Consider the following 56,852-nt stretch of genomic DNA (forward strand, 5'->3'; position numbering starts at 1 on the left):
ACCACGTGGTGTTGGAGCGGGGGCGCGTGGTTTGGACGGGGGATTCTGCGGCGTTGGATGGGGATCGGGGGGTTTGGGAGCGCTATCTGGGCGTGTGAGTGCGGGGTGTACCTGCGGCGCTCGTAGCTCGGGGGCTGTAGGTTTTGCATTGGCTGGGCTGTGCATGACTCGGCTTTATCTGTGTGGAGCGCTCGTGCCTCTTCTGGGGCGCGCTTCTTTCTGCTTGCCGTGGGCGTGGTTCTTTCTTTTGGCGTCGAGCCGAGGCACTCGGGCCGCGAGGGCTTCACAAAGCCGGTCCGGCGCCCGGGCGCCGGACACCGCGTCGCTCGTCTCGTCCGCGCCTTCGCGCTCCCTTCGACTTCCGCTCGCTCGGCTTTGAGGCGCCCTCGCGGCCCGATTGCCTCGACTCGACTCGCGTTGGCGCAGATTGGAGCGGCGTTGGGACGAATGGTGTGCTTGGCGTTTTGATGCAGCGCGTTCTGGGGATGGAAGATGGTGTGGGGCTGCTAATGGCGGGCGCCCTGCGCGCCCGCCATTAGCTATCGAATAGTTGAAGGGGAAGGGCTCGGTGCGGTGGCGTGCTGCGTCTCGTCTCGTTTCGGCTTGTCGCGCCGCGCCGTGTCGGGCGGTACGGTGCCGACGGCGAGTTTTGCGTCCGACATGCTGCTGTTGTCGTGGGATAGGCAGGTTCGTCGGCGCTTGTGCCGGGTAGGGCGGGGGGCTCTGTTCTTGTTTGAATGCTTGCGCGGGAAATTTTCAGGCTATATAGTTGAAGCCTAAACTAACTTGGTGCCCCGGCTTGCCGGGTGACTTTCCGGTCGCGGAGTGGTGTCATGAAAATTGTTTGCCTGGGCGGTGGCCCTGCCGGTCTCTATTTTGGGTTGCTGATGAAGCTGCAGAACCCAGAGAATGAGGTGACGGTGGTTGAGCGAAACCGGCCGTATGACACGTTTGGCTGGGGGGTGGTGTTCTCTGACGCGACGATGGATAACCTGCGTCAGGCGGACCCTGTTTCGGCGCAGACGATCGGGGACGCGTTTAATCATTGGGACGATATCGAAATTCACTTCAAGGGCGAAAGTATTCGCACGAGTGGTCACGGGTTTATCGGTATCGGACGCAAAAAGTTGCTGAACATCTTGCAGCAGCGCTGCGAAGATGTGGGCGTAAAGCTCGTGTTCGAAACGTTTGTGCAGGACGATCAGGCCGCCGCGCAGCAGTATGACGCGGATTTGGTGATCGCTTCGGACGGGTTGAATAGCCTGGTGCGCAAACGTTATGCGGATACTTTTCACCCGGATATCGACACGCGGCGCTGCCGGTTTGTGTGGCTGGGAACGACGAAGGTGTTTGATGCCTTTACGTTCGCGTTTGTGCAGACGGAGCACGGCTGGTTCCAAGCGCATGCGTATCGGTTCGAGGATGGACTGTCGACGTTTATCGTCGAGACGCCGGAGGAGACCTGGCAGGCGGCAGGCATCGGCGAGATGAGTCAGGAGGAAGGGATCGCCTTTTGCGAAAAGCTCTTCGCGCCGTGGCTGGACGGGCACAAGCTGATGAGTAACGCCGCGCATTTGCGCGGGGCGGCGATCTGGATTCAGTTTCCTCGCGTGATCTGCAATACCTGGGTGCGGTGGAATACGCTGCAGACGCCGCGCGGCGAACGACGGGTGCCCGTGGTGTTGATGGGAGATGCCGCGCATACGGCGCACTTCTCGATCGGGTCGGGGACGAAGCTGGCGCTTGAGGACGCTATCGAGTTGGCGCGGTGTCTGAAGGGGGCCGAAGGCGGTCTGGAACAGGGGCTGCAACACTATGAGGATGTGCGCAGCGTCGAGGTGCTGAAAATTCAGAACGCGGCGCGTAATTCAACGGAGTGGTTCGAAAACATCAAACGCTATGCGGATCTGGAGCCGGAGCAGTTTGCTTATTCGTTGCTGACGCGTTCGCAACGGATCTCGCACGAGAATCTGCGGCTGCGCGATCCGAAATGGTTGAACGGGTATGAGTTGCGGCTGGCGCAACGGGCGGCGGCGCAGGCCAATACCGAAGCGCCGGCAGAGGGCAACGCTGCGCCTTTGCCTATGCTCACGCCATATCGCGCGCGTAGCGTTACGTTGAAAAATCGCATTGTGGTCTCGCCGATGGCGATGTATTCGTGCGTGGACGGCGTGCCGGGTGAGTTTCATCTGGTGCACCTGGGCGCGCGCGCCTTGGGTGGCGCGGGGCTGGTGATGGTGGAGATGACATGTCCTTCGCCTGACGCGCGTATTACGCCGGGATGTCCTGGGCTGTGGAATGACGAGCAGGTCGATGCGTTTGCGCGCATCGTGGATTTTGTGCACGGACAGACAGACGCCTGCCTGGGTGTGCAGTTGGGGCATGCGGGGCGCAAGGGCTCGACGCAAGTTGGCTGGGAGCAGATGGATCATCCGTTGCCAACGGACAATTGGCCGCTGATGTCGGCGTCGCCGTTGCCGTATTTGCCGGGTATATCGCAAACGCCTCGCGCGATGACCCGCGAAGACATGGATCGCGTGCGCGATGATTTCGTGGCGGCGGCGCGGCGTGCGGCGAAGGCAGGTTTTTGCTGGTTGGAGTTGCACTGCGCGCACGGCTATTTGTTGTCCAGCTTCATCTCGCCGATCACCAATCAACGTGACGACGAATATGGTGGCACGCTGGAGAACCGCCTGCGTTATCCGTTGGAAGTATTCCGCGCGGTGCGCGAGGTGTGGCCCGAAAAGCTGCCGATGTCGGTGCGTATCTCCGCGCACGATTGGGTCGAGGGCGGCATCACGGCTGATGACGCGGTTGAGATCGCGCGCTATTTCAAGGCGGCCGGCGCCGATATGATCGACTGCTCTTCAGGTCAGGTTAGCCCGGATCAATCACCGGTGTATGGACGCATGTATCAAACTCCGTTCGCGGATCGCGTGCGCAATGAGGCCGGGATTCCCACTATTGCCGTGGGGGCCATCTTCGAGGCCGATCACGTCAACGGCATCATCGCATCGGGACGCGCGGATCTGTGCGCACTGGCGCGCCCACATTTGGCCGATGCGTCCTGGACGCTGCGCGAAGCGGCTCGCGTGGGCTATCGCGACACGGCTTGGCCCGTGCAGTACGCAGCGGGCAAGCGCCAACTGGAAACGAACTTCGAGCGTGCCGCGATGATGGCGCAAATGGATGCGAAATGAACGCAGTAAATAAACCCTTGGCCGGGCGGCATGCGCTGGTGACGGGCGGGGCTCGAGGCATCGGTCTGGCCTGCGCGCGTGCGCTGCAGCAGCGCGGCGCATCCTTGACCCTGCTGGGTCGGGACGCGGGAGCCTTGAATCAAGCGGTGGCCATGCTGGCCGGGGATGGTCGGGTGCACGCGGTGGTGGCTGACATCGCGGATGCGACCTCGGTGCAGGAGGCATTCGAGCTTGCCTTCAAGCAGGGCGGCGCGATCGATGTGCTGGTCAACAACGCGGGTCAGGCGGTCAGCCAGCGGTTTGAACGCACGGATGCGGCGCTGTGGCAGTCGATGATCGCGGTGAATTTGAACGGTACGTATCACTGCACGCAGGCCGTGCTGCCAGGCATGGTGGCGGCGGGCTGGGGACGCATCATCAACGTGGCCAGCACGGCGGGTCTTATCGGTTATCCCTACGTCAGCGCCTACTGCGCGGCGAAACACGGCGTGGTGGGCTTGACCCGCGCGTTGGCCTTGGAAGTGGCACGCAAGGGCGTGACAGTCAACGCCGTCTGCCCCGGATTCACCGAAACCGACATCGTGCGCGAAGCGGTGAACAACATTGTCAGTAAGACGGGCCGCACGCCAGAAGCCGCACGCGAAGAACTCGCCGCCCGCAACCCGCAGGGCCGTCTGGTGCAGGCCGAGGAAGTCGCGGAAACCGTGGCATGGCTGGCGTTGCCCGCTTCCTCGTCCATCAACGGTCAGGCGATCGCCGTCGATGGTGGCGAAGTGATGACGGGATAACACCTCGGCCCGCCCAAACATTACCCGGAATGCTCTAAGCAGGAGACATCATGAGTGCAGCGCCCCAGCAACATACGATGAAGCATCATCGTCGCCCCTACGCCGATTACGCGGCACGTACCTTTCTGTGGGAGGTGTCATCCGACGGCAAGGTGGCCACCATCACGCTGAATCGCCCTGAACGCAAGAATCCGCTGACTTTCGATTCCTACGCCGAGCTGCGCGACCTGTTTCGCGCGCTGTCGTATGCCACCGATATCAAGGTCGTTGTGGTGACGGGCGCGGGCGGCAACTTCTGCTCGGGCGGCGATGTCCACGAGATCATCGGGCCGTTGACGAAAATGAGCATGCCCGAACTGCTGGACTTCACGCGCATGACGGGCGATCTCGTCAAGGCAATGCGTGCTTGCCCACAGCCCATTGTGGCGGCGGTCGATGGGGTTTGCGCGGGCGCGGGCGCGATGATCGCGTTGGCTTCGGATATGCGCGTGGGCACGCCAGAAGCCCGCACGGCGTTTCTCTTTACGCGTGTGGGCCTGGCTGGCGCGGATATGGGGGCATGCAGCTTGCTGCCTCGCGTGATTGGCCAAGGGCGTGCTTCCGAGTTGCTATACACCGGTCGCGCCATGACGGCGCAAGAAGGGTCTCAGTGGGGATTTTTCAATAGTCTGCACGAGAGCGACGAGGTCCTCGCCGCCGCGCAGAAACTTGCCGCGCAACTTGCCGCGGGGCCCACGTTTGCCCATGGCGTGACAAAGAAATTGCTGCATCAGGAATGGAATATGGGCCTGGACGAAGCGATCGAGGCCGAGGCCGAAGCGCAGGCCATCTGCATGCAGACGCGCGATTTTCATCGGGCGTATGAGGCGTTTGTCGCCAAGCAAAAGCCCGTATTCGAAGGGGATTGAAGATGGCCGACACGTCGTGGCTGGACTGGCCGTTTTTTGACGATCGTCATCGTGAGATGGCGGCCGAACTCGAGGCGTGGTGCGTCGATGCGTTGGCCGATATCGATCATCACGATACCGACGCTGCCTGCCGGCATCTGGTCGCTGCGCTGGGCAAAGCGGGTTGGCTGCGCTATTGCGTGCCGTCCGGACCAGACCAGTCATGGGGTGGGGCATTGCCTCAAATCGATTCGCGCATGGTGTGCATCCTGCGCGAAACGCTGGCGCGCCATGAGGGGTTGGCGGATTTCGCGGCGGCGATGCAGGGGCTGGGCAGCGGGGCCATCGCATTGATGGGTTCGGATGAGCTGCGGCAGCGCTATTTGCCGCGTGTGGCGCGCGGCGAGGCTATCGCGGCGTTTGCCTTGTCGGAACCCGATGCCGGGTCGGATGTCGCGGCGCTATCGTGCTCGGCGCGGCTGGAGGGTGACCATTATGTGCTCGATGGGTCCAAGACCTGGATCTCGAACGGGGGCATTGCCGATTTCTATTGTGTATTCGCGCGCACCGGAGAGGCGCCTGGCGCACGGGGCATCACGGCATTCGTGGTCGATGCGGATACGCCCGGCTTGTCCGTGTCGGAGCGCATCGATGTGATCGCGCCGCACCCGCTGGCCACGTTGGTGTTCGACGAATGCCGCATTCCCGTCGCGCAACGGTTGGGCGAGCCAGGGCAGGGCTTCAAGCTCGCCATGATGACCTTGGATATTTTCCGGGCCTCGGTGGCTGCCGCCGCGCTGGGATTCGCGCGTCGCGCCCTGGATGAAGGGCTATCGCGCGCGCGCAGCCGTCATATGTTCGGCCAGACCCTCGCGGATCTGCAGATCACGCAGGCAGCGCTGGGGGATATGGCGACCGCCATTGATTCGGCCGCGCTGCTGACTTACCGCGCTGCATGGCTGCGCGATATCAAAGGCGTACGCACCACGCGCGAGGCCGCAATGGCCAAGATGGCCGCGACCGAGTCGGCTCAGGCCGTCATCGACCGGGCCTTGCAGATGTTCGGGGGTGCCGGTGTGGTGTCGGGCGTGCCGGTGGAAAAACTCTATCGCGAGATCCGCGCGCTGCGCATTTACGAAGGCGCCACCGAGGTTCAGAAACTCATCATCGCTCGAGAACTGCTTAAAGACTAGTTGAATCGCGATACCCGCGACGTAGCGCAAGTAAGGGGAAACACATGGAACACTCTGCTCACCAGGATACTTTTGCCCGAGACAATTTGCCGCCCGAGGAAGAGTGGCCCGAGTTTTTGCTCGATAGCCCGGATGTGAATTACCCGACGCGCCTGAACTGCGCGGCAGAGCTGGTCGATACCATCGTGATGCGCGGCCATGGCGACCGCATCGCGCTGCGTTGGCGCGAGGGCGACGAGCAGCGCACGATGACCTACATGGAACTGCGTTCGCTCAGCAACCGCATCGCGCATGTGCTGACCGAGGACATGCAATTGGTGCCCGGCAATCGCTTGCTCTTGCGCGGACCAAACAATCCCATGATGGCGGCGTCCTGGCTGGCGGCGATCAAAGCCGGGCTGGTGACGGTGCCCACCATGCCGTTGCTGCGCTCAAAGGAACTCAAGCAGATCATCGACAAGGCGCAAGTCAGCGCGATGCTGTGCGACGCGCGGCTGCGCGAGGAGGCCGAGTTCTGCCTGCAGCCCGAGCACGAGCACTATTGCGAATCGCTCAAGCAGGTTGTGGTGTTTAACGATGGCGGGCCCAAGTCGATGGATTCGCTGGCCGCCGACAAGTCAGATGACTTCGTTGTCTGCGACACGGCGGCCGACGATGTGTGCCTGATCGCGTTCACGAGCGGCACGACCGGCATGCCCAAAGGCTGCATGCACTTTCATCGCGATGTGCTGGCGATGTGCGATCTGTTCCCTCGTCATGTCATCAAGCCCAACGAAGACGATATCTTCTGCGGCACGCCGCCGCTGGCGTTTACGTTCGGCTTGGGCGGCTTGTTATGTTTCCCGCTGCGCGTGGGCGCCAGCGTGGTGTTGGCCGAGAAGCTGACGCCGGAAAGCCTGATGGAATTGATTCAGGATTTTCGCGCCACGATCGTATTCACGGCACCGACGTTCTATCGTCAAATGGCCGCGATCGCGAATCGCTACGACATTAGTTCGCTCAAGAAGAGCGTATCGGCGGGTGAAGCGCTGCCCGATGCGACGCGTCAGCTGTGGAAAAAGGCAACCGGTATCGAGATGATCGATGGTATCGGTGGCACGGAGATGATCCACGTATTTGTGTCCAGTGCGCCAGAAGAGGTGCGGCCCGGCGCGATCGGCAAGGTGGTTCCCGGCTATATCGCCTGCGTGGTCGATGACGACATGCAGCCGGTACCCAATGGCACGCCTGGTCGGTTGGCGATCAAGGGGCCCACCGGATGTCGCTATCTGGCCGATGAACGGCAACGGCGCTTTGTGCAGCAGGGCTGGAATCTGCCAGGCGATACGTTTATTCAGGACGACGATGGCTATTTCTTTTATCAGGCGCGCAATGACGACATGATCGTGTCGGCCGGCTATAACATCGCGGGCCCTGAGGTCGAGGATGCGCTGTTGCGGCACGAAGCGGTTGCCGAATGTGGGGTGGTGGGCGCACCGGATGATGAGCGCGGTCAGATCGTCAAGGCGTTCGTGGTGCTCAAGCCAGATTTTGAGGCGAACGCAGAGATGGTGAAGACTTTACAGTCGTTTGTGAAAGCGACGGTGGCGCCATACAAATATCCGCGTGCAATCGAGTTTGTGGAGGCATTGCCGCGAACCGAGACGGGCAAGCTGCAGCGATTCGCGTTGCGGCAAAGAGCGTGAGACGGCTTATGTCGCGAGAGTTGTCCGATCGCAGTGGCACATCAGAAGGCGCGCCTTTTGTCAGTCAGGTCGATGTGCGGTTTCGACATTGCGATCCGGCGGGCATCGTGTTTTATCCGCGCTATTTCGAGATGATCAATGACTTCGTCGAGGAATGGTTCGCGAATGGCCTGGGTGTGTCGTTTCACGAGCTGCATGCGGTTCGCCATATCGGCACGCCGCTGGCTTCGGTGCAGTGCGATTTCTCGGCGCCTAGTCGGTGGAATGAGACTTTGCGTCAGGAGTTACGTGTGCTGCGCATAGGCGGGGCTTCGATTAACGCGGAGGTGCGCTTTTCGGGTCCTACGGGGGATCGGCGGCTGACGGCGCGCTTGACGATAGTCACGGTGGATCTGCATAGCATGCGTTCGACGGCGATGCCTGCGGATTTGCGGGAACGCACGCGGGCTTATGTGGTGTCGGCCGCGGACGATGGAGCCGGCGATGATGGTGGTTTTTAATTAGAGGATGGAGTCCCAATGAATATCTTGCAACCGTCTGATTGGTTGGCGCCGCGTGGTTATTCGAACGGGGTGATGACGGAGTTGGCTGTGGGCGACCGGCTGGTGTTTGTCGGGGGTCAGGTCGGCTGGAATGGTCAGCAGCAGTTCGAGACGGATGATTTTGCCGAGCAGGTGCGGCAGGCGTTGGTGAATATCGTTGAGATATTGGCCGAAGGGGGGGGCAAGCCTGAGCATATTGTGCGGATGACCTGGTATGTGAAGAACAAGCAGGAGTATGTGGCGGCTTATCCGGCGATTGGGAAGTACTACCGGGAGGTCATCGGGCGGCACTTTCCGTCGATGAGTGCGGTGGAGGTGGCGGATCTGGTGGAGGATCGCGCTAAGGTGGAGATCGAGGTTACTGCTGTGATTCCGGCGGCTTGATCTTTTGCTTGATTTCTCGGCCGCTTGGTTTGGGGCGGTTGGAGTCTTTAAAACGTCGGCGCGGGGCTGGGTTCGGACACGCGCTTGCTGAGGTCTCGGCGGTGCACCGCACCGCGGGCGGTTGATGCCGACTTATTGTTGAAGTGTCTTGAACACGGCTTCGGCCGCGTCCAGCGTGGCGTCGATGACGCTGTCGTCGTGCGTGGCGGAGACAAAGCCGGCTTCGAATGCCGACGGCGCGAAATGTACGCCATGGTCCAGCATGCCGTGGAAGAACTTCTTGAATGCTTCGACGTTGCTGTCCGAAACTTCGGCGAACGAGGTGGGTACGGTGTCGCGGAAGTACAAGCCGAACATGCCGCCAATGGCGTCGGCCGCGAACGGGATGTTGGCGGCTTGGGCGCGCTCGCGCAGGCCGTCGGTCAGGCGCTGGGTCTGCGCGGCGAGGCGGTCGTAAAAGCCCGGTTCGCCGATCAGGCGCAAGGTGGCGAGGCCGGCTGCGACGGCTACGGGGTTGCCGGACAGGGTGCCGGCTTGATAGACGGAGCCCAGCGGCGCCAGGTGGGCCATGATGTCGGCGCGGCCGCCCAGGGCGCCGACGGGCATGCCGCCGCCGATGACTTTGGCCAGGGTGGTGAGGTCGGGTTTGATGCCGGTCAGGCTCTGTACGCCTTGCGGGCCGACGCGGAATCCGGTCATGACTTCGTCGAAAATCAGCACGGCGCCATGCTGGGTGCACACATCACGCAAGCCTTGCAGGAATCCCTCGACCGGTTTGATCAGGTTCATGTTGCCGGCGATGGGCTCGACGATGACACAGGCGATGTCCTTGCCGTGCTCGCTAAAGGCGGCCTGGACGGCGGTCAGGTTGTTGTATTCCAGCGTGAGGGTGTGGGACACAAATTCTGGCGGCACGCCGGCGGAGCTGGGATTGCCCAGGGTCAGCAAGCCGGAGCCGGCTTTGACGAGCAGGCTGTCGGAGTGGCCGTGGTAGCAGCCCTCGAATTTGACGATCTTGGCGCGGCCGGTCGCGCCGCGCGCGAGCCGGATGGCGGTCATGGTGGCTTCGGTGCCGGAGCTCACCAGGCGCACTTGGTCCAGCGAGGGCAGGCGTTGAATCAGGGTTTCGGCCAGCTCGACTTCGGCGGCAGTCGGGGCGCCAAAGGACAGGCCGTTCAGTGCGGCTTCGCGCACCGCTTCGATGACCTCGGGATGGGCGTGGCCGAGAATAGCCGGGCCCCAGGAGCCGACGTAGTCGATATAGCGGGTGTCTTCCTCGTCCCACACGTAGGGGCCCTCGGCGCGCTTGATGAAACGCGGGGTGCCGCCCACGGACCGGAAGGCGCGGACGGGCGAGTTGACGCCGCCAGGGATGCTGCGGCAGGCACGTTCAAAGAGTTGGGCGTTGGTCGACATGGCGAAACCGAAGGTTTAAGGGTTAAAGGCAGCGGCGCAGGTACGCGCAGCGGCCAGGATGTCGGGGGCTTCGAAAAGCCCGGTGATGACGGCGATGCTGTCGGCGCCAGCGCTTGCCACCTCAGGGGCGCGCGCCGGGGTAATGCCTCCGATGGCGACCACGGCGGCCCGCCGGGCAGACTGGCCGGCATGCGCGGTCGCGAGGTCGCGCGCTTGTGCCAGAAGACCGAGCGGCGCCTGCACGGCTTGTGGCTTGGTCGGGGAGACGTACACCGCGCCAAAGGCAATGTAGTCAGCGCCCGCCTCCAGCAATTGACGCGCGCGATCCAGTTCGTTGTAGCACGAAGCGCCGAGCACGAAATCCGCGCCGGCGGCCGCACGCGCTTCGGCCAGATCGCCGTCGTCGCGGCCCAGATGCGCGCCATCGGCACCCACCTCCAGCGCGAGCCGCCAATGATCGTTGACGAGGAACACCACACCCAGCTCGCGGCATAGCGGCGCCAGCGCGCGCGCTTGTTCCGCGCGTTGTTGCGCACTGGCGTTCTTGCGGCGCAGTTGCAGCGCCCGCATGCCGCCCTCAGCGGCGGCACGCACGGCGGCCAGCAATCGGTCGGTGTCATCCCATTCGGGCGTCACGCCGTACAGGCCAGACGGAAAACGTAAGGTCGTCATTGGGTTCCCAATCGATTCGGAATACGGCGGCCCATGCCGGGCAGGAAAGCGGTTGCCAGTACGCCTTCGGCGTAATGCAGCGCTTGCTCAACGGCTTTGGGCATTTCCAGGCCCTGGGCCAGCATCGCGGCGGCGGCCGTTGCCGCCACGCCGCCCGTGTCGGCGTTACGCTCCGGAGGAGCCTGCCAGGGCCAGCTGGCGGTCTGGCCGCCGGGGCCGAGCAGCACATTGGCGTGATGACCGGGACGCACCGGGGCCCCCAGCACCAGTACCCACTGGGCGCCGGCGGCGGCGAGGGCGTGCATGGGCGTGGCCGCCTCGCCCAGGTCAATCTCGCCATCGGCATGCCATTGCGCGAGCCGCATATGCTCGATTACCACCAGATCCGTCTGAGGCAGCACCAATTCCAGCGTGGCGGCCAACAGGTCTTGCGCATCGTCTTCGGCGGCGACGTCCTCGGCCACCAGGCCGCGCGGGCCCAGGTGCAGCACCAGCGGCACCTGACTATAGTCCGCGGCGATCTGAGCGACGACACTGGCGGTCTCGGCGGTGTAAATTCCACCGACTTTGATCGCCTGCACGGGCATGTCTTCGAGCAGGCAGCGCGCCTGGTCGTCGATCAGGTCGGGCGGCACGGGATGGATGTCCTCGATGGCGGCCGTGTCCTGCACGGTGAGGGCGGTCGCCGCGGCCAGGCCGTGGCAGCCCAGGCGGGCGCTGGTCACGGCATCGGCGGGTAGCCCGTCGGCGCTTGTGGGGTCAACCGGCCCGAAAATCAAGATAAGAGGGGGAGTCACGGAGTCACATGCTGCGGGTGTAGCGGTTTTTTTACCCGGCTGCGCGCGGCAAATCGGGCAACCGCTATTGGGTTTCGGTAAGATGACCCCATTCTAATGGATGCGACCTGCGGTTTGCCCGTCGCGGGCGGGTTGGGTCGCCACTTGATGTCATAGAGAATAGACAATTATGCGTACTTGGATGTGTTTGATTTGTGGTTGGGTCTACGACGAAGAGGCCGGCCTGCCGGATGAGGGGATCCCACCGGGCACCCGTTGGGAAGACGTACCGCCGAACTGGGTCTGTCCCGAGTGCGGCGCGCGCAAGGAAGACTTCGAACTGACGGAAATCTGATCGTGACGGCGGCTCTGCCGCCGCACATCACCCCTTGGGGGATGACATGACCGACGACAACACCGATTTCACGATGGACGACGCAAGCGACACGCCGTCCGAGGCGCCGGCCACGGATTTTTCCAATCAGTTCCTGATCGCCATGCCGCAGATGGTAGAGGGCAATCTGGCGGGCACCGTCATTTACATTTGCGAGCACACCCAGCGGGGCGCGTTGGGCCTGGTGATCAACCGGCCAACCGACCTTACGCTGGAGGGGCTGCTCGAGCGCATTGATCTCAAACTGGAAATCCAGCCCACCCGCGAAACCCCTGTGTTTTTCGGTGGGCCAGTTCAGACAGATCGCGGATTCGTGCTGCACGCGCCGGCCGGCGACTATACCTCCAGCATCAAGCTGGGCGATATGGCGCTCACCACATCACGCGACGTGCTGCAGGCCGTCGCCGAAGGGCGCGGCCCCGAGCGCTTGCTGGTCACGCTGGGTTACGCCGGCTGGGGCGCGGGACAACTCGAGAGCGAGATGGCACAGAACGCCTGGCTTAACGTCAGCGCGGACGCCACCGTGATTTTCGATGTGCCGCCCGAGGACCGTTATCCCGCCGCGATGAAGCTGTTGGGAATCGACCCGGTCATGCTGGCCACTGGTGCGGGGCATGCCTGAGGAAACCCTGCTGGCCTTTGATTTCGGCGAGAAAAAAATCGGCATTGCCATCGGCAACACGCTGACCCGACAGGCACGCCCGTTGGAGATTATTTTCTCCGAGGAGCGCGCCGTGCGTTTCGGGCGCATCGCGGCGTTGCTCGAGGAATGGCATCCCCAGCGCGTCGTTGTCGGTCTGGCACTGGCCAGCGATGGCGGCGATCAGCCGGCGACCGCGCGTTGCCGGCGGTTTGCCAACCAGCTCAACGGTCGGTTCGGCCTGGATGTGGTGCTGGTCGACGAACGCGGCTCCAGCATGGAAGCGCAGGAGCTCCTGGGCACGAACGCGCCTGACGACGCCATGGCGGCGGCGGTCATCCTGCAACGGTATCTCGACGCGCTGCCCTGAAGGCAGCCGTCCCGGAGCCCTGAATTTGTTGTTATTAAAACTCCCGCTCATCCTCGTGCGCCTCGTGATCGTGGTGCTCTGGATTTTTAGCGGCCTGTTCTGTGTCGCGCTGATATTTCCCTTTATCTCCCGTCGCGCGCGCGCCCATATCAACCGTGCCTGGTCGCGTCGGCTGATGGCTTTTTGCGGCATCCGCATTCGTGTCAGTGGCCGACCGCTATTGACCGGCCCCGCGTTGTGGGTCGCCAATCACGTGTCGTGGATCGACATCTTCGTGCTGAACTCCGTGCGCGCGAATGCCTTTATCGCCAAGAGCGAAATCCGCCGCTGGCCGTTGATCGGCTGGCTGGTGGCGGGCGCGGGGACGTTGTTCATCGAGCGCGGCCAGCGCAACGCCGTGCAGGCCATGGCCGAGTTGGTGCGGGCGCGGTTCGACCAGGGCGAAGCTGTCGGCCTCTTTCCCGAGGGCACCACCAGCGAAGGCGAGACCGTACAGCCTTTCCATGCCAGTCTTTTTGAACCGGCGCGCGCCGCGGGTGTGCCCGTGCAGCCGGTGGTGTTGCGCTTTCTGCATCAAGGTCGACGCAGTGCGTTGGCCGCCTTTGTCGGCGAAGAAACGCTGGCCGCTAACCTGTGGCGCGTACTGGGTGCCACCGGACTGGCGGTCGAAGTCGAATTCATCGATCCGTTACCTATGCAACGCGCCGACGGCACGCCGCTGTCGCGGCCGGAACTGTCGCGGCATGCGCGTGAGGCGATCGTGGCACGGCTGTAATCACCCAGATCCCGGTGCGCCCCGGTCCTGTGGGCGCACTCAGGTCGTACGGGTCGCCGGATATTTCCGCCTATTGACGTGACTTTCTATCCGCCAAAAGCCCGGTCAGAACCAGCCAGAATGCATTAATCAGCGAGCGGGTCGCGGGCTTGCTCGCACGTGATCTGCACGATCTTGCGATCCTGCAAGCGCATGGCGGTCAGCTGCCCGCCCCACACACATCCCGTATCCAGGCAGATGACGTCCGGGCGCACCGTCAACCCCAGGGTGGACCAGTGGCCGAACACCACCGTCACATCGCGTGTCTGCCGCTCCGGCACATCGAACCAAGGCACCAGACCCGCCGGCCAGGCGCCAGGGGCGACCTTGGTCTTGAATTCCATCTCGCCGTCGGGCTTGCACAGGCGCATGCGGGTCAACGCATTGATGATGACGCGCATGCGTTTGCCGCCTTTTAACTCGTCATCCCACTGCGCCGGCTCATTGCCGTACATTTTGTCCAGCGCCTTTTTCCATTTCGGGCCCCGCAGCCGGTTCTGGATTTCCTCGGCCAGCGCAAGGGTTTTGGCGACATCCCACTTGGGTAGCGCGCCGGCATGCACGAGCAGATGCCCCTGTTCGAAATGGGCAAGCGGCCGATGGCGCAGCCAGTCAATCAGTTCATCGGCATCGGGCGCGTTCAAAATGTCGTCGATGGTGTCCGATTTCGACGGCTTACGCACGCCGGCTACGACCGCCAGCAGATGCAGGTCATGATTGCCCAGCACCGACACGGCGCGGTCGCCCAGCGCCATGATGCGCCGCAGGCTCGCCAAGGAAGCGGGTCCACGATTGATCAGATCCCCCGCAAACCAGAACCGGGCCTCTGGCTCCGTGGCGATATCCGGGTGCGCCAATAACCGGTCCAACGGCGAGCAGCATCCCTGCACGTCGCCGATCATCCAAATACTGCTGCCTGCGCTCATACCGGGGTTTTCCTCCAGGGCCATCGTGTTTGTATCAGGCGCGAGGTGACGTGCCGATACTCCATCAGCGATAGCGCGCCCAGAGCGATCAACACCGCGCCGAGATTCGGACCCAAGGCCGTCAACCAGGCCGGCCAGCGGCTCAGCATCCCTACGTTCAGCGCCAGCTGATTCAGCATGAAAAAGCCTACGCCCAGCAATATGCCGATAAACACCTTGGCGCCCACGCCGCCACGCCGCGTCTGCATGAAGCTGATCGGCGCCGCGATCGTGATCATCACGAAAAGCGTAAAGGGATAGGCCACCTTGCGCCACAGCGCGACCACCTGCCGGCTGGCATCAAGCTGGTTGTGATGCAAATAATCGATGTAGTCGAGCAGCGTGCTGACCGACATGCGTTCCGGCGTCAGCACGCGCGCCATCAGCCGGCTGGCGCTCAACGTGGTATCCAGCTCGCGTTGAGGCAGTTTGGTCACCTCGGCCGGCGGTCGGGCCGGGGGCTTGGCATTGGCCAAGGCCTGTGCGGCTTCTTTATCCAGATGCGTTTCGGTGACGTCATGCAGGACGAGTTTGTCCTCGGTAAAGGTGCCGTTGGCCGCCGTCGACAGGCTCGCCAACGTCAAGCCGGGCTCGAATTCATATAGCGTGACACCCTCCACATTGCCATTGGCCAACAGCTTGGCGATGTTGATGATGCGCGTGCCATTATCCCGCGTCGGTTCCTTGAACCAATAGCCGCTATCCATCCGCGCGCCGCTGGCCTTGCCCCGGAACATCAGGCTGGCTTCGCCGCTTTTGATCTCGGCTGCCGGTGTCACGAATTCCGACAGTAGCGTCGCGCCTATGACCAGCGGGATGGTGACGATCCACAGCATGCCCAATAGCCGCATCCCGCTGACGCCGGACACGCGCAAGATCACCAGTTCATTACGCTGCGCCAACCCGGCCAGCGCCAGCACCGCGCCGATCAGCAATCCGATCGGCAGCAAATCATAGAGGCGGGTGGGCAACGCGAGCGCCTGCATATACAGCAGGGCAAGCATGCTGAACTTATCCCCCACATTGTCCAGGTCATCGACCAGCGCGAAGAACGTAAATAACCCCAGCAGGGCCAGCAGGACCACTGCACAGGAGCGATAGATTTCGCGGGCCAGATATCGGCGGGCTGTACGCATGAAAAAGTCGCGTGGCAAGGCGCGTAAACATGAAAGCTTACCAAAATCGATCGTGTACTAGACGCGGCCTCGCGATCGGTATGGCAAGCTTCCCGTGGGTTAGGGGATCTCGACCAGCTGCATGCGCCGGGTAAGGGTATGGGTACGCGAATTCAGATAGCGGGTCGTGCGGTGCTTGTCGTAATAGCGCGGGTTAGGCAGCATCGCCGCCAGGCGCGCCGCTTGCGAGGCGCTCAGCCCGCCGGCGTGGGTCTTATAGTAATGCCGCGCCGCCGCCTCGGCGCCGAACACGCCTTCGCCCCATTCCGCCACATTCAGATAGAGCTCCAGAATGCGCTGTTTGGACATGACATGCTCGATCATATAGGCCAGCACCAGTTCCTGCCCCTTGCGCAGATAGCTGCGCGAGCTCGACAGGAACAGGTTCTTCGCCAGCTGCTGCGTGATGGTCGAGCCGCCACGCATCTTGGATCCGCCGCTTTCGGAGGCGCGCTGGTTGTATTCCCAAGCCTTGCGAATCGCCTCCCACTCCACGCCGTCGTGCCCGACGAAATTGGAGTCTTCCGAAGCCACCACCGCACGCTTGAGCGTGTTGCTGATCTTGTCGTAGGGCACCCACTGATATTGCAGTTGCGCATCGGGATTCGTTTCGCGCAGGCGCGACAGCTCCTGGCGCATGATGGCGCTGCTGCCCGGGTCGCGATAGGCGTACCAGACGACTTGGCAGAACAGCCACAGCTGGACCAGGATCAACAGGCACAGCAGGGCGAGCAGGCCGGCGCCAATCACCCGGCCCCAGCGTATCCGATGCAGCGTCGTGCTCCGTGTCGCCATTGGCGATCAGCCTTCGGCCAGCAGCGCCGCGCGCAACGTCGTCAATACCGGCGCGGGATCGGGTCGCACCCCGTGCCAGATCCAGAAGCTCTCCGCCGCCTGGGCGACCAGCATGCCCAGGCCGTCGGCGGTACGGGCCGCGCCTTCGGCGCTGGCTTGCTGCATGAAAGGCGTGGGCATGGCCGCATACATCATGTCGTAGGCCAATGCGTCATAGGCATACAGCCCGCGCGGTAACTGTAGCGGCGCGCCCTGCAAGCTGCTCGCCGTCGCGTTGATGACGACATTCCAGCCGCCCTCGATCATGGCGTCATTCAAACCACCTGCTGTTACACGGGTCGCGCTTTGCTTAGCGGCCGACCAGGTCGTCACCAACTCCTCTGCGCGCGCCACGGTGCGGTTGATGATGTGGATGTGCGAGCACCCCTGTTCCGCCAGCGGCTGCAGCACCCCACGCGCAGCGCCGCCCGCGCCGATCAACAGCACGCGCGCGCCAGCGAGCGTCACGCCCAGGCGCTGCAAATCGCTCACCAACCCCACGCCATCCGTATTGCAGCCATGCCAGGCATTGTCTTGCCACCACAGCGTATTGACCGCGCCCGCCAGACGCGCGCGTTCGCTCAAGTGATCTCGCGCGAGCGCGTAGGCTTCCGATTTAAAAGGCACCGTGACATTCATCCCCAGCCCGCCTTGTTCGCGAAACGCCTCGACGGTCGGAATAAATCCATCGATAGGCGCCAGCAGCGGCTCGTATTGCAAAGGCGTGCCCGTCTGCGCCGAAAACTGCGCGTGAATATACGGCGAGCGGCTATGGGCGACCGGATTGCCGATCACGGCATATCGGGGCAGCGAGCTGGTCGAAGTCATCTGGGATGTCCGAAGTGTTGGTTATGAGGCCCAAGCCCACGCACGCGCCAAGCCGGTCTGGCAGACCAGGCTCCGCGACCCTTACGCGGGCCCAACGATAGCTTACGAAAATATCATGGCGCCTGCGTCTGTAAACCGTCATTCACAAACTGCCAGGTCCGGGTAATTACTAATAAGTCGGTGTCTTTGACGATTTCAGGGGGCAATGGCGGGAAGGGCGCGGCCAGCTGAACGATACGCCGCGCGGCCTGATTGAGCACCGCATGCACCGAGGGCTGATCGATCGTCACCGATTCCACACTGCCATCCGGCCGTATCGCCACGGTCAGTTGCAGTGAACCATAGAGGCGTCCGCGTGCCTCTTCCGGGTAATGGCGCGTGCCCAGCGCTTCGATCCGCGCGCGCCAGCTATCCAGATAGGCCGCGTACGGCGAGGCCTGCGCCGAGGGCGCGACAAAAGTCTTGCGGGGCAGGGCGTTATAAGCCTGTACGCGCGCGGCCAACGCGGCGATTTGCGCGTTTTGCACGATGCCGGGTTGCTCGTGCACGTCTTCGCCCTCCACGGTGGCATCCGGCCAGGGATAAACCGGCTGACGCTCCGCGCCGACCGTGGCCTGCGCCTGCAGCCGCGTCAATAGCCGCAATTGTTCCGCCTCCAATTGCGCCTGGCGCTTGCGCATGGCTTGCAGCACGACGGTTTCGGCCGATTCGCCAGTGCGCGGCAGCGGAGTCGTGGCGATCCCTTGATCGGCGTTGCCGCCACCGTCGACCTGGTGTTGTGCGACGACTTGCGGTCGCGCGGGCGCGAGTGTCGTGCGCGCATTAACCAGGGTGATTTCCAGCGGCGCTGACGCCACCGGACGCGGAGCCGGATCACTCCAACGCAATGCCAGCACACCCGCGTGCACCAGCAGCGAGATCGCGATCGCGATCCGCAAATAATGCTGAGCGGGCGCGCTTATCCATCGCAGCCACCCGCCTCGCGTCGAGGGAAAATCATCCAGGCGTCGCACAGCCGCATTGTAGGTCAGGCCTGTTCGGCCGGACCCACATAACGGCAGTCCACCTCCAGCGCCAGCTCGTCAAACCCGAGCAGGTCCAGCTCCACCGCCGCGCCGCGTTCCAACTCCGGCAGGCCGCCCACGCGCGTCACCAGCGGCGCATTGCTAAAGCGCACCAGATCATCACGCAGCACATGCGCGACCACGCGCCTAATGCCCTGTTGTTGCAGCCAGCGCAGGCACCAGTAACGCTCCATCGTGTTCTGGAAATCGTTCCATGCGGCATACTGGGCATCAAACGCCCCGATAATCGCGAACAGATCCGCGTCGCGCGGCTTGAACGGCGCCACCAGGCGCGCCGACACGCCATGTTCGACAGCCGCGATCAGCTGCCATTGATTGACCAGATCCACATACCGGCGCAGCGGCGACGTGCACCAGGCGTATTGCGGCACGCCGATGGCCTCGTGCGGCAAGGCTTGCGTGCTCATGCGCACGCGGCCTGCCTGCTGCGAGCGGTAAATACCCGGCACGCCGTGCTGGTGCAGCAAGCCGCCCCACAAATTGTTGGCCAGAATCATGTATTCGGCCACCAGGCGGTCCAACGGCGCATTGCGCTGGCGCGGCACCAGCCGCACCGGGGTGTCCGGATCGTCCGGGTTGCCGTCCAGATAAAAGCTGTATTCCACCCGGGTGTTGTTCTCGGCCTTGCCGCGCACGGCGTCGCGTTGTGCCGACAGCGACTTCGCCAGTTGCCACAGCGGACGCAGCCAGTCGCTATACGGCAATTCCGAGTCCGGGTCGTCCAACGCCGCCTCGGTCACCTGGCCATCCAGATCATTGTGGCGCAGGTTGGCCTTCAGCACCACGCGCTCGACCCGTGTCTCAGATTCGCCGATTTCGCCCGTCGCCGGGTCGGCCGTGACATACAGCGATAGCGCCGGCACTTCACGGCCCGCGTCCAGCGAAAATGCCTCGATCACGTTATCCGGCTGCATCGGGATTTTTTCACCCGGCATGTAGACGGTGGACAGCCGCGCGCGAGCCAGCTTATCCAGATCACTCTCGCGGGTAACCGACAAGCCAGGGGCGGCCACGTGAATCCCGACGCGGATGCGCCCATCGTCCAGGCGCTTGACCGACAAACCGTCGTCGATTTCCGTCGTGGTGATATCGTCGACCGAGTAAATCTCGGCGTCCGACAGCGGCAACTCGCGGTCCAGCGCGGGAATCTGCACGTCAGGAAAGCCCGTGCCACGCGGGAAATAGGTCGCCAGAAAGCGCCGTTTGTGCAAGGCCAACGCATGCGGCCAGGCACCCAGCTCCAAGAGCAGCCGGTCCGGCGATTTGTGCAGCCGTGCGCAGGCGGCATCCAGCGCCTTCCATTGCTGGCTGTTTTTATCCGGGCGGATCAACAGGCTCTCGGCCACCGCGGCGATTTCCTCGGGCAAGCGGCCTTCGGCCATCTCGTCGACCCAGCGTTGCTGCTGTTCGGCCTGCTTCTGCTTTTTCTCCAGGGCGGCCAGGGCCGCCTCCAGGATATCCGGAGGCGCCGGGCGATACATGCCTTTGCCGCGCCGATGGAAATAGGCCGGCGCGCTATGCAGGCGCATCAACACCGCCGTGCGCTCCACGGCGGTGGGCGTATGCCCGTAGTAGTCGGCGGCCAGGGCCGCCGCGTCGAACTCTTCTTGCGGGGCGCATTCCCACAGAAACTGCAGATCCAGCGTCTCGGCGTCCGCAGCGGCTTGCGTCAGCAGCGCCGAAGGCGCGGGGTCCGCGAAGGTAAACAGCACGTTCGCTCGCTTGAGCTTGCTGCGCTTGCCCGACTCGGCCTCGACCTGCAGGCTGGCGTCGGTCTCCGACAGGATGTGGCCAGCTTTGAAACCGCCGTCTTCTTCGTAAAGCACGTACATAAATTAGTCCATCGAGGGCGCGGCGTGCGCGCAGGGCATGTCGGTCAGGGTCTCCAAGCCGGCCTCGCGGCGGGCGGCGGCAGAGGGCCTTTCTATTAGTGAGTGAATCGGGAACTTAGTTGGGGGCAGATTGAGCGAAATCCAGGACTTCGGGCAACCATTGCGCAAAATCGGACAGTCCGTGGTCGCTGCCAGGGATAATTCGCTGACGGCATCTGGCGAAACGATCCCGCATCTCGCGCCAATCCAGTACCTCGTCGCCCGTGGCGGCGATCAGGAAATACCGGTCAGGCTGCGTGACGGCAGGGACATAGGCCGCGCGCAGCTCATCCACATATTCCGGCCGAAACTCCATCGGCGCGTCGGAATGATACATGCGATGCGACCCGACCTGGGTCGCGAGATCGCGCGCGGCTTCGACGGCGGGATTCAATAGCACCGCTTTGCAACCCAGCTGCTCGGCCAGCCACGTCGCATAGTAGCCGCCGAGAGAGGAGCCAATCACCGTCAGTTCGCGCGGCGAACTTGCCGTCTCGAGCTGACGTCGCGCGAGCGTCATCGATAACTCGAGCGCCTCGCGCGGGCTGACAGGTAGTTGCGGGCATTGCCAATCGCGTTCGCCCGTCAATCCTTGGGCGGCCAGCGCCTCGGCCATCAGGCGCGCTTTAAAAGACTGCGGCGACGAGCGGAAACCATGTAAATACAAAATCATCGTGCGTTCTGTCCCGAGACGTTCGCCTCAGTGTCCTTGCGTGCCAATGCGGCTAGCAGCTTTCCATGCACCCCGCCAAATCCGCCATTGCTCATCACCAGCACGTGGTCGCCCGGGCGGGCCAGCCGCGTGACCGCCGCCACCAGTGCGTCCAGATCATCATAGCAATCGACCCGATCGCCCAGCGGCGCCAGCACTTCGGCCGGATTCCAGCCCAGCGCGTGCTTGCCCGCCCGCGCGCCGAAGCAAAACACATGGTCGGCGGCGCTCAACGCGCCCGGCAATCGTGCCGCCATCGCGCCCAGCTTCATGGTGTTCGAACGCGGCTCCAGTACCGCCAGGATCCGCGCATCGCCCACCTGCCGGCGCAGACCCGCCAGCGTCGTCTCGATCGCGGTCGGGTGGTGAGCAAAATCGTCGTAAACCTTCACCCCATGTTCGGTGCCGCGCAGCTCCATCCGACGTTTCACCCCGCCAAAGCGGGTGAGCGCCTCGATGCCCACAGCCGGCTCGACGCCCGCATGCTCGGCCGCCGCCAGCGCCGCCAGGGCGTTGTCGCGATTGTGCTCGCCGGTGAGCGTCCAGCCTACGGTGCCTAGCGTTCGCCCCTGGCGGATGACCTCGAAATGACCCTCTTCATTCACGGGGCCCGCCTGCCACTCGCCCTCACGGCCAAAACTCACGGTTTCCGACCAGCATCCGCGCGCGATCACGCGATCCAGCGCCTCGGACTGCGCGGGACGTACGATCCGGCCCTGTCCGGGAATTGTGCGCACCAGGTGATGGAACTGCGTTTCGATTGCCGCCAGATCCGGAAAGATATCCGCGTGATCGTATTCCAGGTTATTCAATATGGCGGTGCGCGGACGATAGTGCACAAACTTCGATCGTTTATCGAAAAACGCCGTGTCATATTCATCGGCCTCGATCACGAACGGGCGTATCGCCGGGTCATAGCGCGCCGACACTTTTAGATCGTTGGCCACGCCGCCAATCAGGAAGTTGGGCCGCAGGCCCGCCGCCTCGAGAATCCAGGCAAGCATCGAACTCGTCGTCGTCTTCCCATGCGTGCCCGCCACCGCCAGCACGTGCGCGCCCGGCAGGACGTTATCGCCCAGCCATTGCGGGCCCGACACATAGCGTGCGCCACTATTCAAAATGGCTTCCATCAGCGGGTTGCCGCGCGAGACCACATTGCCAATGACATAGAGATCGGGATTGAGCGACAACTGATCGGCATCGTATCCCTCGATCAAATCGATGCCTTGCTCGGCCAATTGCGTACTCATGGGTGGGTACACCGCGGTGTCGCAACCGGTGACGCGATTGCCCGCCGCGCGCGCGATCAACGCCAGTCCGCCCATGAAAGTGCCGCAAATACCCAGAATGTGCAGGTGCATAGATGTTCTCCTGTCCGCATTGTAGAGGCTGCCCGCCCGATGTTTCCTCGCGAGGTTATGATCGCGTCATGAATCGTCGCTTCTTTCTCTATACAGGCGCCGCCGTCGTGGCGGCAGCGGCTGGCGGCCTGGCCTACCGCCGCACTCTTTCCCCCACGGACACTTCCGACGGGCAAACTTCGTCGCGCGTCTCGGCAGCCGATGCCGAGGCACTGCTGTGGAATCTGAAGCTGCCTGATCTGGACGGAGCCACCCAGCGACTGGATCAGTGGCGTGGACGCGCCGTGGTGATCAATTTTTGGGCAACCTGGTGCGCACCTTGCGTGAAAGAGATGCCAGAACTTCAATCCCTGCACGAAAAATATCCTTCTGTGCAGTTTGTCGGAATTGGCATCGATAAAGTCGAGAAAATGCGCGAATTCGTGCAGAAAATCCCAGTATCGTATCCATTGCTCGTCATGGGTTCCGACGGGATCGATACACTGCGTAAACTCGGCAACGCGGCGGGGGGCTTGCCATTTACCGTCATTTTGCAAGCAGATGGCGGCATTAGTCGCAAAATACTGGGGCAGATCCAATATGAGGATTTAGATCGCAGTTTGCAATCACTCAGCACCTAATCGGCATGCCCGCACGGGATTGCCGGAAACCGCCTTATTCGCCGCGCCTATTGGACAAATACTAGGAATAAGCGTAAAAAGGCGGTTTATTGATCGTTTTGCCGACACATTGAGTGTCTGGTTTTTCGGCGCGACCCGATCCATGGCGCAACACATCCTGGTACTGCACGGCCCCAACCTGAACCTCTTGGGTTTACGCGAGCCTCATATTTACGGCAGTCTCACACTGGCGCAAATCAACCAGGAGCTGGAGTCTTTGGCTCGGGAGCTTGGCGTCGGACTCACCGCCTGGCAAAGCAATCACGAAGGCGCATTAGTTGATCGCATTCAGGCTGCACGCCAGGATGGAACCGACTTTATCGTCATCAATGCCGCTGCCTATACGCACACCAGCGTCGCCGTGCGCGATGCGCTGGCGGCAGTCGCGATCCCTTTTATTGAAGTACATTTGTCGAACCTGTATAAACGCGAACCTTTCCGGCAGCACTCTTATCTGTCAGATCTGGCTATCGGGCTTATCAGCGGCCTGGGCGCAGACGGCTATGCCGCTGCGGTACGCTACGCGGCCCGGCATTAGCGGGCTTTGCGGGCCGGGCTCGGCATGATGGCTTCGGTCTTTTATTTATCTCACTCATACACTGATGCAGCGCAGCTCTGATGTCGCGCTGCGAACATTAATCGGGAAGCAGCTTCTATGGATCTCCGAAAACTTAAGACCCTGATCGACCTGGTGGCTGAATCGGGCATCGCCGAGCTTGAAATTACCGAAGGCGAAGGCAAAGTTCGCATCGTTAAGTTCTCGCAAACGGTCCAGCCCGTGGCCTACCATGCGCCCGAGGCTGCTCCCGCAGCCGCGCCCGTGGCCGCGGCGCCTGCCGCTGCCCCCGCGCCGGAAGCCGCTCCGGTGGTGCAAGGCCATGTCGTCAAGGCCCCGATGGTCGGCACCTTCTACCGCTCGCCCAATCCGGGTGCTGCTCCCTTCGTGGACGTCGGCCAGACCGTCAAGGAAGGCGACGCCCTGTGCATCATCGAAGCGATGAAGCTCCTGAACGAAATCGAAGCCGATAAATCCGGCGTCATCAAAGAGATTCTCGTCGAGAATGGCGAGCCCGTCGAATACGGTCAACCGCTGTTCGTTATTGGCTAATTGCACCTATGTTTGAAAAAATCCTGATCGCCAACCGCGGCGAGATCGCGCTGCGCATTCAACGCGCTTGCCGCGAGCTCGGCATCAAGACGGTGGTCGTGCACTCCGAGGCCGATCGCGACGCGAAATACGTACGCCTGGCAGACGAGTCCGTGTGTATCGGGCCGGCTCCCTCGCGTGACAGCTACCTCAGCATGCCCGCCATCATCTCGGCGGCCGAAGTGACCGACGCCGAGGCTATCCACCCCGGCTACGGCTTCCTGTCGGAAAATGCTGATTTTGCGGACCGCGTCGAGAAAAGCGGCTTCGTGTTCATCGGCCCGCGTCCCGAAACCATCCGCCTGATGGGCGATAAGGTCAGCGCCAAGCGCGCCATGATCGAGGCCGGCGTGCCGGTCGTGCCCGGCTCGGAAGGCGCATTGCCTGACGATCCCAAGGAAATCGTGCGCATCGCGCGCGAGATCGGCTATCCGGTCATCATCAAAGCGGCAGGTGGTGGCGGTGGGCGTGGCATGCGCGTGGTCTATACCGAAGCCGCGCTCGTCAACGCCGTCACCATGACGCGATCCGAGGCAGGCGCGGCCTTCAACAACCCCGAAGTCTACATGGAGAAATTCCTCGAGAATCCTCGCCATGTGGAAATCCAGGTACTGGCAGATGGCGGCCGCAACGCCGTATGGCTGGGCGAGCGTGACTGCTCCATGCAGCGCCGTCACCAGAAAGTCATCGAGGAAGCCCCCGCACCCGGCATCGCGCGTCGCGCGATTGAGCGCATCGGCGACCGCTGCGCCGACGCTTGCCGCAAGATGGGCTACCGTGGCGCCGGCACCTTCGAGTTCCTGTACGAAAACGGTGAGTTCTATTTCATTGAAATGAACACCCGTATTCAGGTGGAACACCCGGTGACCGAGTTGATCACCGGCGTGGACCTGGTGCAGCAACAGATTCTCATCGCCGCGGGCGAAAAATTCCTGCTGCGTCAGCGCGATATCCAGTTCAAGGGCCATGCCATTGAGTGCCGGATCAACGCCGAGGATCCGTTCCGCTTCGTGCCCAGCCCTGGCCGTATCACCAACTGGCACACGCCGGGCGGCCCCGGTGTGCGTATCGATTCGCACGTGTTCAACGGCTATTTCGTGCCGCCAAACTACGACTCGATGATCGCCAAGGTCATCACGTATGGCGACACCCGTGAACAGGCGCTGGCTCGTATGCGCATTGCGCTGTCCGAGATGGTGGTCGAGGGTATCTCCACCAACATTCCGTTGCATCGCGAATTGCTGCAAGACGCCCGCTTCATCGAGGGCGGCACCAGCATTCATTATCTAGAGCACAAGCTGGCCCAGCGCCCTTGATGCCAGGGGGGCCCACGTGGCCCGCCTTTGCCGGAATCCATCGTCATGCGTGAACTCGTCCTACATTGTCTCGAGGCACAGGCCGAGACCCTCTCCGATGCGCTGCTCGAGGCGGGTGTGCTGTCGGTCTCCGTCGAGGATGCCGACTTCGGCACCGAGGCCGAACGACCCCTGTTCGGTGAGCCCGGTACCGAGCCCGAAGTTCAAGCCTGGGACCGCAATCGCGTCGTCGCGTTGCTGCCCGATGGTGCAGACCCCGCGCAAATCTACGAACAAGCGACCAGCCAGGCCGGCATCGACCCGATCGCCTTGGGTGGCTGGTCTTTACGTGATGTTCCTGACGCGGACTGGGTGCGCCTGACCCAATCCCAGTTCGGCCCGATTCACATCGGCGAGCGCATCTGGATCGTCCCCAGCTGGCACCGCGATGACCCCGATGTGTCCGCGGCGGAAACCCTGGCCGAGGACGCCGTGCATATCGAGCTCGACCCGGGTCTGGCGTTTGGTACGGGCAGTCATCCCACCACCCATCTCTGTCTGGCGTGGCTCGAAGCCGAGTTGCCCAAGGGCTCCACGGTCCTGGACTATGGTTGCGGCTCCGGCATTCTGGCCATCGCTGCCCAAAAGCTGGGTGCGGGCTCGACCGACGCGGTCGATATCGATCCTCAGGCCGTGCAAGCCACTATGGACAACGCCCAGGTAAACCGCGTGTCCGTGCAGGCCCTGTTGCCCGACGCGTTGGCCGACGGCACCTATCAGGTGGTCGTCGCGAATATTCTCTCCAATCCGTTGAAGGTGCTCGCGCCCATGCTGGCCGGTCGCGTGGCTCCGGGCGGCGATCTGGTGCTGTCGGGTGTGCTGGAACGGCAGGCCGAAGAAGTCGCGCTGGCCTATGCGCCATGGCTCAAAATGTCCGTCTGGCAAGCCCGTGACGGCTGGGTATGCCTGCACGGTCGTAAAACCTGATTGATACGCACCGGGATATCGCCATGGCCATGACGACCCGCTGCCCTCAGTGCGGCACCGCTTTCCGGGTGGTGCCGGATCAACTACGTGTCCGTAACGGTCTGGTCCGCTGCGGCGAGTGCGCCACCGTGTTCGACGGCCGCGCGTGCCTGACCGCACAGATCCCCGACGGATTCGGGTCGATCGAGATGGCGAGCAACAGCACCCGGCCCACGGCGGGAAGCCAGGCGGCGGCGCCTTTGGTGAGCCAGGGTTCAGTTGCGACGCCTGTACCGGCGTACGCGCCTGTCGCCGCACCTGCATTCGTACGTCCACCCGCGCCCGCGCCCCGGACAAGCTCATCCGTCGAGCCGACCCTTACACGCGAACCCGCGATCACGGCGGCGGATGTGCCAGCGGCCCCGGCCGTATTGCGTAATCGCTCCGCCATGTCACGGCAGGACCCTTATCTGGGTGACGCTGCCGTTTCCGACACGAGCTATCAGGACGACGACGAGGACTGGCGATCCGACACATCGGATCGCGAGCCGACGTTTGTTGCGCCCGATGAACTGCCCCCACGGCACGGGGCCGCCGCGCCTACGCTTTCCCACGCCTCCCATGCGGGCGAGCGATTCGCCGCTGAGCCGCGTTGGATTGATACGCCGGATGAACCTGTGATCCGCGTCGCCGATCCGGACGAAGACGACACGGACGAAATGGTCACGGCAGATCGCGCCTGGGACGGTCGCGCGGCGGCACGTGGATCCGCGTCGCTCGCAGACGAGTCGGATGAAGACACGCCCATCGTGGCGGGCGAGGCCCGTACGCGCTATCACGGCGCGACCGACGCTGGCCGTGCACCGCCCGAGTTTCTGGATGACGATAAACACGTACGGCGTGCTTTCTTGAGCAGCCTGTGGGGGTACGGCTGCGTGCTGGGCTTGATGCTGCTGGCCGCGCAAGCGATCTATCTCTATCGCACCACCCTTGCTGATTGGGCTCCCGCGATGCGTCCAATGCTCGAAAAAGCCTGCGCCTCGTTGGGTTGCGAGGTCGGCTATGCCCGCCATATCAATCGCATCGCCATTACTTCCTCATCGCTGCAGCCGCCCGCCGGCCAAGCGGCCGCCGAGAGCGGGAACACCACACGGCTGGTACTGCGTACGTCGCTGCGCAATCTCTACGATCAACCGCAGCCCTGGCCGGCATTACGTCTGGATCTGAGCGATCTGTCGGACACCGTGGTGATCCGCAAAATCATTCCGCCCGAGGCCTATCTCACGCCCGAGCAGGCGCAGCGTCCGTTCGCTGCGGGCGCCGAACTCAACATCGCCGTGCCCATCGAGGTCAGCGGCCCGATGGTCAACGGCTTCCAGCTTCACAAGTTTTTTCCCTGAAGGATACTCAGCATGACGGATTCTGTTCTGATTTGCGGCTCGATGGCGTTCGACACCATCGCCGTGTTCGAGGGACGTTTCAAGGAACATATCCTTGCCGACCGCATCCAGTCACTCAGCGTGTCCTTTCTGGTTCCCACGATGCGCAAGGAATACGGCGGCTGCGCCGGCAACATCGCCTATAACCTGAAGCTGCTGGGTGGCAATCCCGTACCGGTCGCGACAGTGGGCGATGACGCGGGCGACTATATCGAACGCTTCAAGAGCATGCAGATCGAGACCTCGCGTCTGTGCGTCATTCCTGGCACCTATACCGCGCAATGCTTCATCACGACCGATCTGGATGACAACCAGATCACCGCGTTCCACCCGGGCGCGATGTCGTTCTCCGCACAAAACGATATCTCCGGCGCCAAAGCCGCCTGGGCCATCGTCGCGCCCGACGCCAAGGAAGGCATGTTCGCCCATGCCGAGCGCCTGCATGCCGCGGGTATCCCGTTTATCTTCGATCTGGGTCAAGCCATGCCGCTCTTTGATGGCGCGGACCTGCAACGCATGCTCGGCCTCGCACAGGCGCTCACGGTGAACGATTACGAGGCTGGGGTGGTCGAGCAACGCACTGGCATGAGCATGGCGCAGATCGCCGAGAAACTTCAAGCCGTCGTGGTGACGCGCGGCGGCGAGGGCGCCACCCTCTACACCGGCGGCGAGGCGCTGCAGGTGGAACCGGTGGCAGCAGAGGCGGTCGTCGATCCCACGGGCTGCGGCGATTCGCACCGCGCCGGGCTGCTGTATGGCTTGACGCAGGGTTGGAGCTGGCTCGACAGCTGCCGGTTGGCCAATCTGATGGGCTCGATCAAAATCGCGTCGCGAGGCCCGCAGAATCACGCGCCCAGCCGTGCCGAGATCGACGCGCAGCTGCGCGCGGCGTACGGCATTTCGCTCCCGGTGCAAGCGTCGTAAGATACGCCCTCATATTCCGGCATAGCGCTTGCATGGTGGCAAGCGTGACACGAGCGCACGCGGCCACGTGTGCGCACAGCGGTTGCAGGCTGTTTCTCAACGGTATCTTATTGCCCGCGCCAGGGTATTATCTGTAGAGTAAATTAGTGGTTACCGATCAAGGAGTCCACATGAGTCAGACTTTTTCTACCTCCGTCGTTGCGTCCCGTACTGGCCGTTGGCTTGCGGTGGCCGCCGTCGTTACCTCGATGGCCGTGCTGGGCGGTTGCGCTAATCGCAGCGCCTCCAGCTCGGTCTATAGCTATGACCAAGCGCAGCGCGAGCAAATCGTGCGCAATGGCACGGTAACCAGCGTGCGTCCGATCACCATCGAAGAAAGCAAATCCAGTGGCGTCGGCATGGTTGCCGGTGGTGCATTGGGTGGTGTCGCCGGTAACGCCATCGGTGGCGGCACGGGACGCGCGATCGCCACCGTGGGCGGTGCGATCCTCGGCGCCTTGGCCGGTAACGCCGTCGAAAACCGTGCTGCGCGCGCCTCGGGCCTGGAAATCACCGTCCGTCTGGATAACGGCGAGACGCGTGTCGTGGCTCAGGAAGCCGATGTGCCCATCAGCGTGGGCCAGCGTGTGCAGGTCATCAGCGGCGCAGGCCCCACGCGCGTGACACCGTATTGATGAGGCCAAAGGCGAGTCGCGTGGCGACCGCCTTTTTAGCCTTTCAGCGTGCGGTGTGACTGCCGGTCCCCGCGCGGCTGCGACGGCTCTATCAAGAAAAACGCCCACCGAACCGGTGGGCGTTTTTCTTGCTGTCGTGGGACGCGACGATCAGACACCGCTGAGCATGAAGATCACCCGCGACAGCATCATCAAGACAATCTGCGCGAGGATAAACAGGACCAAGGGCGAGAGGTCGATACGCCAGTTCGGCAGAATCCGGCGAATGGGTTCAAGCAAGGGTGCCGTCAGCGTCTGCAGCAAGGGCATGAGCGGCGACATGGGATTGACCCACGACAGAATGGCTTGCAAGAACGTCAACCAAACGATGATATTCAACGTCCACCGCGCCACCATCAATAACGAAGCGCCAAGCGCCGCCGGCAACAGGGCCGCCGGGATCAGCGTGTGCATCACCACCAGCCACGTCAGCACCAGATAAAGCATGGCCGTGAGCCATGCGGCTAATAAACTGGGCCAGTCCAGCACGCTGCCCGCCGGCACGATCTTGCGGATCGGCAGGACCAACCAGTTGGTGACTTGATAGATCCCGCGGCTCAAGGGGTTAAACGGATGCAGCCTCACCGCGTGAATCCACGCGCGCACGATCAGCGCCGCGCCGAACAGCATAAAGGTGATTTCGAGCAAGAAACGGAGAATATCGCCGAACATGAATACAGCCTGACAAAAATAGATCCTCGTCATTGTCGCACGCCGCATGCGGCTTGGCAGTGTGCATGCGCGCGGCGAACAGCAAAAAGCCGCCTGGCTTGCACCAGGCGGCTCTACGAGCACCGACCTTAACGGAACGGGCCAGAACTACGGGCGACCACCCGTGGGGAAGGGCCACGAAGCAGCCGGATTCACCGTGGTCTTGGCGCCTTGCGTGGCAGCCGCGGTCGGTTGCGCGGCAGGCTTCTTGGCAGCCGTTTTCTTAGCGGCAGGCTTTTTCGCTGCGGTCTTCTTGGCCGCGGCGGGTGCCTTCTTCACGGCTTTCGAGGTGGCAGCCTTGGTGGCCGATGCTTTGCGAGCGGTGGCCTTCTTGGCTACAGCTTTCTTGGCAACGGTTTTCTTAGCGGCCGATTTCTTGGCTACCGCTTTTTTGGCGGTGGCTTTCTTGGCGACCGATTTGGTTGCACTTTTAGCGGTGGTCTTTTTGGCGGCGGTTTTACGAGCCGTCGTTTTCTTGGCTACCGCTTTCTTGGCAACGGTCTTTTTCGCGGTGGTCTTTTTGGCTACCGTTTTCTTGGCGGTGGCTTTCTTGACCGTCGCTTTCTTCACTGCTTTTTTAGCGGTGGTTTTCTTCGCAGCCGTTTTCTTGGCGGCTACTTTTTTCGCGGCGACTTTCTTAGCTGCGACTTTCTTGGCTGCTACTTTCTTGGCCGCGACTTTCTTCACGGCGACTTTCTTCGCGGCCTTCTTGGCGGGGGCTTTCTTAGCCGCTGCCTTTTTCGCTGCTACTTTCTTTGCCGCCTTTTTAGCGGCCTTCTTGGCTGTTGCCATGGTTTTGCTCCTTAGGTTCAGAGGGGTCCCAGAACGTAAACCCATGCAATCCACCATCGATCGACGGCAGATGCCCGGGCTATTCATCGGCGCATGCCGCTGTCCCAATTCGGTGACAGCTACTACGGTTTGCGCTAATGAATTCGGCACAGCCATTTGATATGGCCCCCGCGATTCGTGCGAGCCATCTCAAATGGCGCCAGCAGGCAACCGGGTTAAGGGTTGCCTGCTGCTTGGTACTGCGTATTCGAATACCTGGCCGACGGAGCAATGTTCGGCGTCTCGAGCATCAAGGCACCGACGCCAAACGTTCACATCATTCCCAGCTCAGCGCACCGCCAGTCTGGTATTCGATCACGCGTGTTTCGAAAAAGTTGCGTTCCTTCTTCAGGTCTATCATCTCTGCCATCCACGGGAAGGGGTTTTCTTCCTGCGGGAACAGAGGCTCAATACCAATCTGTTGGCAACGACGGTTTGCAATGAAGCGTAGGTAGGATTTAAACATAGGCGCGTTCAATCCCAACACACCACGCGGCATTGTGTCTTCGGCGTAAGCGTACTCGAGTTCGACAGCCTTTTGGAACAAACCACGTATTTCTTCACGAAATTCCGGTGTCCAAAGGTGAGGATTCTCTAGTTTGATCGTATTGATGAGGTCGATGCCGAAATTGCAGTGCATGGATTCATCGCGCAAGATGTACATGTACTGCTCGGCCGCGCCCGTCATTTTGTTCTGACGACCCAGCGCCAGAATCTGCGTGAACCCGACATAGAAGAACAAGCCTTCCATCAAGCACGCGAAGACGATCAGCGACTTCAACAGCGTTTGGTCGGCCTCTGGCGTACCCGTCTTGAAGTTGGGATCGGCAATGGCGTCGATAAACGGAATCAGGAATTCGTCTTTGGCGCGAATGGACGGGATCTCGTTATACGCATTGAAGATCTCGGCTTCGTCCAGGTCCAGGCTTTCGACGATGTATTGATACGCGTGCGTGTGGATGGCTTCTTCGAAGGCCTGGCGCAACAAGAACTGGCGGCACTCGGGCGCCGTGATGTGGCGATAGGTGCCCAGCACGATGTTGTTGGCAGCCAGCGAATCGGCGGTGACAAAGAAACCGAGGTTGCGCTTGACGATGCGACGCTCGTCTTCGGTCAAGCCGTTCGGGTTCTTCCACAGCGCGATGTCACGCGACATGTTGATCTCTTGCGGCATCCAGTGGTTGGCGCAAGTGGCGAGGTATTTTTCCCACGCCCATTTGTATTTGAACGGCACCAGCTGGTTGACGTCGGTCTGGCCATTGATGATGCGCTTGTCCGCCATCTTGACGCGATGCGCCGCGGCTTGTGCATCGACGCTCGCCGCGGAGGCGGGTGCCGCCGGCGGCAAGGCCGAGTCGCCGAACACGCCGGTGGCGGCTCGAGTAGGTTGTCCCGCGCTGCCCGGCTGACCACCCGCGGAAGTCGCGGGAGTGTTGGCCGGTTGCGTTGCGAGGTTGTCGTCGTCCCAATTAAGCATGAATAAATTCTCCGGAGGCGGTGTGGATTACTGGCAGGCTTCGCACTCTTCGAATCCGGGATCGCCCGGACGCATGGTGCAAACCGCCCCGAGGACTTCGGGTTCCGGCAACGCAGGGGCTGCGGCTGCAGCGGCAACAGCAGCAGCGGTGTGGGTCGCGCTCACGGCGTTCAACTCGCCGCCACGGCCCGTGGATTTTTCTGCGCTGGTCGCACCCAGCGTGCGCAGGTAGTAGGTGGTCTTCAGGCCACGCTGCCATGCGAGTTTGTAGGTCTCATCGAGTTTCTTGCCCGAGGCGCCAGCCATATAGATGTTGAGCGACTGAGCTTGATCGATCCATTTCTGGCGACGCGATGCGCACTCGACCAACCAACGCGGCTCGACTTCGAATGCGGTGGCGTAGAGCTCGCGCATTTCGGCCGGTACGCGATCGATGCGAGACAGACTGCCATCGAAGTACTTCAGGTCAGCGACCATGACTTCGTCCCAGAGCCCGAGTTTCTTCAGGTCACGCACGAGGTAATCGTTAACGACCGTGAACTCGCCGGAGAGATTCGATTTGACGTACAAATTCTGGTAAGTGGGTTCGATGCACGCAGACACGCCAATGATATTGGAAATCGTCGCCGTTGGGGCAATCGCCACGCAGTTGGAGTTGCGCATGCCATGTTCTTTGATGCTTGCGCGCAACGACTCCCAATCGAGCGTGCTCGACTCATCGACTTCAACATGACCACCACGTTCTTCACGCAGCATCGCGATCGAGTCTTGCGGCAAGATGCCACGCGACCACAACGAGCCTTCATACGAAGGATAACGGCCACGTTCTTTCGCGAGTTGATTCGATGCCCAGTAAGCGTGATAGCAGATCGTTTCCATCGAACGGTCCGCGAATTCAACGGCCGATGGCGAGGCATACGGCACGCGCATCATGTGCAAGCAATCCTGGAAGCCCATGATGCCCATGCCCACCGGACGATGACGCTCGTTGGAGTCCTTCGCTTTCTTGACCGCGTAGTAGTTGATGTCGATCACGTTATCGAGCATGCGCATCGCAATGCTGACCGTGCGCTTGATCTTGTCGTGATCGAGTTCGTAGCCACCATCGGCGGTCGGTTTCATATGAGCGACCAGGTTCACCGAACCCAGATTGCACACCGCGATTTCCGACTCGTTGGTGTTCAACGTGATTTCCGTGCACAGGTTCGAGCTGTGAACCACGCCTACGTGCTGTTGCGGCGAGCGGATGTTGCACGGATCCTTGAACGTGATCCACGGATGGCCGGTTTCGAACAGCATGGACAGCATCTTGCGCCACAGCGAGACCGCAGGCATTTTCTTAAAGAGCTTGAGCTCGCCGCGCTGCGCTTTGGCTTCGTAGCCGAGATAGGCTTCTTCGAACGCCTTGCCATACTTGTCGTGCAAGTCGGGGCAATCCGACGGCGAGAACAAAGTCCATTCGCCGTTTTCCATGACGCGCTTCATGAACAAATCGGGAATCCAGTTCGCCGTGTTCATGTCGTGCGTGCGGCGACGTTCATCACCGGTGTTCTTGCGCAGTTCGAGGAATTCTTCAATATCCAAGTGCCACGTTTCGAGATAGGTGCACACCGCGCCCTTGCGCTTGCCACCCTGGTTCACGGCCACCGCGGTGTCGTTGACGACCTTCAGGAACGGCACCACGCCTTGGCTTTCACCATTGGTGCCCTTGATGTGACTGCGCAAGGCGCGTACCGGCGTCCAGTCATTGCCCAGACCACCCGCGTATTTCGCCAGCAGTGCGTTTTCTTTGATGGCGTCGTAGATGCCTTCCAGGTCATCGGAGACCGTGGTCAGATAGCACGACGACAATTGCGAGTGTAGCGTGCCCGAGTTAAACAGCGTGGGCGTCGAGCTCATGAAGTCGAACGACGACAGGATTTCGTAGAACTCGATGGCGCGTGCTTCGCGATCCGTTTCACGCAGCGCCAGACCCATGGCCACGCGCATGAAGAACACCTGCGGCAGCTCGATACGGCGGCCACCGATGTGCAGGAAGTAACGGTCGTACAGCGTTTGCAGGCCCAGATAGCTGAATTGCAGATCGCGCTTGTCATTGAGCGCGGCGCCAATGCGCGCGAGGTCGTATTCGCCCAGTTTCGGATCGAGCAAACCGCCTTCGATACCGCGTTGGATAAAGACAGGGAAGTATTCGGCATAGCGCGTTGCCATCGCGCCCTGCGCGACTTCTTCGCCCAGCACTTCCTTACGGATCGTATGCAGCAAGAGACGCGCGGTCACGCGGCTGTAGGCCGGGTCTTTTTCGACCAGCGAGCGGGCAGACAGAATCGCGGACTTGAACACTTCGTCAACAGGAATGCCGTCGTACAGGTTCTTGACCGTTTCTTTCAGGATGGCTTCGGTGTCGATGAATTCGGTCAGCCCTTCGCCGGCGGCTTCGATCGTGGCGCGCAGGGCGCTCAGATTCAGCGGGCTGCGTACGCCGTTTTCCACCACGTGCAGATTGCTTTGTTCTTGCGAGGGAGACGTCAGGCTGCTGCTGCCCTGGGCCGCGGCGCGCTCTTGCGCGCGTTTCTCACGGTACAGCACATAGGCGCGCGCCACGTCATGCTCGCCCGAACGCATCAGGGCCAGCTCGACCTGGTCCTGGATGTCTTCAATATGGAAGGTGCCGCCGTTGGGACGATTACGCACCAGCGCGCTGACGGCCTGATTGGTCAGCGATTCGACCAGCTCGCGCACACGCGCGGAAGCCGCGCCCTGACCGCCGTTGACGGCCAAGAACGCCTTGGTCATCGCGATGGCGATCTTGCTGGGCTCGAAACCCACTACCGAGCCGTTGCGTCGAATAACCTGATAACCCGCCCATTGCCCATTCTGGGCATCGGCGGAGGTTTCGTTGGTGTTAGGCGGCACGGCGGAGGGCCGAGTCACAGAGGCGATCGTCGTCTGCATGGAAGCTCCTGTGGAAAAGCGTAAAAAGACGCGGGCACGATATGTGCCCGTGCTGGAATTCTGTAGGGATGATGTCTAGCCGTGCCGAACGAGCGTCCAGGCACGTCGGCCGAAATCGCTCCAGCCGCTAGATGGCTACTATATGTAGTGCCAGGCCGCTACTATAGCACTAATTCTAGTAGCCGATGGGGCGGGGGACAAGTTAGGAAACCCTAGGGAAATCTCAATTAATCGTGACAAAATGCGCGGCGCCCCAAGGGCGCTGCCGAGCGGCGTAGTGCTTGCTCGCGGTCGCCATTTTACGCCGCTTTGCGGATCAAAACCGCGCGCCCGCGCCGAATAAACGTCTGTCGTGAGCTTGCGTAGTTTCTCATCCTGTTGCGTCCACACTGCAATATTGCAGCGGTGCATTGCAACAAGCGCGAGTGCTGTTTAGAGTCCCACCTGCAGTTGCGCAAGCCCGAGGCCGCCGAGCGGCGGCACGCTGCGCATGTGTATCGAGGATGTCATGATCAAAGCATGGTGGTATCGCGGGTTCGTCGTGTCTGGCGCGGCGAGTTTATTATTGGGTTGCTCCACACAGCATGCCCCGGTCGAACAAGTCGCGGTCGAGACGACACCCCCACGGCCGGTCAGTTGTAGCCCGGCGCCCGCCGGCAGCGCGCTGATAGGCCGCTGGTTGTCCAACACCCGGCCCAGCGGGGTGGCAGGTGACTTCCGGGCGCTGATCGTGCTCGAGGCCAATGGCACGATGACCTACGATACCCAATTGAAAGTCGGCAAACGAATCCGTCCCGGCCTGCGCGAAGCGGGCTGCTGGGAACTCGTGGACGGCGTGCTCACCCTGCAAACCGTCAAATCCAACGGCGAGGCCATCGACACGAGCGATCCAATCTACCGGAACCAGTATCGGGTTGAAAAGGTCGAGTCGACACGCCTGGAGCTGCATGAGGTGCGCAAGGGCGGGCAATCGATCACCGCGCGCCGCATGCCCGCCTCCTACCGGCTGCCGGATTGAGCGCCGTGGGGCAGAACGCACACACAACTACCTCGGGCGCTCCGTATCGGGCCATTCTCTTGTTGGCGCTGGCGGCGTTCGTCAGCGCGAGCGCCTTCCGTATCTGCGATCCGATGCTGCCGCGTTTGGCCGCCGAGTTCGGGACCTCGACCGGGCAGGCGGGCGCGACGGTCACGGCGTTTGCGATCGCCTATGGGCTGTTGCAAATGTTCTTCGGACCCGTGGGGGATCGCTACGGCAAATTCCGGGTGGTGTCCATCGCGACCTTTGCCTGCGCGATCGGCAGCATGGGCGCGGTGCTCGCTCCGAATCTGGATGTGCTGATCCTATGTCGGGCCCTGTCGGGCGCGGCCGGTGCCGGTATCGTGCCGCTGTCGATGGCCTGGATCGGCGACAACGTGCGCTATGAAGAGCGTCAGGCGACGCTGGCGCGCTTTCTGACCGGGACGATCCTCGGGATGGCCGTCGGCCAGGTCGTCGGCGGCTGGTTTACCGACACCATCGGCTGGCGCTGGGCGTTCGGATTCCTGGTTGTGGGCTATGTGGTGGTAGGCACGCTGCTGATGCGCGAGGTCAAACGTATGGCCGCGCATCGCGCCACGGGCGCGGCGTCCGGCGACGGTGCGCAGGTACAGCGCCTGAGCTTTGTCGCACAAGTACGCACCGTGTTCGGCGTGCCCTGGGCGCGCATCGTGCTCGTGACGGTGTTCCTCGAGGGCCTGCTGGTTTTCGGTTCGCTGGCCTTTGCACCGGCTTATCTGCATGACCGCTTCGATTTGTCGCTCACCGCCTCGGGCGGCGTGGTGGCGGTGTATGCCCTGGGTGGACTGCTCTATACCCTGATTGCCGGGCGCATGGTCAACTGGCTGGGCGAACGCGGTTTGGTGACGTCGGGCGGCTTTGTGTTGAGCCTGTCCTTTCTGGCCTATTGGCTGGGCCCTTCATGGGTATGGGCGGTGGTGGCGAGCGTGCTGGCGGGCTTCGGCTATTACCTGTTGCATGCGACGCTGCAAACGAATGCCACGCAGATGGTGCCCTCCGCGCGTGGCACGGCGGTCGCGTGGTTTGCATCTTGCCTGTTTCTCGGACAGGCCGTGGGTGTGGCGCTGGCCGGCGTCTTTGTAGACGAGGCGGGCGCCGCGGTGCTGTTTGGCACGTCCGCCGTACTGCTGCCGGTACTGGGGATGAGCTTCGCCTGGGTGCTCAAGCGACGCGCGCAGCAATTGAATCGCGTGGCGCAAGCCTAGACCTGCGACAAGGGCAAGCGCAATATCCCTCGCGCTTGCCCATCAGCACGAATCAGATCGCCGCCAGTCGTTCCAGCACGACATCCTTGCCGATGAGGGCCAGGACAGCATCCACCGCGGGAGTCTGGGTTTGTCCCACGACGGCGACGCGCAGCGGGATAGCCAGCTGCGGCATCTTCATACCGCGATCGGACAGCACGGCCTTGATCAATGCGGTGATCCCTTCGCGGGTCCATTCCGTATCGCGGGCGCGTTGTGCAAAATCGGCCAACGCCTCACGAGCCGTGGCCGTCAGGTGCTGCTCCACTAATTCAGCAGGCGCGGGGGCGTAGGGCTTGCAAAACAGCATCGCGGCTTCGGCCAGCTGCTCCAGCGTTTCCGCGCGATCTTTCAGCAGACCCATGGCCGCAACCAGATCGGTCGCTGCTGGGTTGCCGCCGCGCCGTTCGATACGCGGTGCGACTCGCGTGGCGAGTTCGGCGTTGTCCGTTTGTTTGATGTAGTGCGCGTTGACCCAGTTGAGCTTTTTCGGGTCCCATTGCGATGCCGACTTGGACAGATGGTCCGTGTCGAACCATTGCACCAATTGCTCGCGCGTGAAGAGCTCGTCGTCTCCGTGGCTCCACCCCAGGCGCGCCAGATAGTTGATCATCGCCTCGGGCAGGTAGCCCTGCGCATCGTAATCCATCACGTTGACCGCGCCGTGACGTTTAGACAGCTTTTCCCCATCGGGTCCCAGAATCATCGGCACATGACCGTATTCCGGCACGGGCGCACCCAGCGCGCGCAGAATATTGATCTGACGCGGCGTGTTGTTCACATGGTCATCGCCGCGCAGGATATGCGTCATTTTCATATCCCAGTCATCGACCACCACGCAGAAGTTATACGTCGGCGTGCCGTCCGGGCGCGCGATGATCAGGTCGTCGAGCTCGCTATTGTCAAAGCTGATCGGACCCTTGACCATGTCGTTCCAGCTGGTCGTGCCCGTTTGCGGATTCTTGAAACGCACGACGGGTTTGCGGCCTTCTGGGATGGCCGGCAGCGTTTTGCCTGGCTCGGGGCGCCACGTGCCGTCATAACGCGGTTTTTCTCCACGCGCGCGAGCGGCCTCGCGCATCTGCTCGACTTCTTCGGGCGAGCTATAGCAATAATAGGCAGTGCCGGCCTCCAGCATTTGTGCGATGACTTCGCGATAGCGGTCCATGCGCTGCATCTGATAGAACGGGCCTTCGTCGGGCTGCATGCCGAGCCAGTCCATGCTGTCCAGGATCGCTTGCACCGCCTCCGGCGTGGAACGCTCCAGATCGGTGTCTTCGATGCGCAGCACGAAGACGCCCTGATGGTGACGGGCGAACGCCCACGAAAACAGTGCGGTGCGCGCGCCGCCCAAGTGAAGAAAGCCCGTAGGCGAGGGCGCAAAGCGCGTGCGGATAGGAGTCGAAGTCATAGTCAGCAGGTAAGGGCGTGGCACGCCGCCGCGAGGGGCGGTAAACATTGCGCGCCATCATGGCGATAGCGTGGCCGTCTTGTTACGATGGGGTTATTTTAGAGTAGCGCCGACCTGCCCATGCTGCGACACGTTCTTGCCCCGCTATTTGACCCTGGCTCGCTGGTGGTGGTGGCGGATCGTCCGTTGCCTGTCGTCGCCTCGCTGCGGGCCGATTTGCGGGCGCGTACAACGCTGGTGGACGTGGCGGCCGCGGTGGCGCCCGAGTTCCCCGAAGCCTGTCAAGGCATCGGCGCCGGACAGCGGCCAGATCTCGCGCTGGTCTGTGTGTCTCCGGCGGTGTTACCGGAAACCCTGCGCCGCATGACGCGATTGCGTCCTCGCGCGGTCATTGTTTTACCGCACGAAATCCCGGACCCTTGGCCCGGCGGCACGGTCGCGCTGTGCCGCCAGTGGGCCGAAGAAAACGATTGCGCGCTCCTGGGACCGCGAGCGTTTGGCGTGTTGCGCCCGCATGCGGGTCTGAATCTCAGTCAGCATCCCACGCTTGCGCGCCCGGGCCGGGTAGCTTTGGTCGCGCAATCGCGCTCCATTGCCGCCGCTGTCATGGACTGGGCAGATGATGCGCACATCGGCTTTTCAACAGTCGTCGCGCTGGGCGACGAAGCTTCGATCCGTGTCGCGCAGGTGCTCGATTTCCTGGCCAGTGATCCGCGTACGGACAGCATCGTGCTGTATCTGGAAGAGGTGGGCACGGCACGCGAATTCATGAGCGCGTTGCGGTCTGCCGCCAGTGTCAAGCCGGTCATTGTCTTGAAAGCCGGGCGCGATGGTCCTCCGGGCAGCGATGCGGCGCTGGATGCGGCCTTGCGCCGGGCGGGCGCCGTGCGGGTGCGCTACTTCGTGCAACTCTTCTCGGCGGTCAAGGTGCTGGGCTATGCGCGTCGTCCGCGGGGGCGGCGCGTAGCGATTTTGTCTAATGGCAGTGGCCCGCCGCAGCTAGCTTTGGATTTGATTGGCCCCAATCATCCCACCTTGCGTGCGGAGCTGGCGGCCACTACGCGGCGAGCGTTAGAGGCCTTGCTGGAACCCGATGCGGTCACCGAGAACCCTGTCATTACTTATGTGCCCATTACCGCCGAACGTATTCAGGCGGTGCTGGATCATCTGATTGATGACAACGGAGTCGATGGCGTGCTGGTCGTGCTGGCGCCGGACGCATTGTCCGATATGCGCGCGGTCGCGGGCCAGCTTGCGCAGTATGCCCCCAAGGCGCGCAAGCCCGTGGTGAGCTGCTTCATGGGCGACGCGGGCATGCGGCCCTTGCGCCGCATGCTGGACGACGCCGGCACCCCGGCATTTCGCACGCCCGAGTCCGCGGCCGATGCGTTCGGCGTGCTGGCGACGCACTACTACAACCAGCAGTTGCTGTTGCAAACCCTGCCGCCCGAGCCGCCAAGCCGCGTCCCGGATGTGGCGCGCGCGCGCGACGTGATCGAACGTGCGCGGGAAATGGGTCGTCTGGATCTCACCGCGGCGGAGTGCCGCGAAATTCTGGAGGCCTTCGATGTGCCGCTGCGGGACGTGCCCGCTGGCGTATTGCCCGGTGAACCCGAATCACGTCCCATGGCGATACGTGTGCGCCGCGATCCGAATTTCGGCCCGGTCATTCAGTTCGGTGCGGGTGGCGAGGATGCGTTATTGACCACGGGCGCCGATCGCGGCCGCGATTTGCCTCCCTTGAACGGCTACCTGGCGCGGCAACTCATCGAACGCAGCCGCGCCTGGCAGCGCGTGCTGGCTTCGCAACTGAGCGTGGCGGCCACTGAAGCCTTGCAGCATGCTTTGGTCCAAGTGTCGCAGGTCATTTCCGAATTGCCCGCCATAGACTCACTGGATATTGATCCCTTGTACGCGGGCCAGTCGCAACTGCGCGCCGCGGGCATGCGCGTCACGCTATGCGCGGATCCGGTCTGTGCTTCGCCGCAGACCGAGGGGTATCCGCATATGGCGATACACCCTTACCCCGCGCGCCTGGTACGGCACCGGGAGTTCGAAGACGGTACAGAATGGACCATTCGTCCTATCCGCCCCGAGGATGGCGAAACGCTGCAAGAGTTCATCCGCGGGCTGTCGGAACGCTCGCGCTATATGCGCTTTGTGTCCATGATGCGTGAACTGACGCCGCGCATGGTGGCCCGCTATACCCAGATCGACTATCACCGCGAACTGGCGCTGGTGGCCACGACCATGGTGCCGAATCTGGAGAATCGCGGGCATCCGCGCGAGATCATCATCGGGTTCGCGCACTATCTGCGTAACCCCGATGGGCGCGGCGCGGAATACGCGCTCGTCATAGGTGACGATTGGCAGCGGCGGCGTTTAGGCGGTCAGTTGATGCAAGCGCTGATCGATGCCGCGCGTGAACAGGGGCTCGAATATATCGACGGACTCGTGCTGGCGAATAACCGGCCGATGCTCACGCTGATGACACGCCTGGGGTTCACCAACGATCCGGATCCGGAAGACCCGACCATGCGGCGGGTATGGTTGAGCCTGCTGGATTGACCAGCTTGGACCAGCGTTCGTTCGGGCAAGATCGGCTCGACGGCGTGGCCACGCATCCGGCAGCTTAACCGTCGAGTCCGCGTATGCTTCGTCAGCGCAAACGCGGACGAATCACGCGCTGGCGGCCAGGACTTCGCGCAGGAATCCCGCAATATCCTGGATTTCCGGCGCGCACACCGAGTGCGGCATGGGGTAGGTATGCCAGCGGACATCATGGCCCAACGATTGCAGCAACGCCAATGAGGCCTGCGCGCGCTCGAGCTGCACGACCGGATCGAATGTGCCATGCGCCAAAAAGATCGGCGTGTCGGCATTGGCCGTATGGCGTTCGCTGGTCGCGATGTCCAACAGCGGCAGATAGCCGGACAGTCCGATCATCCCCGCCAGCTTTTCTTCCAACCGCAAGCCGGTGTGCAAGGTCATCGCGCAGCCTTGCGAAAACCCGGCCAGCACGATGCGGGCTGTCGGAATGCCGCGCTCGTTTTCGCGCTTGATCAGGGCGCGTACCGCCGCTTCGGATTGACGGATGCCGGCGGCGTCTTCGCGGCGCACCAGGTCAGTGACCAGGATGTCATACCAAGAGCGCATCGCCATGCCGCCATTGATCGTCACCGGTTGCACTGGCGCGTGCGGAAACACAAAACGCACCGCCGGGCTGCTGCCCAGTCGCAGCTCGGGCACGATGGGCGCAAAGTCATTGCCATCGGCGCCCAGGCCGTGCAGCCAGATCACGGCATGTGTCGGATTCGGGCCAGTCGGGATTTCCAGGCAATCGAGGAGGGCGGGCGTGGCAGTCATAGTGGCGAATGAATTCGGTGTAATAACGTCGGTCGGCGTGCGCGCTGGATTCAACACGCGCGGCGAGTTCAGGTTCAGGCGGCGAGGTTTTTCAACGCTTGAAACAGCGCGCGATAGTGTTTGCGTTGCGGTTCCTGTCCAGGTTGCAGCGCGGCGTTGGCTTGAGCCTCTTTGCGCGCGGCGCGGATCGTCGCGCGCAACGCTTGCACGTCGGCGCCCGGATGCGCGTGGAGCAGCTCGGTGAGCGCGTCATCGTCTTTCAGCAACTTGTCGCGCAGCAGCTCCAGCCGGTGCATCGCGGCGGTTTCTTCGCGCGAGCCGTTTTGCCAGATGTCGAGCTGTTGACGGATCTCATCGGCCGGCGCATCGCGCATCAGCTTGCCCACGAAGTGGGTTTGACGGCGCTTGCCTTCGCGGCTGGTGGTGCGCTGTGCCAGACGGATGGCCTCGTACAGGCGTTCGGCCAGCGGCAGCTGTTTGAGTTTGTCGTTCGGCAATTCGATCAATTGCTTGCCCAGGTCCAGTAGCGCGTGCATTTCGCGCTTGATCTGTGACTTGCTGGGACGGTCGTAGCCGTTTTCGTCGAACTCGTCGTCGGGAGTGGGATCGGAAATAGAGGAATTCATGGAGACCGCAATGAGGGAACTGCATTGACGCAGACTTAGCTATGATAACCGTCTCTGCTAATTGGACTGCAATGGTCAAGACTTCTAACTCCACTCTCCCCCTGGCCCCCAACCACGCGCGTTTCAGCGAACTCGTCGAGCAAGTACTGGCTTATGCGCGCCAGGTCGGCGCCAGCGATGCCGCCGCCGAGGTTTCCGAAAGCCTGGGTCTGTCCGTTTCCGTGCGTCGCGACGATATCGAAACGGTCGAACAGACCCGCGATCGTTCGCTGGATGTGACGGTCTACGCTGGTCAGAGCCGCGGCTCGGCCTCGACCTCCGATTTCTCCGAATCCGCGCTGCGTCAGACAGTTGAGGCGGCCTGGCATATTGCCCGACACACGGCAGCCGATCCTGCCGCCGGACTGCCCGATGCCGACCTGCTGGCCACGGACATTGCCGATTTAAAGCTGCACTATCCCTGGCCGGTCACCACCGAAGAGGCGGCCGAGCTGGCCTTGCGCGCCGAGCGCGCGGCCCGCGCGGTGGATCGACGCATCACCAATACCGATGGCGCAACGGTCGGCACTTACGAAGGCCAGTTTGTCATGGGCAACACCCGGGGCTTTCTGGGCGGATACCCGTATTCGCGCCACAGCCTGTCGGTCGCCCCGATTGCCGGGCGTGGCAACAACATGCAGCGCGACTATTGGTATAGCTCCGAACGCGATCCCGCGCGGCTGGCATCGCCCGAGGCGATTGGTCGCTACGCCGCCGAACGTACGCTATCGCGGTTGTCGGCCAAGCGCATCCGTACCGGCAAATTCCCCGTCCTGTTCGAGGCCCCGCTCGCGTTAGGGCTGCTCGGTGCTTTTACGCAGGCCACCAGCGGCGGCGCACTCTATCGCAAGGCCAGTTTCCTGGTCGATGCCCTGGGTAAACCGATATTCCCTGACCACATCGATATCGCCGAAGATCCGCACGTTCCAGGCGCCATGGGCAGTTCGCCGTTCGATGATGAGGGGGTGCGCACACAGGCTCGCAGCGTCGTCTCGGCGGGCGTTCTCGAAGGCTATTTCTTATCCAGCTACACGGCGCGCAAACTGGGCATGGTCACCACCGGCAATGCTGGCGGTTCGCACAACCTGACCATGTCGTCGCGTCTGACCGCGCCGGAAGACGATTTCGAAGCCATGCTGCGCAAGCTCGGCACGGGTCTCCTCGTGACAGAGCTCATCGGCCAAGGCGTGAACTACGTCACCGGTGACTATTCGCGCGGTGCCTTCGGCTACTGGGTCGAGAATGGTCAGATCCAGCACGCCGTGCAAGAGATCACCATCGCCGGCAACCTCGCCGATATGTTCCGTCAGATCGTCGCGATCGGCTCGGACACCATCGCGCGCGGCACGAAGCGCACCGGTTCTATCCTGATCGAACAAATGGCGATCGCGGGCATATAAGGCCGCATCGCTGGCGCTCGTCATGCGCGTGCCAGGCGCCGTCGTGCGCCCGGTGCTAACGTTCGGGACGTCACAGGGTGTAATATCCGCCACATAACGTGATATCCCTTTTCGAGTTGCCACCGAGGAGCTAACTACAATGCAACGTCGTTCCTTTTTGAAAAACGCCGGCCTGGGAGCCGTCGCCGGTAGCGCCGCGGTTGCCGCCCCGGTATTTGCCCAGGACGCGCCCACGCTGAACTGGCGCATGGCCTCCAGCTTTCCGCGCAGCCTCGATGCCTTGTTCGGCACGGGCGAAATCTTCTGCAAATTCGTCAGCGAGATGACCGGTGGCAAGTTCAACATCCGTCATTTCCCCGGTGGCGAAATCGTGCCTGCCCTGCAGGTCATGGACGCGGTGTCGAACAACACCATCGAGTGCGGCCACACCGTGTCGTACTACTACTATGGCAAGGACCCCGCGTTCTGCTTCGACGCCGCCGTGCCCTTTGGTCTGAATGCCCGTCAGATGAACGCCTGGATGTTCGATGGCGACGGCATGAAGCTCACGCGCGAAATGTTCAAGCCGTTCAAGATCGTCAACTTCCCGATGGGGAACACTGGCGTGCAGATGGGTGGCTGGTTCCGTAAGGAAATCAAGACGGTCGAGGACCTCAAGGGCCTGAAGATGCGCACCGCCGGTTTTGCGGGCGAAGTGCTCTCGCGTCTGGGCGTGGTGCCGCAGCAGCTGGCCGGTGGCGACGTTTATCCGTCGCTGGAAAAAGGCACGCTGGACGCCGTGGAATTTGTCGGACCGTTCGACGACGAAAAACTGGGCTTTAACAAGGTCGCCAAGTACTACTACTACCCGGGCTGGTGGGAAGGTGGTCCGCAGGTGTCGTTGTACCTGAACGAAGGCGCCTACGGCTCGCTGCCCAAGAACTACCAAACCATCATCGAGGCCGCCAGCCGCGTCGCGCACGTGGCCATGACCTCGCGCTACGACGCCAGCAACCCGGCCGCCTTGCGCCGCCTGATTGCCGCCGGCGCCGAGCTGCGTCCGTTCCCGCGCGCCGTCATGGATGCCTCCTACCAGGCTGCCCAGACCGTGTACAAGGAATTCTGCGACAAGTCGCCGCAGTTCAAGAACCTGTACGACAACTACATGGGCTTCCGCGACAGCGTGGTGCCATGGTTCCGTCTGGTTGAGGGTTCCTACGACAACTACCTGGGCGTCGTGATGTCCCAGAAGTCGTGATATCCAGGAAATAAGCATCTCTGCGCGCGGCCAAGGCCGCATCCGCGGGTGATGCCGCCCTGGCAAATAAGCGGGCCCTGCGCCCGCTTATTTTTTTGCGGTTCGCGCGCCTCATACGGGCAGCTAGGTGGCTCCGGCTGAGCAGAGTTTGCACAAATTTTGATCAATCGTGCTAGAATGATCAGCTTTCCTTTATTCCGGTTGGGGCACGGGCGGGTAATAACGCTTTGGCCAGCCGAAATCTCTATCCCTTGGGCCATGCCCGGATCGGGATGTCAGGCGCCGATGGAATGGAAAAAAGCTTGTCGGGCTGTTCCGGCAAGAACTCAATATTTACTAGGAACCAATCATGAAGACCTTTGTGGCCAAGCCGCATGAAGTCCAACGTGACTGGTTTGTGATCGACGCTAAGGGCAAAGTCCTGGGTCGTGTGGCCAGCGAAGTCGCACGCCGCCTGCGTGGTAAGCACAAACCTGAATTCACGCCGCACGTTGATACGGGCGATTACATCGTCATCATCAACGCTGCCGACATCGTTGTTACGGGTAACAAGACGCAAGACAAGAAGTACTTCCGTCACACCACCTACCCCGGTGGTATCCGTGAAACGAACTTCGAGAAACTGCAGCAGCGGTTTCCCGGCCGTGCCATCCAGAAGGCCGTCAAGGGCATGCTGCCCAAGGGTCCGCTGGGCTACGCCATGATCAAGAAACTCAAGGTGTACGCCGGTGCCGAGCACCCGCACACCGCTCAGCAGCCCAAGCCGCTGGATATCTAAGGAAACGCCATGATCGGTAACTGGAACTACGGAACCGGCCGTCGCAAAACCTCGGTGGCTCGTGTTTTCATCAAGAAGGGCACGGGCAAGATCGTTGTTAACGGCAAGCCCGTCGACGAATTCTTCGCTCGCGAAACTGGCCGCATGATCGTGCGTCAGCCGCTGGAACTCACCAGCCACCTCGAGTCGTTCGACATCAAAGTCAACGTGCACGGCGGCGGTGAAACCGGCCAAGCTGGTGCGATTCGTCACGGCATCACCCGCGCACTGATCGACTACGATGCGGCTCTGAAGCCCGCGTTGTCGCAAGCCGGCTTCGTGACCCGCGATGCCCGTGAAGTCGAACGTAAGAAGGTCGGCTTCCGCAAGGCACGTCGTCGCAAGCAGTTCAGCAAGCGTTAATCGCCTTGTTGGTCCGGATCGGTTCTCCGATCCGGCCGCAAACAAAGAGCTCCAGTGTTCATGCACCGGGGCTCTTTGTCTTTCTGCCTTTGGATTCACTCGCCGGCGCAGCGGTAGCCTGTGTTGCAATACGCCGTACTTGTCACCGCCAATCTGCCCCGCAGTTAGGGCTACAATCTTTCTTCGTCTTACGGATCACCTGAGCTATGGCCCACGCAACGAATTCCCGCATCAAGGTCGGCATTGTCGGCGGTACCGGTTACACCGGCGTCGAGTTGCTGCGCCTGCTGTCGCAACACCCCCATGTGGAACTCACCGCCATCACGTCGCGCAAGGAAGACGGGCTGCCGGTGGCCGACATGTACCCGAACCTGCGTGGCCGCGTGAACCTGGCGTTTTCCACGCCGGAAAAAGCGCCGCTGACCGATTGCGATGTGGTGTTCTTCGCGACACCGCATGGCGTGGCCATGTCCCAGGCTCAGGAACTGCTTGCTGCCGGGACCCGTATCATCGACTTGGCGGCCGACTTTCGTTTGCAGAACACTGCCAATTTCGAGCGCTGGTACAAAATGCCGCACAGCTGCCCGGATATCCTCAAGGAATCCGCGTACGGTCTGGTCGAGCTCAATCGCGACGCCGTCGCCAAGGCTCGCGTGATTGGTAACCCAGGCTGCTATCCGACCACGGTGCTGCTCGGTCTGGCGCCCGTGCTGGAAAAGGGTCTGGTCAATACGCAGACGCTTATCGCCGATTGCAAATCCGGTGTCTCTGGCGCCGGTCGTAAAGCCGAAGTCGGGTCGCTTTTCTCTGAAGCCAGCGATAATTTCAAGGCCTATGGCGTGGCGGGTCACCGCCATCACCCGGAGATTTCCGAGCAGCTCGATAAACTTGCCGGCGAAAAAGTCGGCCTGACTTTCGTGCCGCATCTGGTCCCGATGATTCGTGGCATGTTCTCGACGCTGTACGCGCGTATCCGCCCCGAAGCCATGGACACGGACTTCCAGGCCTTGTACGAACAGCGTTACGCCGACGAGCCCTTTATCGATGTCCTGCCGGCGGGCCGTCTGCCCGAGACCCGCTCGGTGCGCGCCTCGAACACGCTGCGCATTGCCGTGCAGCGCCCGGAAAACAGCGACCTGCTCATCGTGCTGGTCGTGCAGGACAACCTGGTCAAGGGCGCATCCGGCCAAGCCATTCAGAACATGAACCTGATGTTCGATCTGCCGGAATCGGCCGGCCTGGATCAGGTCGCGATTCTGCCCTAAGGCCATGAGCCGGTCTTCATGGACCGGCTCAGACCGCATTAATGTCCTCGGATCCCGCATCGCCGGTTCGCCCGGCTTCGTCCCGGCAGTGGTTTATAGCCATTGCCGCGTTGGTCATAGGCCTGGCAGGCGGCGCCTGGGGCGGATATGAATACGCCCGTCGCGCCGAGAATGCCACGCCCAAGGTGGTCATCACCGATGAACAGCTCGCCGCGCGCGATGCCGCGGTCCAGCAAAGTCAGGCCGAAAGCCGCTTTTTGCGTGCGCAGCTGGACACCGCCGAAGGCGAAATGGCCGTCGAACGTGCCGCCCGGCTCGAGCTCGAGGCCCAACTGCGCGCTGCGCAAGAGGAGCTCGGCAGCGTAAGGGAACGTTTGGCGTTCTTTGAGCAGCTGCTGCCGCCCGGACCGGAAGGCACGGTAGACATCCGTGGCGCCGAAGTTTTGCGCGAGGGCGCAGGGCTGAAATACCGGGTGCTGCTGATGCGTAGCGGGCGACCCGGTAGCCCCTTTACCGGTAGCCTACAATTTCAAGCGACCGGGGTGCTGAAAGGCGAGGACGTGACGCTGGATCTCCTTCCGCTGCAGCGCAAAGCCGAGGGCACGCCACCCGTCGAGGAGGCCAGCGCCGACTCGGACCCCGCTGACGCACTGCCCGTGAAGTTCGATCAGTATCAGCGCAGCGAAGGCGTTCTCGACCTGCCGGAGGGATTTGTCCCCGAAACCGTAGTGGTCAACGTGCTCGAAGGGACCACCGTCCGCGCATCGCGCACGGTCAAGCTGCCACTTTGAAGCGCAGGCGCGTCTGCGCTACTATGACAGCATTGCGGCGAAAAATTCGCTGACGTTATACATACATTGGCCGCTTGTTCGGCCAGGAGTTCCACCATGAACGCAGTTACCGAAACCGTCGACCTGCAGGCGCCCCCGACGCCGCTGGTCTTCACCGATTCCGCCGCCGCGAAGGTCAAAGACCTGCTGCTGGAAGAAGGCAACCCCGAATTGAAATTGCGCGTGTTCGTGCAAGGCGGCGGCTGTTCTGGCTTTCAGTACGGCTTTACGTTCGACGAAGCTGTGAATGACGATGATACCGTGCTGGACAAGGATGGCGTCCAACTGCTGGTTGACCCCATGAGCTTTCAATACCTGGTCGGTGCCGAAATCGACTACAAGGAAGACCTCGAAGGCGCCCAGTTCGTGATTCGCAACCCGAACGCTACGACCACCTGCGGCTGCGGCTCGTCTTTCTCGGTGTAAATCGACTTAGTCCGGCCTGCGTGCCGGACTACGCTTAGCTCACTACCTATATCGCGCCACGACGAGTTCGTCGTGGCCGTTTGTCTTCGTGTGCCTGGATCGCGTGGGCGGTGCTAAGCCGGGTAGATCGCGCCTAATACGCGTGTACCGCGAGCACCCGTGACTTCGGGCACGCCGGCAGGCAGCCGCTCCACGCAGGCATGTGCCAGCCACGCGAAGGCCATCGCTTCGACCCACTGTGCTGGGACACCCGCGGCATCCGTCGGTTGCAAAGGCCGCTGCAGGCAATCGGCCAGATCGCGCATCAAGCCTGCATTGCGGGCACCGCCACCACACACCAGCACATCCCGGCTCTCCGGAGCCGCGTCCTGCAAAGCGTCGGCTACCGTACGAGCGGTGAAGCGCTGCAGCGTCGCCTGTATGTCTCGCGCAGAGAGCAGGGCGACATCGGGGTACGTGCTCAAGCGCGCGTCCAGCCATTGCGCATTGAATAGATCCCGTCCCGTGGACTTGGGCGGAGGCACTGCCAACCATGGTTCAGTGGCGACGAGATGTTCAAGCAGACCCGCATCCACGCGTCCACCTTGCGCCCAGGCGCCGTCTTTATCGTAAGCTTGCCCGGTATGACGCTGACACCACAAATCGAGTAGCACGTTCGCCGGACCCGTGTCGAATCCCCGGGGCGCCTTGCCTGGTGCCAGTAGCGTGATATTGGCGATACCGCCCAGATTCAACACCGCCCTGGGAAAGTCCGTGCCAAACATCGCGGCGTGAAAAGGCGGCACGAGCGGCGCGCCCTGACCACCGGCGGCCACATCGCGGCTGCGAAAATCCGCCACGACATCGATGCCAGTCAGTTCCGCGAGTAACGCTGGCGCATTGAGCTGCAGGGTATATCCCAGCTCGGGGCGATGCCGCACCGTCTGGCCGTGTGCGCCGATTGCGCGCACCGCCGCGGCGGGCAGCTGCGCATCATCCAACAAGGTCTGCACCGTACGCGCATAGAGCTTCGCCAGCTCCTGACTTGCCAGCGCGGCGCGATGCAGTTCGTCATCGCCGGGCCGATTCAGCGCATACAATTCGTCCCGCAGCGACGCAGGCATCGCCAGGGCCGCCGTGGCCAGCACCTCAGGCGACTGCGATGTTCCCGGATCACCCAGGCGCACCAGAACGCCGTCAGCGCCATCCAGGCTGGTGCCGGACATCAATCCGATATAGAGACGACCGGCATGGACCGAGAGCGGGCCAGAAAAATCAGGCATCACTGGTCCCGGCCGGTCGTGCCATCAACGACTCGCGAGCGTCGGGCCAGGCTCGAGCGCATCCTGTTGATACGCCGTCATCAGCGCGAGCTGCTGTTTATACGTCGCCGTCGCCGCCTGGAACTTGCGCGCCTCGTTCGCTTCGAGCGGGCGAGACACCGGCAAGTCGGCAGACAGCGGATCCACGGGCTTGTTGTCGATACGGAATTCGTAGTGCAGATGCGGTCCGGTCGACCATCCCGTCGAGCCCACGTAGCCAATCAACTGGCCCTGCGAGACCTTGGTGCCGACTTTGATATCGGAGGCAATACGGCTCTGGTGCGCATACAACGTCGAAATCTTGCCGTGGTGCTTGATGATGACGACATTACCGTAGCCGTTCTGCCACCCTGCGAATTCGATCGTGCCATCCGCCGTGGCATGCACCGGCGTGCCCGTCGGCGCGGCGTAATCCACGCCCTTGTGGCCTGTCCACGTGCGATGAATCGGATGCATGCGTCCACCGAATGTCGAGCTGATCCGCGTGAACTTCAGTGCAGTGCGCAGGAACTCGCCGCGCAGGCTCACGCCGTCAAAGCTGTAGTAATTGCCCGTCTTGCCATCCGGGCTGAACCACACCGCGTTGTGCGCCTTGCCTTTGTTAATGAATTCCACCGCCAGCAGGCGTCCCGCACCGGCATAGCGGCCTTCGTGCGAGCGCACTTCATAGACCACACGGAACTGATCGCCCGGCTGCAGATCGCGCAGAAAGTCGATCTTCGCGCCCAGCACGTCGGCCATCTGTTGCGTGATGGAATCCGGAATGCCCGCCGCGTCCGTCGCGCCAAACAACGAGCTGCGTATGGTGCCCGCGGCGACCCGCGTTTGCAGATCCGTGTTTTCCGTGACTTCTTCGGCCTTGTACGTGTCGTCCGAGGGCGTCACGACGAGCATTTTGGTCGCCACTTGGCCATCGACTTCTTGGCCCGGCGTGTGGATATAGCGCAGCCAAAGCAGATTCCCTTCGGCATCGGTCGCCGCCTGGACAGAGCGCCCGGGGTAGAGCTTGTAAATGCTGCGCGCGCTGGGCGCATGAGTCAGGAACCGTTGCAGGCCCGGTGCATCCACGTCCAGACGCTGCAGCACGGTCGCCAGTGTGTCGCCGGAGCGAATACGCGTTTCACTGACATACGGAGCCTCGGCGCTCGCTTCGCTCACGCGAAGCTGATCGGCACCAAGCGACAGAACCGTCTGAATCTGACGAGATTCGGGGAGCTTGGCGTGATCCGGTTGCTGCACCATGCCCAGCGCGGCCGCGCCGGCAAACAATCCTACAGTGGTAACCAGTAATGTGCGACGAATCCAGCCGACACGACGGGGAGACTCGGGGCGAGACAGGGCGGCAGTGCTGGGTGCGGAGCGATCAGCCGGGCTGTGGGAGCCACGATACATTGAGAAAACCTTTCAGGGGGTGCCAGTCCCAAGAAGCATGCGCGTAGATGTGGCCAGTCCACCAACATAGAGAAGGATATTGGCGGGGCGGCCTACGTCAGGCGTAGCCTCTGGTGAACAAAGGGGTTAAAGCGAGTTGCAACTGCAAAAAGAGCCGTGATGACAACAGTTGCGTATGATTAGCGTCGTATCCTATCCGATTCAGATAGAATTTTCGACTAATTTTCCGGTACGTCGGAAAATTTTACACGTTCGTCGCTATTATAAGGCTCACCGTAGCCCTCATCGTCGCATCTGGCCCTAATTATGTCCCAACCCGAAGCCCCCATCACCCCCGAAGTCGAAGCAGATTTGCGCATCGCCAAACGCGGTTGCGACGAACTGCTCGTCGAGTCGGAATTCGCCCGCAAGCTGGCCAAGAGCCGCGCCACTGGCGTGCCGCTGCGCATCAAGCTCGGTTTGGACCCCACGGCTCCCGACATCCACCTGGGTCACACGGTGGTGCTCAATAAGATGCGCCAGTTGCAAGACCTCGGTCACAACGTCATCTTCCTGATCGGCGACTTCACCTCGACCATCGGTGACCCGAGCGGCCGCAACTCGACCCGTCCGCCCTTGACCCGTGAACAGATCGAGACCAACGCCAAAACCTACTACGCTCAGGCCAGCCTCGTGCTCGATCCCGAGCGTACCGAGATTCGCTACAACTCCGAATGGTGTGATCCCCTCGGCGCCCGGGGTCTGATCCAGCTCGCCTCGCGCTACACCGTCGCGCGCATGATGGAGCGCGAGGACTTCACCAAGCGCTTCAAGGGTGGTGTGCCCATTGCCGTGCACGAATTCCTGTACCCCCTGATGCAGGGCTACGACTCCGTCGCGCTCAAGTCCGACCTCGAGCTCGGTGGCACCGATCAGAAATTCAACCTTCTCGTCGGTCGTGAACTGCAGAAAGAATACGGCCAAGCCCCGCAGTGCGTGCTGACCATGCCGCTACTCGAGGGGACTGACGGCGTCGAGAAAATGTCGAAGTCCAAGGGCAACTACATCGGCATCTCCGAGTCGCCCGATTCCATGTTCGGCAAGCTGATGTCGATCTCGGACACGCTGATGTGGCGCTACTTCGAGCTGCTGTCCTTCCGTTCCATGGAAGACATCGCCGCCTTGAAAGCTGCCACCGAAGCCGGCGCCAACCCGCGCGACGCCAAAGTCGCCCTGGCGCAAGAAATCATCACCCGTTTCCACTCCGCCCGCGCAGCGGAAGAAGCGCTCGCGAACTTCCAGGCCCGTTTCCGCGACGGCGCAGTCCCCGACGACATGCCCGAAGTCAACGTATCCGGCGCACCGCTGGGCATCCTCAAGGTCCTGCGCGAAGCTGGCTTAGTCGCCTCTGGCGCCGAGGCGCAACGCAATGTGGAACAAGGCGGCGTTCGTATCAATGGTGACCGCGTCGAAGACAAATCGTTGCAATTGACATCGGGGTCTTATGTGATTCAAGTGGGCAAGCGCAAGTTCGCCCGTGTTAACTTGGTCGGGTAGGCATACCCCCTCAGTTTCGCTGGAAGGAGTCCGACATGAAACTCTCGAGTTTGTCTTTTTCCGATAACGAGTCGATCCCGGAGCGCTACGCGTTCGGCAAGATCGACCCGCAGTCGCACATCGCTCTCGCGGACAACTGCAACCCTCAGTTTTCGTGGGACGACGTCCCAGATGGCACGCGTTCATTCGCCCTGATCTGCCACGATCCGGACGTGCCCTCAAAGCCCGACGACGTCAACCAGGAGGGTCGCAGCGTCCCCAAGACACTGCCGCGCGTCGAGTTCTTTCACTGGGTACTCATTGACCTTGATCCGTCACTGCGCGAAATCGAAGAGGGTGCTTTTTCGAGCGGCATCACCCCGCGCGGCAAAGGCGGCCCCCTGGCCCCCAAAGAGGCCCGTCAAGGCATCAACGACTACACCAAATGGTTCGCCGCCGACCGCGACATGAGCGGCGACTATTTCGGCTACGACGGCCCATGCCCCCCCTGGAACGACGAGATCCCGCACCGTTACGTCTTCACCTTATACGCACTTGACGTGCCCAAGCTCGACGTACACGGCAACTTCAATGGCGAGGAGGCTCTGCGAGCCATGCAAGGCCACATCCTCGCTCAAGCCAGCGTGACCGGCATCTACACTCTCAACCCCGACTTGGCCCCCACCCAAATCGGTAGCCCGCAGGCAACGTAACCGCCAGCACGACAACGCCGCAGCCGTGACGACACGCCTGCGGCGTCGGACAAAAACTCCAACACAGCATCCAGGCCCTCGTCGGCCTAGCTCACAAGCACCCCTCACGCCGCCGCCCCCCGTACCCATCCTCTTGAACTACGTTTCTATGAGTCGCGGCCGGGCGCTGGGCTGTGGTGCCGGCCCGTTGAGCGGCGGGCAGTCCCCGAAGGGGACCGAGACCCCTGCTCGTGGGCCGAGCCGCTGCGACAGGGCCGGCACCACAGCCCAGCGCCCGGCCGCGACGGCTAAAGAACCCAGCCTCCCGCAACGCTCGCAGCCCTTCAGCCCAACACTCCAGAAATCGAGCTAGCGTCAACCGGCCACCCACCAACCGTCACCGAGCCGCTTATAAAAAAAAAACGCGCCCCAGCATGACCCCTATTCACCCATAAGTTGAACCCTCCTCAACTTACTCCCCCCATCCCGCATTAAGCCCTAGATTTCCCAGCCTTTCCCCAAAGCCTACCCGTCCAAAGCGTTAAACTAACGGTCATCCACCCATCCCAGTTCCCTCATTACGCCAGGAACCCCCATGTTTGACCGCAAACTGACCCTGTCCCAGGTTGACCCCGAAGTCTGGGCCGCAATCGAGAAAGAAAACCTCCGCCAGGAACAGCACATCGAGCTGATCGCCTCGGAAAACTATGCCAGCCCCGCCGTCATCGAGGCCCAAGGCACCCAGCTCACCAACAAATACGCCGAAGGCTATCCCGGCAAGCGTTACTACGGTGGTTGCGAATACGTCGACGTGGTCGAGCAACTGGCCATCGACCGCCTGAAGGAAATCTTCGGCGCCGAAGCCGCCAACGTGCAGCCCAACTCCGGTTCCCAGGCCAACCAGGGCGTCTACATGGCCGTCCTCAAGCCGGGCGACACCGTGCTGGGCATGAGCCTGGCCGAAGGCGGCCACCTCACCCATGGCGCCTCCGTCAACGCCTCCGGCAAGCTCTACAACTTCGTTTCCTACGGCCTCGACGCCAACGAAGTCCTCGACTACGACCAAGTCGAAAAGCTCACCAAAGAACACAAGCCCAAGCTCATCGTCGCCGGTGCCTCCGCCTACTCGCTGCGCATCGACTTCGAACGCATGGCGCGCATCGCCCATGAAAACGGCGCGCTGCTGATGGTCGACATCGCCCACTACGCCGGTCTGGTCGCGGGCGGCGCCTACCCCAACCCCGTGCCGCATGCTGACTTCGTCACCTCCACCACGCACAAATCCCTGCGTGGCCCGCGTGGCGGCGTCATCATGATGAAGGCCGAGTACGAGAAGATCATCAACTCCGCGATCTTCCCCGGCATCCAAGGCGGCCCGCTGATGCACGTCATCGCCGCCAAGGCCGTCGCCTTCAAAGAAGCGCTGTCGCCCGAGTTCAAGCAATACGCCCAACAAGTCGTGAAAAACGCGGCGGTCCTGGCCGATACGCTCGTCAAGCGCGGCCTGCGCATCGTGTCCGGCCGTACCGAAAGCCACGTCATGCTGGTCGACCTGCGCTCCAAGGGCATCACCGGTAAAGAAGCCGAAGCCGTCCTCGGCCAAGCCCACATTACCGTCAACAAAAACGCCATCCCCAACGATCCGGAAAAACCCTTCGTGACCAGCGGCATCCGTCTGGGCACCCCGGCCATGACCACGCGCGGCTTCACCGAAGCCGATGCCGAGCTCACCGCCAACCTGATCGCCGATGTGCTCGACAACCCGCGCGACGAAGCCAATATCGCCGCCGTGCGCGCCCGCGTCAACGAACTGACGTCCCGCTTGCCGGTTTACAGCAAGTAAATCGTCAACACGGCGGCGCCGCGTCCACGCGGCGCGCCGCCGCCTGCCTGGTCCGCGTGCGCAGCGCGCGGGCCGGCGGACGTCCACCTGATCCGTCACGACGCCACGCGGCCCCGGCATCGTTACAATACGCCAACTGATATGGACAGGGGGCGCATTCATGAAATGCCCATTTTGCGGCAACGTCGATACCCAGGTGGCAGACAGCCGGGTATCTGAAGAGGGCGATACCATTCGCCGCCGTCGCCGCTGCCTGGCCTGCGACAAGCGTTTTACGACCTACGAACGCGTCGAGCTGGTCATGCCGACGCTGGTC

53 protein-coding genes and 1 pseudogene (1 of these 54 running past the window's edge) are annotated in these 56,852 nt (G+C 62.2%); 34 read left to right on the plus strand and 20 right to left on the minus strand.

What is annotated here, in order from left to right:
• The 8 genes and pseudogenes from GOQ28_RS05055 to GOQ28_RS05090 all read left to right on the plus strand — a co-directional run.
• Positions 1 to 98 (plus strand): annotated as a pseudogene (locus GOQ28_RS05055) (ABC transporter ATP-binding protein); the annotation flags it as partial.
• Between the two features lie 735 nt (positions 99 to 833).
• Positions 834 to 3,200, plus strand: a complete 2,367-nt coding sequence (locus GOQ28_RS05060) for a bifunctional salicylyl-CoA 5-hydroxylase/oxidoreductase (RefSeq protein WP_160355692.1) — start codon at positions 834 to 836, stop codon at positions 3,198 to 3,200.
• Positions 3,197 to 3,988, plus strand: coding sequence for an SDR family NAD(P)-dependent oxidoreductase (locus tag GOQ28_RS05065; protein ID WP_160351832.1), 792 nt, complete (start codon positions 3,197 to 3,199; stop codon positions 3,986 to 3,988). The genes GOQ28_RS05060 and GOQ28_RS05065 overlap by 4 nt, the downstream gene beginning before the upstream one ends.
• A 50-nt stretch (positions 3,989 to 4,038) precedes the next feature.
• Entirely contained in the window at positions 4,039 to 4,896 is an 858-nt protein-coding gene (locus GOQ28_RS05070; RefSeq protein WP_160355693.1) for an enoyl-CoA hydratase family protein, read from the plus strand.
• 2 nt (positions 4,897 to 4,898) lie between these two features.
• A complete protein-coding gene (locus GOQ28_RS05075; RefSeq protein WP_160351841.1) occupies positions 4,899 to 6,068 on the plus strand; it encodes an acyl-CoA dehydrogenase family protein in 1,170 nt (389 codons plus the stop codon).
• 44 nt (positions 6,069 to 6,112) lie between these two features.
• Positions 6,113 to 7,753, plus strand: coding sequence for an AMP-binding protein (locus tag GOQ28_RS05080; RefSeq protein WP_160351830.1), 1,641 nt, complete (start codon positions 6,113 to 6,115; stop codon positions 7,751 to 7,753).
• An 8-nt stretch (positions 7,754 to 7,761) separates the two neighbouring features.
• Positions 7,762 to 8,253, plus strand: a complete 492-nt coding sequence (locus tag GOQ28_RS05085; protein WP_160355694.1) for an acyl-CoA thioesterase — start codon at positions 7,762 to 7,764, stop codon at positions 8,251 to 8,253.
• A gap of 18 nt (positions 8,254 to 8,271) precedes the next feature.
• A complete protein-coding gene (locus GOQ28_RS05090; RefSeq protein WP_160355695.1) occupies positions 8,272 to 8,679 on the plus strand; it encodes a RidA family protein in 408 nt (135 codons plus the stop codon).
• Between the two features lie 132 nt (positions 8,680 to 8,811).
• Here the strand turns inward: GOQ28_RS05090 and hemL are convergent, their stop codons facing one another.
• The 3 genes from hemL to thiD are packed head-to-tail and all read right to left on the minus strand — an operon-like array spanning position 8,812 to position 11,564.
• Positions 8,812 to 10,095: a glutamate-1-semialdehyde 2,1-aminomutase gene (gene hemL, locus GOQ28_RS05095; protein WP_160355696.1), complete on the minus strand. Its 1,284-nt coding sequence runs from the start codon at positions 10,093 to 10,095 to the stop codon at positions 8,812 to 8,814.
• A gap of 15 nt (positions 10,096 to 10,110) precedes the next feature.
• Positions 10,111 to 10,767, minus strand: a complete 657-nt coding sequence (thiE, locus tag GOQ28_RS05100; protein WP_160355697.1) for a thiamine phosphate synthase — start codon at positions 10,765 to 10,767, stop codon at positions 10,111 to 10,113.
• Entirely contained in the window at positions 10,764 to 11,564 is an 801-nt protein-coding gene (gene thiD, locus GOQ28_RS05105; protein ID WP_442862079.1) for a bifunctional hydroxymethylpyrimidine kinase/phosphomethylpyrimidine kinase, read from the minus strand. Before thiD ends, thiE begins: the two co-directional genes overlap by 4 nt.
• A 169-nt stretch (positions 11,565 to 11,733) precedes the next feature.
• Here thiD and GOQ28_RS05110 point away from each other — a divergent pair, with 169 nt between their 5' ends.
• The 4 genes from GOQ28_RS05110 to GOQ28_RS05125 all read left to right on the plus strand — a co-directional run bounded on the left by GOQ28_RS05110 (position 11,734) and on the right by GOQ28_RS05125 (position 13,722).
• Positions 11,734 to 11,898, plus strand: coding sequence for a rubredoxin (locus tag GOQ28_RS05110; protein ID WP_160351825.1), 165 nt, complete (start codon positions 11,734 to 11,736; stop codon positions 11,896 to 11,898).
• Between the two features lie 73 nt (positions 11,899 to 11,971).
• On the plus strand, positions 11,972 to 12,559 hold the full coding sequence (locus GOQ28_RS05115; RefSeq protein WP_160351839.1) for a YqgE/AlgH family protein: 588 nt from the start codon (positions 11,972 to 11,974) through the stop codon (positions 12,557 to 12,559).
• Positions 12,552 to 12,947, plus strand: a complete 396-nt coding sequence (gene ruvX / locus GOQ28_RS05120; protein ID WP_160351824.1) for a Holliday junction resolvase RuvX — start codon at positions 12,552 to 12,554, stop codon at positions 12,945 to 12,947. The genes GOQ28_RS05115 and ruvX overlap by 8 nt, the downstream gene beginning before the upstream one ends.
• A 28-nt stretch (positions 12,948 to 12,975) precedes the next feature.
• The gene (locus tag GOQ28_RS05125) at positions 12,976 to 13,722 is read left to right on the plus strand and encodes a lysophospholipid acyltransferase family protein (RefSeq protein WP_160355698.1); all 747 of its coding nucleotides are present in this window, start codon (positions 12,976 to 12,978) and stop codon (positions 13,720 to 13,722) included.
• A gap of 125 nt (positions 13,723 to 13,847) precedes the next feature.
• Here the strand turns inward: GOQ28_RS05125 and GOQ28_RS05130 are convergent, their stop codons facing one another.
• The 8 genes from GOQ28_RS05130 to mpl form a co-directional block, all read right to left on the minus strand.
• The gene (locus tag GOQ28_RS05130) at positions 13,848 to 14,687 is read right to left on the minus strand and encodes a symmetrical bis(5'-nucleosyl)-tetraphosphatase (RefSeq protein WP_202109526.1); all 840 of its coding nucleotides are present in this window, start codon (positions 14,685 to 14,687) and stop codon (positions 13,848 to 13,850) included.
• Complete coding sequence (gene lptG / locus GOQ28_RS05135; protein WP_160351822.1) at positions 14,684 to 15,862, minus strand: LPS export ABC transporter permease LptG; 1,179 nt, start codon at positions 15,860 to 15,862, stop codon at positions 14,684 to 14,686. The genes GOQ28_RS05130 and lptG overlap by 4 nt, the downstream gene beginning before the upstream one ends.
• Before the next feature lie 99 nt (positions 15,863 to 15,961).
• Positions 15,962 to 16,696 (minus strand): monofunctional biosynthetic peptidoglycan transglycosylase, encoded by a 735-nt coding sequence (gene mtgA, locus GOQ28_RS05140; protein WP_160355699.1) that lies wholly within the window; start codon positions 16,694 to 16,696, stop codon positions 15,962 to 15,964.
• Between the two features lie 6 nt (positions 16,697 to 16,702).
• Positions 16,703 to 17,563, minus strand: a complete 861-nt coding sequence (gene aroE, locus GOQ28_RS05145) for a shikimate dehydrogenase (protein ID WP_160351820.1) — start codon at positions 17,561 to 17,563, stop codon at positions 16,703 to 16,705.
• 113 nt (positions 17,564 to 17,676) lie between these two features.
• Positions 17,677 to 18,576, minus strand: coding sequence for a TonB family protein (locus GOQ28_RS05150; RefSeq protein ID WP_160355700.1), 900 nt, complete (start codon positions 18,574 to 18,576; stop codon positions 17,677 to 17,679).
• Between the two features lie 14 nt (positions 18,577 to 18,590).
• A complete protein-coding gene (locus tag GOQ28_RS05155) occupies positions 18,591 to 20,480 on the minus strand; it encodes a ribonuclease catalytic domain-containing protein (RefSeq protein ID WP_160355701.1) in 1,890 nt (629 codons plus the stop codon).
• A 115-nt stretch (positions 20,481 to 20,595) separates the two neighbouring features.
• Positions 20,596 to 21,192 carry a YqiA/YcfP family alpha/beta fold hydrolase gene (locus GOQ28_RS05160; RefSeq protein ID WP_160355702.1) on the minus strand — a complete coding sequence of 199 codons (597 nt, stop codon included), beginning with the start codon at positions 21,190 to 21,192 and terminating at the stop codon, positions 20,596 to 20,598.
• Entirely contained in the window at positions 21,189 to 22,592 is a 1,404-nt protein-coding gene (gene mpl, locus GOQ28_RS05165; protein WP_160355703.1) for a UDP-N-acetylmuramate:L-alanyl-gamma-D-glutamyl-meso-diaminopimelate ligase, read from the minus strand. Before mpl ends, GOQ28_RS05160 begins: the two co-directional genes overlap by 4 nt.
• A gap of 68 nt (positions 22,593 to 22,660) precedes the next feature.
• Here mpl and GOQ28_RS05170 point away from each other — a divergent pair, with 68 nt between their 5' ends.
• The 8 genes from GOQ28_RS05170 (at position 22,661) to GOQ28_RS05205 (ending at position 29,696) form a co-directional block, all read left to right on the plus strand.
• Positions 22,661 to 23,212 carry a TlpA family protein disulfide reductase gene (locus tag GOQ28_RS05170; protein ID WP_160355704.1) on the plus strand — a complete coding sequence of 184 codons (552 nt, stop codon included), beginning with the start codon at positions 22,661 to 22,663 and terminating at the stop codon, positions 23,210 to 23,212.
• Positions 23,213 to 23,354: 142 nt separating this feature from the next.
• On the plus strand, positions 23,355 to 23,789 hold the full coding sequence (gene aroQ, locus GOQ28_RS05175) for a type II 3-dehydroquinate dehydratase (protein WP_160351814.1): 435 nt from the start codon (positions 23,355 to 23,357) through the stop codon (positions 23,787 to 23,789).
• Between the two features lie 117 nt (positions 23,790 to 23,906).
• A complete protein-coding gene (gene accB, locus GOQ28_RS05180; protein WP_160351813.1) occupies positions 23,907 to 24,359 on the plus strand; it encodes an acetyl-CoA carboxylase biotin carboxyl carrier protein in 453 nt (150 codons plus the stop codon).
• 8 nt (positions 24,360 to 24,367) lie between these two features.
• Positions 24,368 to 25,714 carry an acetyl-CoA carboxylase biotin carboxylase subunit gene (gene accC / locus GOQ28_RS05185; protein ID WP_160351812.1) on the plus strand — a complete coding sequence of 449 codons (1,347 nt, stop codon included), beginning with the start codon at positions 24,368 to 24,370 and terminating at the stop codon, positions 25,712 to 25,714.
• Positions 25,715 to 25,759: 45 nt separating this feature from the next.
• Positions 25,760 to 26,680, plus strand: coding sequence for a 50S ribosomal protein L11 methyltransferase (gene prmA, locus GOQ28_RS05190; RefSeq protein ID WP_160355705.1), 921 nt, complete (start codon positions 25,760 to 25,762; stop codon positions 26,678 to 26,680).
• A 23-nt stretch (positions 26,681 to 26,703) separates the two neighbouring features.
• Positions 26,704 to 28,059, plus strand: coding sequence for a DUF3426 domain-containing protein (locus GOQ28_RS05195; RefSeq protein WP_160355706.1), 1,356 nt, complete (start codon positions 26,704 to 26,706; stop codon positions 28,057 to 28,059).
• Positions 28,060 to 28,071: 12 nt separating this feature from the next.
• Positions 28,072 to 29,022 (plus strand): carbohydrate kinase family protein, encoded by a 951-nt coding sequence (locus GOQ28_RS05200; protein WP_160355707.1) that lies wholly within the window; start codon positions 28,072 to 28,074, stop codon positions 29,020 to 29,022.
• A gap of 170 nt (positions 29,023 to 29,192) precedes the next feature.
• Positions 29,193 to 29,696 (plus strand): glycine zipper 2TM domain-containing protein, encoded by a 504-nt coding sequence (locus tag GOQ28_RS05205; protein ID WP_160351808.1) that lies wholly within the window; start codon positions 29,193 to 29,195, stop codon positions 29,694 to 29,696.
• Positions 29,697 to 29,846: 150 nt separating this feature from the next.
• Here GOQ28_RS05205 and GOQ28_RS05210 read toward each other — a convergent pair whose 3' ends face one another.
• From GOQ28_RS05210 to GOQ28_RS05225, 4 genes are all read right to left on the minus strand, one after another.
• Positions 29,847 to 30,407, minus strand: a complete 561-nt coding sequence (locus tag GOQ28_RS05210; protein ID WP_160351807.1) for a YggT family protein — start codon at positions 30,405 to 30,407, stop codon at positions 29,847 to 29,849.
• A 147-nt stretch (positions 30,408 to 30,554) separates the two neighbouring features.
• Positions 30,555 to 31,238: a histone H1-like DNA-binding protein gene (locus GOQ28_RS05215; RefSeq protein WP_160355727.1), complete on the minus strand. Its 684-nt coding sequence runs from the start codon at positions 31,236 to 31,238 to the stop codon at positions 30,555 to 30,557.
• A gap of 316 nt (positions 31,239 to 31,554) precedes the next feature.
• Complete coding sequence (locus GOQ28_RS05220) at positions 31,555 to 32,754, minus strand: ribonucleotide-diphosphate reductase subunit beta (RefSeq protein ID WP_160351806.1); 1,200 nt, start codon at positions 32,752 to 32,754, stop codon at positions 31,555 to 31,557.
• A gap of 27 nt (positions 32,755 to 32,781) precedes the next feature.
• A complete protein-coding gene (locus GOQ28_RS05225; RefSeq protein WP_160355708.1) occupies positions 32,782 to 35,709 on the minus strand; it encodes a ribonucleoside-diphosphate reductase subunit alpha in 2,928 nt (975 codons plus the stop codon).
• Between the two features lie 508 nt (positions 35,710 to 36,217).
• On the opposite strand from GOQ28_RS05225, the gene GOQ28_RS05230 reads away from it, so the two are divergent.
• Both GOQ28_RS05230 and GOQ28_RS05235 read left to right on the plus strand, forming a co-directional pair.
• Positions 36,218 to 36,727, plus strand: coding sequence for a hypothetical protein (locus GOQ28_RS05230; RefSeq protein ID WP_160355709.1), 510 nt, complete (start codon positions 36,218 to 36,220; stop codon positions 36,725 to 36,727).
• Positions 36,728 to 36,732: 5 nt separating this feature from the next.
• Complete coding sequence (locus tag GOQ28_RS05235; protein ID WP_336603741.1) at positions 36,733 to 37,974, plus strand: MFS transporter; 1,242 nt, start codon at positions 36,733 to 36,735, stop codon at positions 37,972 to 37,974.
• Positions 37,975 to 38,026: 52 nt separating this feature from the next.
• Here GOQ28_RS05235 and gltX read toward each other — a convergent pair whose 3' ends face one another.
• Complete coding sequence (gltX, locus tag GOQ28_RS05240; protein WP_160355710.1) at positions 38,027 to 39,424, minus strand: glutamate--tRNA ligase; 1,398 nt, start codon at positions 39,422 to 39,424, stop codon at positions 38,027 to 38,029.
• 120 nt (positions 39,425 to 39,544) lie between these two features.
• Between gltX and GOQ28_RS05245 the strand changes: the two genes are divergently transcribed.
• Entirely contained in the window at positions 39,545 to 41,992 is a 2,448-nt protein-coding gene (locus GOQ28_RS05245) for a bifunctional acetate--CoA ligase family protein/GNAT family N-acetyltransferase (RefSeq protein ID WP_160351802.1), read from the plus strand.
• Between the two features lie 111 nt (positions 41,993 to 42,103).
• Here the strand turns inward: GOQ28_RS05245 and GOQ28_RS05250 are convergent, their stop codons facing one another.
• Both GOQ28_RS05250 and yjgA read right to left on the minus strand, forming a co-directional pair.
• Entirely contained in the window at positions 42,104 to 42,790 is a 687-nt protein-coding gene (locus GOQ28_RS05250) for an alpha/beta hydrolase (protein WP_160355711.1), read from the minus strand.
• Between the two features lie 74 nt (positions 42,791 to 42,864).
• Entirely contained in the window at positions 42,865 to 43,416 is a 552-nt protein-coding gene (gene yjgA, locus GOQ28_RS05255; protein ID WP_160355712.1) for a ribosome biogenesis factor YjgA, read from the minus strand.
• Between the two features lie 71 nt (positions 43,417 to 43,487).
• On the opposite strand from yjgA, the gene pmbA reads away from it, so the two are divergent.
• The 7 genes from pmbA (at position 43,488) to erpA (ending at position 49,793) form a co-directional block, all read left to right on the plus strand.
• Positions 43,488 to 44,855, plus strand: a complete 1,368-nt coding sequence (gene pmbA, locus GOQ28_RS05260) for a metalloprotease PmbA (protein WP_160355713.1) — start codon at positions 43,488 to 43,490, stop codon at positions 44,853 to 44,855.
• A 139-nt stretch (positions 44,856 to 44,994) separates the two neighbouring features.
• Positions 44,995 to 46,092 (plus strand): TRAP transporter substrate-binding protein, encoded by a 1,098-nt coding sequence (locus GOQ28_RS05265; protein WP_160351798.1) that lies wholly within the window; start codon positions 44,995 to 44,997, stop codon positions 46,090 to 46,092.
• A gap of 349 nt (positions 46,093 to 46,441) precedes the next feature.
• Positions 46,442 to 46,870 carry a 50S ribosomal protein L13 gene (gene rplM / locus GOQ28_RS05270; protein WP_160351797.1) on the plus strand — a complete coding sequence of 143 codons (429 nt, stop codon included), beginning with the start codon at positions 46,442 to 46,444 and terminating at the stop codon, positions 46,868 to 46,870.
• Between the two features lie 9 nt (positions 46,871 to 46,879).
• Positions 46,880 to 47,272 carry a 30S ribosomal protein S9 gene (gene rpsI, locus GOQ28_RS05275; RefSeq protein ID WP_160351796.1) on the plus strand — a complete coding sequence of 131 codons (393 nt, stop codon included), beginning with the start codon at positions 46,880 to 46,882 and terminating at the stop codon, positions 47,270 to 47,272.
• A gap of 206 nt (positions 47,273 to 47,478) precedes the next feature.
• Entirely contained in the window at positions 47,479 to 48,537 is a 1,059-nt protein-coding gene (argC, locus tag GOQ28_RS05280; protein WP_160355714.1) for an N-acetyl-gamma-glutamyl-phosphate reductase, read from the plus strand.
• Positions 48,538 to 48,578: 41 nt separating this feature from the next.
• Positions 48,579 to 49,328 (plus strand): DUF6776 family protein, encoded by a 750-nt coding sequence (locus GOQ28_RS05285; RefSeq protein WP_160355715.1) that lies wholly within the window; start codon positions 48,579 to 48,581, stop codon positions 49,326 to 49,328.
• A 96-nt stretch (positions 49,329 to 49,424) separates the two neighbouring features.
• Entirely contained in the window at positions 49,425 to 49,793 is a 369-nt protein-coding gene (gene erpA, locus GOQ28_RS05290; RefSeq protein WP_160351793.1) for an iron-sulfur cluster insertion protein ErpA, read from the plus strand.
• A 113-nt stretch (positions 49,794 to 49,906) separates the two neighbouring features.
• Here erpA and GOQ28_RS05295 read toward each other — a convergent pair whose 3' ends face one another.
• The gene (locus tag GOQ28_RS05295) at positions 49,907 to 51,055 is read right to left on the minus strand and encodes an anhydro-N-acetylmuramic acid kinase (protein WP_160355716.1); all 1,149 of its coding nucleotides are present in this window, start codon (positions 51,053 to 51,055) and stop codon (positions 49,907 to 49,909) included.
• A 24-nt stretch (positions 51,056 to 51,079) separates the two neighbouring features.
• Positions 51,080 to 52,486 carry a M23 family metallopeptidase gene (locus GOQ28_RS05300; RefSeq protein WP_236844241.1) on the minus strand — a complete coding sequence of 469 codons (1,407 nt, stop codon included), beginning with the start codon at positions 52,484 to 52,486 and terminating at the stop codon, positions 51,080 to 51,082.
• 306 nt (positions 52,487 to 52,792) lie between these two features.
• On the opposite strand from GOQ28_RS05300, the gene tyrS reads away from it, so the two are divergent.
• From tyrS to nrdR, 4 genes are all read left to right on the plus strand, one after another.
• Positions 52,793 to 54,022 carry a tyrosine--tRNA ligase gene (gene tyrS / locus GOQ28_RS05305; protein WP_160355717.1) on the plus strand — a complete coding sequence of 410 codons (1,230 nt, stop codon included), beginning with the start codon at positions 52,793 to 52,795 and terminating at the stop codon, positions 54,020 to 54,022.
• A gap of 35 nt (positions 54,023 to 54,057) precedes the next feature.
• A complete protein-coding gene (locus GOQ28_RS05310; protein WP_160355718.1) occupies positions 54,058 to 54,714 on the plus strand; it encodes a YbhB/YbcL family Raf kinase inhibitor-like protein in 657 nt (218 codons plus the stop codon).
• 574 nt (positions 54,715 to 55,288) lie between these two features.
• A complete protein-coding gene (gene glyA / locus GOQ28_RS05315) occupies positions 55,289 to 56,536 on the plus strand; it encodes a serine hydroxymethyltransferase (protein WP_160355719.1) in 1,248 nt (415 codons plus the stop codon).
• A gap of 160 nt (positions 56,537 to 56,696) precedes the next feature.
• Positions 56,697 to 56,852 carry the start of a transcriptional regulator NrdR gene (gene nrdR / locus GOQ28_RS05320; protein WP_160355720.1) on the plus strand. The gene runs 324 nt beyond the window's last position, so 156 of the gene's 480 nt are visible here — the first part of the coding sequence; the start codon lies at positions 56,697 to 56,699; its stop codon lies off the right edge, out of view.

Source organism: Bordetella sp. 02P26C-1 (assembly GCF_009763255.1).
Classification (GTDB): Bacteria; Pseudomonadota; Gammaproteobacteria; order Burkholderiales; family Burkholderiaceae_B; genus Bordetella_A.

Bases quoted from the DNA above. Each gene is read 5' to 3' on its own strand.
- GOQ28_RS05060 (WP_160355692.1), top strand. From the start codon at position 834: ATGAAAATTGTTTGCCTGGGCGGTGGCCCTGCCGGTCTCTATTTTGGG.
- GOQ28_RS05065 (WP_160351832.1), top strand. From the start codon at position 3,197: ATGAACGCAGTAAATAAACCCTTGGCCGGGCGGCATGCGCTGGTGACG.
- GOQ28_RS05070 (WP_160355693.1), top strand. From the start codon at position 4,039: ATGAGTGCAGCGCCCCAGCAACATACGATGAAGCATCATCGTCGCCCC.
- GOQ28_RS05075 (WP_160351841.1), top strand. From the start codon at position 4,899: ATGGCCGACACGTCGTGGCTGGACTGGCCGTTTTTTGACGATCGTCAT.
- GOQ28_RS05080 (WP_160351830.1), top strand. From the start codon at position 6,113: ATGGAACACTCTGCTCACCAGGATACTTTTGCCCGAGACAATTTGCCG.
- GOQ28_RS05085 (WP_160355694.1), top strand. From the start codon at position 7,762: ATGTCGCGAGAGTTGTCCGATCGCAGTGGCACATCAGAAGGCGCGCCT.
- GOQ28_RS05090 (WP_160355695.1), top strand. From the start codon at position 8,272: ATGAATATCTTGCAACCGTCTGATTGGTTGGCGCCGCGTGGTTATTCG.
- hemL (WP_160355696.1), bottom strand. From the start codon at position 10,095: ATGTCGACCAACGCCCAACTCTTTGAACGTGCCTGCCGCAGCATCCCT.
- thiE (WP_160355697.1), bottom strand. From the start codon at position 10,767: ATGACGACCTTACGTTTTCCGTCTGGCCTGTACGGCGTGACGCCCGAA.
- GOQ28_RS05110 (WP_160351825.1), top strand. From the start codon at position 11,734: ATGCGTACTTGGATGTGTTTGATTTGTGGTTGGGTCTACGACGAAGAG.
- GOQ28_RS05115 (WP_160351839.1), top strand. From the start codon at position 11,972: ATGGACGACGCAAGCGACACGCCGTCCGAGGCGCCGGCCACGGATTTT.
- ruvX (WP_160351824.1), top strand. From the start codon at position 12,552: ATGCCTGAGGAAACCCTGCTGGCCTTTGATTTCGGCGAGAAAAAAATC.
- GOQ28_RS05130 (WP_202109526.1), bottom strand. From the start codon at position 14,687: ATGAGCGCAGGCAGCAGTATTTGGATGATCGGCGACGTGCAGGGATGC.
- lptG (WP_160351822.1), bottom strand. From the start codon at position 15,862: ATGCGTACAGCCCGCCGATATCTGGCCCGCGAAATCTATCGCTCCTGT.
- mtgA (WP_160355699.1), bottom strand. From the start codon at position 16,696: ATGGCGACACGGAGCACGACGCTGCATCGGATACGCTGGGGCCGGGTG.
- aroE (WP_160351820.1), bottom strand. From the start codon at position 17,563: ATGACTTCGACCAGCTCGCTGCCCCGATATGCCGTGATCGGCAATCCG.
- GOQ28_RS05155 (WP_160355701.1), bottom strand. From the start codon at position 20,480: ATGTACGTGCTTTACGAAGAAGACGGCGGTTTCAAAGCTGGCCACATC.
- GOQ28_RS05160 (WP_160355702.1), bottom strand. From the start codon at position 21,192: ATGATTTTGTATTTACATGGTTTCCGCTCGTCGCCGCAGTCTTTTAAA.
- mpl (WP_160355703.1), bottom strand. From the start codon at position 22,592: ATGCACCTGCACATTCTGGGTATTTGCGGCACTTTCATGGGCGGACTG.
- GOQ28_RS05170 (WP_160355704.1), top strand. From the start codon at position 22,661: ATGAATCGTCGCTTCTTTCTCTATACAGGCGCCGCCGTCGTGGCGGCA.
- aroQ (WP_160351814.1), top strand. From the start codon at position 23,355: ATGGCGCAACACATCCTGGTACTGCACGGCCCCAACCTGAACCTCTTG.
- accB (WP_160351813.1), top strand. From the start codon at position 23,907: ATGGATCTCCGAAAACTTAAGACCCTGATCGACCTGGTGGCTGAATCG.
- accC (WP_160351812.1), top strand. From the start codon at position 24,368: ATGTTTGAAAAAATCCTGATCGCCAACCGCGGCGAGATCGCGCTGCGC.
- prmA (WP_160355705.1), top strand. From the start codon at position 25,760: ATGCGTGAACTCGTCCTACATTGTCTCGAGGCACAGGCCGAGACCCTC.
- GOQ28_RS05195 (WP_160355706.1), top strand. From the start codon at position 26,704: ATGGCCATGACGACCCGCTGCCCTCAGTGCGGCACCGCTTTCCGGGTG.
- GOQ28_RS05200 (WP_160355707.1), top strand. From the start codon at position 28,072: ATGACGGATTCTGTTCTGATTTGCGGCTCGATGGCGTTCGACACCATC.
- GOQ28_RS05205 (WP_160351808.1), top strand. From the start codon at position 29,193: ATGAGTCAGACTTTTTCTACCTCCGTCGTTGCGTCCCGTACTGGCCGT.
- GOQ28_RS05210 (WP_160351807.1), bottom strand. From the start codon at position 30,407: ATGTTCGGCGATATTCTCCGTTTCTTGCTCGAAATCACCTTTATGCTG.
- GOQ28_RS05215 (WP_160355727.1), bottom strand. From the start codon at position 31,238: ATGGCAACAGCCAAGAAGGCCGCTAAAAAGGCGGCAAAGAAAGTAGCA.
- GOQ28_RS05220 (WP_160351806.1), bottom strand. From the start codon at position 32,754: ATGCTTAATTGGGACGACGACAACCTCGCAACGCAACCGGCCAACACT.
- GOQ28_RS05225 (WP_160355708.1), bottom strand. From the start codon at position 35,709: ATGCAGACGACGATCGCCTCTGTGACTCGGCCCTCCGCCGTGCCGCCT.
- GOQ28_RS05230 (WP_160355709.1), top strand. From the start codon at position 36,218: ATGATCAAAGCATGGTGGTATCGCGGGTTCGTCGTGTCTGGCGCGGCG.
- gltX (WP_160355710.1), bottom strand. From the start codon at position 39,424: ATGACTTCGACTCCTATCCGCACGCGCTTTGCGCCCTCGCCTACGGGC.
- GOQ28_RS05245 (WP_160351802.1), top strand. From the start codon at position 39,545: ATGCTGCGACACGTTCTTGCCCCGCTATTTGACCCTGGCTCGCTGGTG.
- GOQ28_RS05250 (WP_160355711.1), bottom strand. From the start codon at position 42,790: ATGACTGCCACGCCCGCCCTCCTCGATTGCCTGGAAATCCCGACTGGC.
- yjgA (WP_160355712.1), bottom strand. From the start codon at position 43,416: ATGAATTCCTCTATTTCCGATCCCACTCCCGACGACGAGTTCGACGAA.
- pmbA (WP_160355713.1), top strand. From the start codon at position 43,488: ATGGTCAAGACTTCTAACTCCACTCTCCCCCTGGCCCCCAACCACGCG.
- GOQ28_RS05265 (WP_160351798.1), top strand. From the start codon at position 44,995: ATGCAACGTCGTTCCTTTTTGAAAAACGCCGGCCTGGGAGCCGTCGCC.
- rplM (WP_160351797.1), top strand. From the start codon at position 46,442: ATGAAGACCTTTGTGGCCAAGCCGCATGAAGTCCAACGTGACTGGTTT.
- rpsI (WP_160351796.1), top strand. From the start codon at position 46,880: ATGATCGGTAACTGGAACTACGGAACCGGCCGTCGCAAAACCTCGGTG.
- argC (WP_160355714.1), top strand. From the start codon at position 47,479: ATGGCCCACGCAACGAATTCCCGCATCAAGGTCGGCATTGTCGGCGGT.
- GOQ28_RS05285 (WP_160355715.1), top strand. From the start codon at position 48,579: ATGTCCTCGGATCCCGCATCGCCGGTTCGCCCGGCTTCGTCCCGGCAG.
- erpA (WP_160351793.1), top strand. From the start codon at position 49,425: ATGAACGCAGTTACCGAAACCGTCGACCTGCAGGCGCCCCCGACGCCG.
- GOQ28_RS05295 (WP_160355716.1), bottom strand. From the start codon at position 51,055: ATGCCTGATTTTTCTGGCCCGCTCTCGGTCCATGCCGGTCGTCTCTAT.
- GOQ28_RS05300 (WP_236844241.1), bottom strand. From the start codon at position 52,486: ATGTATCGTGGCTCCCACAGCCCGGCTGATCGCTCCGCACCCAGCACT.
- tyrS (WP_160355717.1), top strand. From the start codon at position 52,793: ATGTCCCAACCCGAAGCCCCCATCACCCCCGAAGTCGAAGCAGATTTG.
- GOQ28_RS05310 (WP_160355718.1), top strand. From the start codon at position 54,058: ATGAAACTCTCGAGTTTGTCTTTTTCCGATAACGAGTCGATCCCGGAG.
- glyA (WP_160355719.1), top strand. From the start codon at position 55,289: ATGTTTGACCGCAAACTGACCCTGTCCCAGGTTGACCCCGAAGTCTGG.